Origin of the sequence: Janthinobacterium sp. PC23-8, from assembly GCF_002250505.1 — a bacterium.
In the GTDB taxonomy this organism is placed as follows: Bacteria; Pseudomonadota; Gammaproteobacteria; order Burkholderiales; family Burkholderiaceae_D; genus Janthinobacterium.
In genome coordinates, this window is record NZ_NJGY01000003.1 from 625,582 (window position 1) to 680,351 (window position 54,770).

Below are 54,770 nucleotides of genomic sequence, written 5' to 3' on the forward strand. Positions count from 1 at the left end.
GAAAACGCCGCCACCTTGACAAGAAAATCCACCACCAGCCTGGACGCGGCCGATTTTACGCTGTTGCGCACTTTGTTGACGCAGGCGTCCGCCAGCGATGCGTCTGTCAAGCTGGTGATTTATCCGTATCACGCACAATGGCTGGCCATGCTGGAAGCGGCAGGTTTTTGGCCGCTGTTCGAGCAATGGAAGGCACAGCTGGTGCGCGAGATTGCCAGTATCCAGGCCAGTCATCCGGGCGCCTCGATCGCGCTGCATGATTTCAGTGGCTACGGTCCGTATAACTGCGAACGCATCCCGGCCGCCAGCGAGCGCGATGCCGCCACGCGGTGGTACTGGGAAGCGGGGCATTTCAAGAAGGAGTTGGGCGATGTGGTGCTGGAGCGGCTGCTGTCGCCGGCGTCAGTGCCGCCGTTGGGCCTGCGTCTCGATGCAGGCGCGCTGGCGGCCAACACGCGGCGCATTGCCAGTGAGCGGCGTGATTGCCTGGCGTTTCAGCCTGAACTGTTTTTAACGGCAGCAAAAATGTCCGCACCGCGTGATGTGAAGCACGTGGAAAAAACGCTACGGCAAGACTATAAAAACCCCAAGGAGAAGACATGAATTTTGCACAGTTCTACCAGCATTCCATCGACAACCCCGACGCCTTCTGGCGCGAGGAAGCTAAAAAAATCGACTGGCATACGCCCTTTGCCCAGGTACTCGACGACAGCCGCCCGCCATTTGCCAGATGGTTCGTGGGCGGCACCACCAATCTGTGCCACAACGCCGTCGACCGCTGGGTCGATAGCCGTGGCGATGCGCCAGCGCTGATCGCCATTTCCACCGAAACCGATACCGAGCGTACCTACAGCTACCGCGAGCTGCAGCGCGAGGTGGAACGCTGCGCGGCCGGCTTGCTGTCGCTGGGCGTGGGCAGGGGCGACCGCGTGCTGATCTATATGCCGATGATCGCCGAGGCGGCGTTTGCCATGCTGGCCTGCGCGCGCATCGGCGCCATCCACTCGGTGGTGTTTGGCGGCTTCGCTTCCAACAGCCTGGCCAGCCGCATCGACGACGCGCAGCCCAGGCTGATATTGTCCAGCGACGCCGGCTCACGCAACGGCAAGGCGATCGCCTACAAGCCGCTGCTCGATGAGGCGATCCGCATCGCCGCCCACAAACCGCAACACGTGCTGCTGGTCGACCGCCACCTGGTGCCAATGGAACTGGTCGCCGGGCGCGATGTCGATTATGGCGCACTGCGCGAACAGCATTTCGATGCGCAAGTGCCCGTCACCTGGCTCGAATCGAACGAGGTATCCTACGTGCTGTACACCTCGGGCACCACCGGCAAGCCCAAGGGCGTGCAGCGCGACGTGGGCGGCTATGCGGTGGCGCTGGCTTCGTCGATGCAATACACGTTTTGCGGCAAGCCCGGCGAGACCTTTTTTGCCACCTCCGATATCGGCTGGGTGGTCGGCCACTCATATATCGTCTACGGCCCCTTGATCGCCGGCATGGCGACCATCCTGTACGAAGGCTTGCCGATCCGCCCCGATGCGGGCGTGTGGTGGAGCATCGTCGAAAAGTACAAGGTCACGCGCATGTTCTCGGCGCCAACGGCGATCCGCGTGCTGCGCAAGCATCCGGTCGAACTGATGCGCAAATACGATCTGTCGTCGTTGAAGGCGCTGTACCTGGCCGGCGAACCGCTGGACGAAACCACCTCGCAGTGGATCGCCGGTGAACTCAAGGTCGATATCATCGACAACTACTGGCAGACCGAGACGGGCTGGCCGATTCTGTCGGTGGCCAGGGGCGTCGCCAATACGCCGACGCGCCTGGGCAGTCCTGGCCTGGCCATGTACGGCTACAAGGTGAAATTGCTCAATGAATCGACGGGCGAGCAATGCGGCGCGAATGAAAAGGGCGTGCTGGTGCTCGAAGGTCCGCTGCCGCCGGGCTGTTTGCAAACCGTGTATGGCGACGACCAGCGTTTTGTCGACACCTACTGGTCCACCTTCGGCGACAAACAGGTGTATTCGACCTTCGACTGGGGCTTGCGCGACGCCGACGGTTATTACTTTATTCTCGGGCGCACCGACGACGTGATCAACGTGGCCGGCCACCGCCTGGGCACGCGCGAAATCGAGGAAAGCATCTCCAGCCACCCGAATGTGTCCGAGGTGGCGGTGGTCGGCATGGAAGACAAGCTCAAGGGCCAGGTGGCGATGGCCTTCGTGATCCTGAAGGATGCGCGCCCGGTGGAAAGCGTCGAGGGCAGGGCGCTGCTGGAGCGCGAAGTGATGGCCGTGGTCGACCGCCAGCTGGGCGCCGTGGCGCGCCCGGCGCGGGTGCTGTTCGTGCCGCAGTTGCCCAAGACGCGTTCGGGCAAGCTGCTGCGCCGCTCGATCCAGGCCATCTGCGAAGGGCGTAGCCCGGGCGACCTGACCTCGATCGAGGACCCGGCTTCGCTGCGGCATATCGAGGAGGCGCTCGCGTAGAGATCACTTTAGCAGAGTTTATCATCGGATAAACCCTGCTCAGATACGCTCGCTTTCCTTGCGCACCACGCGCCCGACGATAATGCACTCCTTGCCGCGGCACATCTTGCGGTGGTATTTGCGCTGGTCCGGGTTGTCCGACGTCAGCCACCATTCGCCGATATCGCGCGCCAGGCGCTTGACCACCGGCTCGCCCTCGTAGTTGATGGCGTACACCACGCCATCGACGGGGCGGATATCGGCCGTGTTGATGATCACCACGTCGTCTTCATACAGGGCCGGCTCCATGCTCTCGCCCCTGACCTTGATGGCCACCAGTTTTTCAGGGTGGTAGCCATTGCGGTCGACCCAGCCGCGCGGCACGCTGATGGTGCTGCCGTCATGCGTTTCCGGCTCGATCGCAAAGCCTGTGATGCCGGCCGACAGGCGCAGTTTCACTTTGCGGATATCGTAGAAACGCTCGTCTTCGCCATCGTTGACGAACACCGCCTTGACGCCGGCCAGCGCGCGCGCCGCCATGGCCGCCTGGTCGGGCGCGGCGCCCTGGTCGAAATACATGCTGTCGAGCTGTAAATCCGCTTCCAGCTTGCGCGCGATCTTTTCGCTGAAGGCGCGTCCGTCGCGGTAGGTGGGCGAGAGGATCTGCGAAATGCGCGCCTCGCTCCAGCCGCTGGCGTCGGAAATTTTCTTGCGCGTGTGTTCATAGCGCTCGCTGATCAAGGCCAGCAATCGGTCGCGTCTGTATTGATACATATCCATCTCCACATTAAACCCGAAATTTACCGTTTGATAAATTACCAAATGCTTGACTTTAACATTAGCGATTGATAAAGTCCACTTGTTGCTTGTCGCAAATTCGCACACAGCGTTGCCCGGCAGGCCGGTACAGGGAGGATGGAGATGTTCAACAGCAGTCAGGTGGTGAGAAGCGCCGCGCCGCCGCAAACAGGGCGCCGGATCCTGGGGCGCAGCAAGAAGTCGCAGCTGCATATCGCCCATATCGCGCAGCATATCGCCGCGCACGGCCAGGCCAGCGCGGCGCAGTTGTCGGCCCTGCTGGGCCTGGACGCGGGCACCATGAGCCGCTACCTGCGTCATATGTGCGGCGCCGGCCTGATCCATCTGGCGCAGCGTCATTGCACCGAGCCGGGGCGCCAGCGGCCCGCGCTGTACGCGCCGGGCGAGGCGGACGACGAAGGCGACGCCTGGGCCGAGCTGCCGCCACAGGTGCGGCGCATAGCCACCTGGCCGGGCGGCGCGGCCAGCCGCGATCCGCTGGTGGCGGCCCTGTTCGGGCCGGCCAGGTCATCAACACAGTAATAATGAGGAAATGAGGAGAACATCATGGGCTTTGCAGAACAATTCATCGCGTCGCTGTCGTCGCATAATTTGCGCGACGACGCGTTTCACCACGACCTGGACGTGATCGCCGCAGCGGCGCTGGCCGGCGACATGGGCGCCTTGCTGTGTCGCGTCAAATATGCGGACGGTACCGTCAGCCGTCGGTTCGAGGGCAATGCCGGCAACCTGGCGCAACTGCTGCGCGCCTGGACCGCTGCCGTCACCAAAAAGGGCCAGGCGCGGCGCTGGGTCAAGGCCAGCACCGCCTGGGACGCGCAGGCGGCCCACACCCTGTATCGCCGCGTGGCCGAAGCGTCGCTGGCCCATTGGCTCGACAGCAAATGCAAGCTTTGCCATGGCACCGGCGTGGCCAGCGCCGGCGCGGCGGGCGCACCGCTGGTCTGCAAGGCTTGCCACGGCGCCGGCGAAGCGGCCATCACCTGTTCCGGCGGCTTTGAACTGGAGCGCATCAAGGACATGGTCAGCGAACTCGAAGCGATTTTCCAGTCGCACGGCCGGCGCGCCATGCGCCGTCTGGGCCGGTAAAATAAATTGTGCAAGATGCCTTGAGCTGAAAAAAACGCTCCTACAATAGAGTCTCGTTCAAGCAGCACACAAAGCGAACGCAGTAACCCAGTACAGTAGCACCACATGCTTATCCACTCGTAATAGACGCGTTTCCAGCGCGACACCGATAGGATAATCTTCAGCGACCCCGCCTTCACGGCATGCCTCGCATCTCTCCCGTTCGGCGCGGCCTCGCGCCGCCCGAACCGCCGCAGCCCGCCGACGCGACTCGTGCGGGCTGTTGCATTTCTTCTTTGTTTTTTCCAACGCACCCACCCAGACCGCCCTCGCGGTCTTTTTTTTCATCTCATGAAAGGCACTTCCCATGGCATCGACAGCAAACGGCATCGACAGCGTGATCGTCATCAGCAAACAGGGCGCCGAAGGCGTCAAGGCCGCGGCAGGCGGCGGCCAGGTCTACCCGCGTGTCACGGCCACCTTCGACACCGAAGCGGACAAGTACGCCAGCAGCGAAATCGACGCCAGCCAGCAGCAGGGCGACACCCGCCTGGGCAATTTCCGCACGGCCGGCGCCATCAAGGCCGAAGCGGCCTGCGGTACCTATGCGCCGCTGATGGCCGCGCTGCTGCGCCGCGACTTCACGGCCGGTGGCGTGGCCGCCGCCCAGACTACCATCGCCGCCGCCGCGACCGGCCTGGTGCGCAGCGCCGGCTCCTGGCTGGCCGACGGTTTTCGCGCCGGCAGCGTGGTGCGCATCAGCGGCCTGACGGCGCCGGCCACCGCCAACAACGCGAAGAACTTTTTCGTTACCTCCGTTACCGCCACCAACCTGAACGGCCAGTTCATGGACGGCTCGGCAATGGTCATCAAGGCGGCTGGCGACTCCGTCGGCGTGGCGGCTGTGGGAAAGCGCAGCTTTACGCCGCTCACCGGCCACACCACCGACTGGTTCACGGCCGAAGTGCAGGACCCGAATATCGGCGTGCACCGCAGCTTTGTCGATCAGCTGGTCAGCAAGATGGACATCGCCGTGCAGCCCAATGGCATCACCAGCCTGGACTTTACCCTGATGGGCAAGGCGGAAGGCCCGACCACCGCCGTGCCGCATTTCGCCACGCCAGCTGCGGCTGCCGGCAGCGGCAAGTTCTCGGGTGCCACGGCGATGATGTCGGTGAACGGCATCCCGTCGCAGATCTGCACCGGCATGTCGGTCTCGCTCGACGGCCAGGTCAAGGTCGACCCGGTGATCGGCTCCAGATTCGCCACCGCCGCCTCGCGCGGCAAGGTGCTTGGCTCGGGCCAGTTCACGGTGCTGCTGCAGGACGCCGTCTACCTTGACTACTTCAAGAACGAGACGGAAATCGCCCTGGCCTACGCCATGGCGTCCGGCACCGCCCCGAACGCCGACGTGCTGGCGCTGGCCATGGGCCGTGTCAAGATCACCTCGGCCAAGATCGACGATGGCGAGAAAAACAAGATCGTCACCTGCGCCTTCGACATCCTGCGCTACAAGGGCGCCGATGCCCAGCATGAAGCGACCACTTTGAGCATCCAGGACAGCGCGCTGTAACAGGCATTCGCCGGCTACCCCAGTGCCGCCCGCGTGGCGGCTTTTTTATTGTCTTTTACTTCATCCAGAAAGCAGCACACATGAACAACGCACAAAAAATCCAGGCAGGTTTCGACATCGGCAACCTCCACGCGGCCGCCACACCCGTCACCTTTGACGTGCCCGTCATTTTCGACGCCGACGGCGAAGCGGTGGCCGGTCTGACCATCGTCGGCAAGAATAGCGAACAGTATCGCGTGGCCAACAACGCCGTGCGCGCCGAAGGCTACAAAAAATCGGCGCGCCGCAAGACCGCCATCGACGCCTCGACCGACGAAGGCGCCGAACTGCTGGTGCAGGCCATCGACGGCAACCAGAAGCGCCTGGCGCTGGCCGTGGTCACCGGCTGGTACGGCTTTACCAGCAATGGCGCAGAAGTGCCGCTCGATGCGGCCCTGCTGGAGGCGGCGTTTGAAAAATACCCGACCTGGCAGGAAAAAGTGACGACCGCGCTGGAAAACGAGTCAAATTTTTTGAAACTCTGACAGCCAGCCTGCTGCAGTACGCCGCACACCAGTTCGAACGCGGCGCACGCGCCGCCGACGGCCACGCCAAGGGCGAGCATCTCGATGCGGCCCGCCGCCATCCCTTGTACCGGGCGCCACCGGAAGCCGTGGCGCCGCCGCCGCTGCCGTTCGAACTGGCCCACGTATGGGAGTGGTTCGTGCAACTGAACCGCAAGCGCCAGAATGGCATGGCCGTCAATCCTATCGCCAGCAGCGAGATCCTGGCATGGCAGGCGCGCCACCGGCTCGCCATGGAGCCGTTCGAGCACCAACTGCTCGACAGTCTCGATGCGCTGTTCCTGGCGCACCAGCAGGGCTGACCTGTTTGTCCAACCCGGCCGCCCTGTGCGGCCTTTTTTCAGAGGCCAACCATGCCAGAAATCAGGGAAATATTAATCGTCGTAAATACGGCCGAAGTGCGCGAAAGCGCGCAGGCCGTCAGTCAGCTCGCCGAGGCCTCCGAACAGGCCGGCCGGCAGGTACGCGAAACCAGCGTCGCCATCCGCATCTCGGAGCAGGCCACGCGCGCCCAGGAAGAGGCAACCAGCGCCGCGGCCGATGCCGCAAAAGTGCTGGGCCAGCAAAGCAGCGATGCGTCCGATGCGGTATTGAAGGCGGCGCAAGCTGTCGATGGCTTTGCCAGGGCGTCGCTGAAGGTAGGCGAAGGGGCCCTGAACGCCAACGTAGGACAGATCAAGAACGGCCTGGGCGAGATGGCCGATGCCACCGGCCTGACAGAAGCGGCCTTGACGCGCCTGGGCAAGGGACCGCTGCTGGCATTGCAGATGGCCGGCGATGTCGTCGCATTTGTCGCCGAAGCATTCGTGCAGGGCCAGCTGGAGTCGGACAAATTTGCGCAGGCCCTGGTGTTGACTGGCAATGCGGCTGGCATCACCGAAGGCCAGTTCAATACCATGGTGTCGTCGGTGTCCGAGTCGAGTAGCACCGGCCTGGGCGACGCCCGTAGCGCCATGCAGGCATTGGCGGAAACCGGGCAGTTTACACGCGAATCGCTCGGTTCCGTGGGCGCTGCCGCCATGACCATGTCGCGGATCAGCGGCGAATCGGCTGGCGCGGTCGCTGCCGATTTTGCCACCATGGCCAATGGTGTGATCAGCTGGGTTGATACGCACGACAGCAAGTACAACATCCTCACTGGCGCACAGTATCAGCATATCGCCGCGTTGGAAGAAGAAGGCAGGACGCAGGAAGCGATGGCGCTGACCAGTGATCTGATCAACGCCGGCCTGCAGAAACGGGCAGAAAAGCTCAGTTTGATCGGTGGGCTCCTGCAAAGCGGCAAGGGCCTGTGGTCGAGCTTCATGGATGGCATGCGTTCGATAGGACGCGATGATACACCCGAAGAAGAAATCAAGAAAATTCAGCGGCGTACGGCTGAGGTACGCGCCACGCGACAACTGGTTCCCGGCACCCATCCCGCAGCACTCCTGACGGATGGCCAACTGGCACAGTTCGAACAACAACAGGCGCGGGCGCTGGCCCTCGCGAATGACAGGAAGGCGCAAGCTGAAAAGAAAGCGCTGGACCAGCGACGGGAAACAAAGCGCAATGCCGATGCCAAGCAGGGCTTGATGGATATCGACGAGATGCAGAAGCGCTACGCGACCAAGGAGCAGCGTGAAACCGCCGCCATCAAAAAGGTGGATGAAGCGGTGAAAAATGCCCGCGCCGGCGGCGCCAGGATCAGTGACGAGGACGAGAAGTTGTTGCGCAAGAACGTTCAGGCCTCGTTTGCCGGACCGGACAAGGTTGCCGCGCCATCAAGGGCAAGCACCGCTGCCGCAGGCCTGGACCCCCGCGAAGCGCAGCTGGCGGGGCAGGTGCAGGCAATTCAAAGCCAGTTGCGCTTGAAGAACGAAGAGTATGACCAGCTGGCCAAGCTGGACGAAACGCGCCGCAAGAGCGGCACCTTGAGCGACGAGGCCTATTTTGCAAGCCGCGTGACAGCCATCAACGCGCGCGGTGAGGCGGAAATGCAGGCTTACCGGGACCAGGCGGCGGCACTGAAGGGATTCCAGGCGAAAACGCCGCAAGCACGTCAGGAAAATACCAACAAGATCGCCGAAGCGGGGGCGGCCGAGCTGCGCGCAAAGCAGAAGATGGATGCCAACCTGAAACAGATGGACGAAGTCGCCAGCCAGCAGAAGGCGGAAACGGCCAGGAAACAGGAAAAGGACGCTGCGGACAACTTGGCCAAGGAGACGGCGGCCATCAAGGCTGCCTATGAGCAGCAATGGAAAGAGGCAGCCGATGGCGCCAAAGCTCTCGGCGATGCGTTGGAAAAGGTCTTCGGCAAGGTGGGCGGTACGATCGGCAAGGTGACGTCGGCGTTGGTTGACTACAAGAAAGCCCAACAAGACATTCAAAGAACACTGACGAACTCGCAGGAGGATGCCGGTAAAGACGAATCCAAAAAAATCGCCGCCACGGCGAAGGCCCAATACGATTCCACGCAAGCGCAAATGAAAGGTTACGGGGACATGGCGGGTGCCGCAGCTGGCTTCTTCGACAAGCAGAGCACGGGGTACAAGATGCTGACCACGGTTTCTCAGGTATTCCATGCTGCCGAAACGGCCATGACGCTGGCCGAACTGGTGCCAAAGGCCATCAGTGCTGTACTGAGTCAGGGCCAGGGCGATCCGTATACCGCGTTTGGCCGCATGGCCGCCATGGCGGCAATCGTGGCGGGACTTGGCGTGGCGATAGGCGGAGGAGGCGGCAATGTCGATGTGGCGAAAGAACGCCAAAAGGCAAACGGCACCGGCACGGTGCTGGGCGATTCTTCGGCCAAGAGCGACTCGATCACACGCAGCCTGGCCATCATGGAAAAGAATTCCGGTCTGGGCTTGGCGTATACCATTTCGATGGATAGCTCCTTGCGCAAGCTCGTTGCCGGCATCGGCAACCTGGGCAATTTGCTTGCCCGTGAATCGGCAGCCGCGGGCGCGGGCGGCGCTGCGGCAGGCGTGCAGACCGGTACCGCAGTGCTGGGTGGCGGCATCGGTATCCTGGCCGGTACTGCGGCAGGCGGCTTGGGCGGGGCCATGCTGGGAACTTATGTTGGCATGGGCATGGCGGCAATCGGTGGTCCGTTGGGACTGGCGCTGGGCAGTGTCGTGGGCGCAGTGCTCGGAAATGTTGTATCAAAACTATTCAATACTTCCAGTACCGTGGTCGATCAGGGTATTACTGCCAAGGCCATGAGTTTCGGCCAGATCGAAGAAATGGGCTTCACTGCGCAATCCTATGCCGATGTCAATACGAAGAAAAAGGCCTTGGGCATCACCTACAGCAACAGAAACAGGACCGAGACTGCAGCGTTGTCCGACGATATAAACCAGCAGTTCACGATGATTATCGTCGGCATGGGAGACGCCGTCCGCAGCGCGGCCAAGGTCATGGGCCTGGCGGGGAACGATTTCAATGCACGGCTGGATAATTTCAAGGTCGATCTGGGCAAGATCAGCCTGAAGGGGCTAAGCGCCGAAGATCAGCAGAAAGCACTTGAAACGGCATTTTCCGCGCTGGGCGATCAGATGGCTGCCGCTGGGGTTGTGGGTTTGAACGGCTTCGCGAAGATCGGCGAGGGCGCCTTCGAAACGCTGAATCGTATCGCCAATAATTTTCAGCAGGTCAGCGACGTGCTATTCGTATTGGGCCAATCCTTCGGCGTGACCGGCATGGCTGCGGTCAAGCTCTCCGAGCATCTGATCGGTGTGGCCGGAGGTATCGACAAGTTGACGGAAGGCACCTCGTATTTCTACGAGAACTTTTTGTCCGATGCCGAAAAAATGGCGCCGATTACCAGTTCCGTCAATGATGCGATGGGCAAGCTGGGCCTGGGCGGTGTTACGACGATGGATGGTTTCAAGTCGGCGGTATTGTCAGCGGCTGAAGGTGTCGCGACAGGAAAAGATGGCGCGGACCAGTTGTACGTTGCGCTGTTGTCGCTGGCCGAACCGTTCAAGAAGGCGGCAGACTATGCGGCTGACCTGGCCGCTGCCACTGGTGAAGTGGCTGCAATGAACAAGACCGCCAGCGAAGTTGCCAGTGAGCGCAAGGATTTGCAGCAACAATTGAACCAGTTGCTGCAAAGTGAAACGGAACTGCTGGCCGCCCAGCGTACGGCGGTCGCCGACGCCAATCGTGGACTGTTCGACCAGATCCAGGCAGTCAAGGCCGTCACCGGCGCCAAGGATGCCTTGAACAAGGCCTACGAAAACGAATCGGCGGCGGCCAGATCAGCGCTCGACAAGTCGAAATCCTGGGTCGGCACGCTCAATGGCCTGAACGCCAGCATGGCGCTGGGCGCCCAGTCGACCCTGACGCCAGAGCAGAAATACGCCGAGGCGCGGGCCCAGTTCGAAAAGACCTTGTCGGCAGCCAGGGCCGGCGACGCGACGGCGCAGTCTGGCTTGTCTGCCGCCGAGCAGGCTTTCCTCACTGCGTCGCAAGTGGTCAACGCAGCCGATGGCCGTTACGCGGCAGACTATGCCCGCGTGGTGGCCGCCAACGAGGACGCCCTGAAATGGGCGGCAGCACAGGTCGACGTGCAGCAGGCCAGCCTCGACGCGCTCAACGCACAGGTGTCCGGCCTGATCACCATCAACGACAGCGTGCTGACGGTGGCCCAGGCCATCGCCGCCCTGCGGACGGCGATGGGCGGCGCGACGCAATTGGGCGTGCAGTTCAGCAATGCACCGGCCGCGCTGGCGCTGGCCGCTTCCATCAGTCCCGCTGCGGCGCTCGACTTTGATCCCGTGCGCTATTGCGCCGCCGCCAATGTCGGTGCCGACGCCCTGGTCGCCGAAATCCGCGGCCTGCGCGAAGACAACAAAGCCATGCGGGTGGAACTCGAAGGCCTGCGCGCCGACCAGCGCGTGCAGACCGGCGACACCATCCGCGCCACCGTCGAATCGAACGCCAGCGCCGCCCGCACGGTGGTCGAAGGCGTCGACAAATCGTCCAGGACCTCGTCCTGGGCCAATACAGTGAAAGGAGCATACGCATGACCGATGCGCAATTTTCAAACTGGCTGCAAAGCGCTGCGGCGGTCCGCATGGTGCTGGTCGAGGCACAGGTGAATGTGGCAGGCCAGGAAGCGACGCGCTATCTGGCGTCGCGGCCTTATGTCACTGGCCCGCTTGACACGCCACCCAATACCGAATACCAGCCCCTGGTGACCGGCGGCCTGGCTTTTACCGAACAGGTCAGCCTGACGGGCGAGGCGGGGCTGTCGGGTGGCGATATCGAACTCGATAACCGCGATGGCGCGCTTGATGGCTGGCTGGCTGACGTATGGATGAACCGCGCCATCAAGGTCTGGGCCGGCGACCCGGCCTGGCCGCGCGCTGAGTTTCGGCTGGTCTTCGACGGCATCGTCTTTGACGTCGGCAGCGCAGGGCGCGAGTCGCTCAACCTGGTCTTGCGCGACAAGCTGCAGCGCCTGAACACGCCGATCAGCGAAACCAAGCTCGGTGGCGCCACGCCGAACAAGGACGCGATGCTGCCGGTGCCGTTCGGCGAGTGCCATAACGTCACGCCCTTGCTGACGGATCCCGCGACGCTGGAATATGGTTTTCTCGGCGCGGTCGAAGCGATGGTCGAAGTACGCAGCAATGGCAAGCCGATCGAGGTGATGCACGCCGTGACGACCGGTCGCTTCCGGCTCGTTACCGATCCTTTTTCGACCACCATCACGGCCAGCGTGCAGGGCGACAACGGCGGCGCCTATGCGCCACGCATCGCGCCACTGGTGCGGCGCATCGCCACCGCCTACGGCAAGCCGGCCGACCGTTTTGCCGACGCCGACCTGGACCTGGCCAACCTGGCCGCGTTCGATGCGGCCCACCCGCAAACGGTGGGCCTCCATATTGCGGACCGCACGAACCAGGCGCAGGCCATCCAGCAGCTGGCGGCCAGCGTGGGCGCGCAGGCGGTGATGTCGCGTACCGGCCAGCTGCGCCTGGTGCAGGTCGCGCTGCCGGGCATCGGCGTACCGGTCGATGTGGGTCCGGCGCAAATGAAAGAGCGCAGCCTGCGCGTGGCGCAACGGCTGCCCGTGGCGGCCGCCGTGAAGATCGGCTTTGATCGCAACTGGACGGTGCAGCCCAGCTTGACGACCAGCATCCCGCCGGCCCATGCCGACCTGTATGCCACCGAGTGGCTGAGCGAAACCGTGGTCGACGAGGCGGTGCGTGCGCGCTATCGCCTGAGCGACGACCCGGTGCAGGTCGATACCTGCCTCAAGACCCGCGTGGATGCGCGGACGGAAGCGGCGCGGCGCCTGGCCCTGGCCAAGCTGCCGCGCACCCTGTATGAATTTGACGGAGAACCGGACATGATGATGCTCGAATTGGGACAGGCCGTGACGCTGCAGGGCGAGCGCTTTGGCTTGCAGGACGGCGTGCCGGCCGTGGTGATGCGCCTGTCGCGCTTCTGGCTGACGGGCCGCGTGACGGTCGGAGTGCTGGCATGAGCGCGGTGGTGGGGGAGCGCGACACGCTCATCATGGGTACCGTGCCGCGCTACGCGGCGCCGCTCGATCGCGCATTGATGCTGACGGCCAGCGCGACGATGTTCGAGATCTCGCTGTCCGGCACGCCGGCGCCGGCCACGATCACGTTTTCTGCGCTGATGCTGGGCGCCATCGGTGACATCGCGTTTTCCAGCGAGCCGCCCGTGGCGCTGACGGTTGGAAAAGGCAACGCGGTGCTGCGCTACGAAGACATGAGCGCCAGCATCGTGACGGTCACCGCCGCCGCGGTGGTGGAGGGCGTCAGGTATGCGGCGCGCCAGACGGTGGCCAAGCAGCAGGCGCTGGACCTGGCGCCGCCGCCGGCACCAACAGGCTTGGTCGCCACAGGCCATCCGGCGACGATCACCCTGGCATGGAATGCAGCGCCGGCCAATTACAGCAACCTGTCGCATACCGAGGTATGGCGCGCGCCGGTGAATAATTTTGCCCAGGCGGTGCTGGCCGGCCGTGCTGATGGTCGCGAATACACCGATCCGGTCGGGCCGGGCGCTTTCCGCTATTACTGGATACGCCATGTGTCGCGCGCGGCCATCCCTGGCCCGTACAACGCCAGCAGTGGCACGGTGGGCGCGTCGGATGCCGAGGTCGGGCATCTGCTGCAGGTGCTGACGAAGCAAATCACGGAAAGCCAGTTGTATGCAGACCTGGGCGCGAAAATCGATCTGATCGAGCCGACCCGGGATGCGGTCGCGGATCTGGAGCAGGTCTACGGCGACACGGTGAATGCTGCCACCTCGGCCGGCGCTGCGGCGCAGTCGGCTTCGGCTGCAGTTGCTGCGTCTGTCGCGGCCGATCTGGCAAAGGCTGCGGCCAATAACGCAGCTGGTGGCGCAGGCCAATACGCTGCGCAGTCGGCGCAGTCGGCAACCAACGCCAGCACGTCCGCCGGCACCGCGTCGACGGCAGCGCAGCAATCGGCGCAATCGGCAACCAACGCCAACGGCAGCGCCAGTGCCGCCGCCAGTTCCGCATCAACAGCGGCCGGCGCCGCCGGCGCTGCAGGGCAGAGCGCAAACGCGGCATCGACCAGCCAGGCTGCTGCTGCCGGGTCAGTCACCACAGCCGGCGCTGCAGCAACGGCCTCAAACGAGGCGAAATTATCGGCGCAAGCGGCGCGTGACGCGGCAGGAACAGCGCGCGACGCCGCTGGCGTCTCTGCATCGGCCGCGCTGATTTCATCCAATGTCGCTACCGCTGCCGCCACGGCAGCTGGCGACAGCGCGTCGGCGGCATCACAGTCGGCAATTACGGCAAACACCAGGGCGGGCGCCGCCAGCGCATCGGCAGGCAGTGCGGCAACGTCGGAAACGAATGCTGGCAGCTCGGCCAGCGCAGCAGCGCAGTCAGCGCAACTGGCGGCGCAATCGCGCGACGCTGCTGGCGGGGCTGCCAGTGCCGCCGCCGGCTCGGCCAGTACCGCCAATGCGAAATCCACAGCGGCTGAACAGAGTGCGGCGTCGGCCAGCGCGGCGGCCGTGACTGCCAACAGCGCATCTGCTGCGGCGGCACAATCAGCAGGGGATGCCGGCTATGTTGCCGGACAGGCCGGACTGGCGGCCCAGAATGCAGGTGGTTCGGCAGCAGCTGCTGCGCAGTCAGCCAGCAGCGCGAATACTAAATCAACAGAGGCGGCACAGAGCGCTACGGCGGCCAATAGCGCACGTACCGCTGCTGAGGCGGCGTACGGCCAAGCCCAAGGCGCGGCGCACGCGGCGTCAGGCTCGGCATCGACCGCTGACGCGCGCGCGACTGCCGCTGGCCAGAGCGCGACTGCGGCAAACAGCGCGGCGACCACGGCGTCAACATCCGCTGGCGAGGCCGGCTTCTATGCCACACAGGCGGCCAGCTCGAAAACGGCCGCCGACGGCAGCGCGGCATCAGCCGCATCATCGCTGCAGCAGGTGCAGGCCATTTATCGTGCGGACCTGACCAATCTGTGCCAGGACCCGACGTTCGCAAAAGGGGCGTCAAACTGGAATCATACCGGCATCATTGCTCTGGCTGGCGGCGGCGACGGCGTGTGGCCATTCGCTAACTGTGCATTGGTTACGGGGCGCAATAGCACCCAAATCGCGCCACAGGTGTTGGTTTCGCCTGGAGATACGCACTATTTCTCGGCGTGGGTTTGCAGCCAATCGGGCGCTGCCCCGACGTTCAGTGTGGGGGTGTATTTTACGGGGTCTAACGACTACCAGAGCGTAGTCGCCGCGGCCACCTGCACAGCCGCCCAGAGTAACTATGTCTGGATTCGTATCACAGGATCAGTGACCGTTCCTGCAGGGGCGAGAACGGCAAACCTCTGGATGGGGTTGGGCAGTGATGCTGCTATTTACTGGGCTGTGACTGGTATTGAGTGGCGCCCGTCGCAGGTGGTCCAGGCGCTCACTGCGGTCGTCAACACTGAAATTCAGACCCGCGCCGACCAGTACACAGCTACCAGTCGCCGCGTCGATAGTGTCCAGGCGTCAATCGAGGGTCCAGATGGTCTAGCCGGGAAATATGCGGCCGTCAAAATTACGGCGGATGCGACAGCAACTGCGCTGGGGAAGGTACAGGCAAAATATGGTGTCCAACTGGACGCTGACGGTGTATCGGGTGGGTTTGAGCTGCTTGCCGGCGGCGGTCGTCTCGACTTCGGCGTCCGCGCTGGCACCTTCTTTATCGCTGCGCCCGCTGGCAGCGGTATCGCCTCGTCGCTACCGTTCATTGTGCGCACGACGGAAACGGTGATCGGCGGCGTCACCATTCCCATCGGCATGTATGTTGCTGACGCGTTTATCCAGAATGCATCGATCACCAATGCCAAGATTGGCGGGGATATCTGGTCGAGCAATTTCGTTGCTGGTCAGTCCGGCTGGCGCCTGTATCGCAGCGGAGATCTGGAAATCAGCAATTTGCGTGCGCGGGGAAATATCGCCGGCGGCGCGTTCCAGAGCGGCCTGTGGCCAGAAAACGGTGGCACAGGATTCTGGCTCGGCGCAGATGCATTTCGGATGGGGAATTTCAACACGGGCCAGTATTTCGAGGTGACAGCGGCGGGTAATTTTTCGATGCCAGGCCTGCGCGTCTCTGGTGGGAACGCTACATTCGACGGCGCGCTGTCGGGGGCCACAGGGACGTTTGCCGGCAATTTGTCCGCAGCATCAGGCACGTTGGGTACGATCACGGCCGGCTATTTGCGGAATACTGCCAATACGACATATGTGGACCTGAATGCGACCGGCGGGCAAACGTTTTTGTACGCCGGCGGCGGCAAAATTCGGCTCACTGCCGATGGGAGCGGGGAGTTCGCCCGCGCGATTATTTCACCGCCGAATGTCGTGCAGAAGGGAACAGAGCCTCTGTCGGTGGGCTGGCGAGACAACACTATGCCGTTCACAGTCTACATCGACACTGGCGAGGCATTTTCCGATCTCTGGTATATCGCACCCTCTGCTACCTACATTGGCAATGCAACGCTCACTGGCGGATTGGCACGGTCAGGCGGGCTCTCCGGCTATGTGGAAACCACGATTGTCGTTGGTGGTGGTCTATACACCGGCGCGCAAACGCCAATCGGTCAGCAAATCTATTTGCGTGTCACATGGACGCCAGGCGATGGCTCGGGGAGCATTAACCCCGCAGCGATTGCATGGAAACTGGTGAAGGTTTAAAAAATGACGAATTTACGTATCCTCCACGACAACGCCGCCGACCGTGCGGTGCTGACCGCAGCGAGCCAGGCCGGCGCGCTCGGCCCGGCCAACTTGCAGCGCGACGCCAAGGGCGCCGTGCTGCGCGCCACAGGCACGGCACAAACTATCGTTGCCGCATGGCCCACCCAAGAGGCGATCGCCTGCGTGGCGCTGATTTTTACCAACATGACCAGTAGCGCGCGCATGCGTGTGCGCGGCTATGCCCGGCCGGCCGATGCCATCCCCGTGCTCGACACAGGCAGCATATTCCCATGCCCGGCCGCCGTGCACGGCTCGTTCCCGTGGGGTGTTCTACCGCTGGGCTGGAACGCCTACACGCCCGGCGGCGTAAATACTTGGGCGCGCGGCGGCGGCGCCGACGGCGTGGCCTGGTTCCCGTCGGTGCGCGTTCGCAAACTGGTGATCGATATCTCGGCGCCGCAAAGCCCCGAAGGCTATCTGGAAATCTCGCGCCTGGTGGCGGGTAATTACTGGTCGCCCGAGTACAACGCCGAATACGGCGCCCAGTTGCAGCTGCAGGACAGTAGCGAGGATTACCGCACCGCCGCCGGCGACCTGAAAACGGCCGTGGGCACCACCAGCGACAAGCTCAATATCAACCTGGCGCACCTGACGCCGATGGACCGCGCGCGCCTGATGCGCATCCTGCGCGAGAACGGCAAGGGCAAGGCGATGCTGTTCAGCCTGTTCCCGGAAAACCCGGATCCGCTGCTGGAACAGGATCACATGCTATATGGCAAAGCCGGCAACCTGGACGCGGTGGCCACGCCGTATTTTGAAACGTATTCCGCACCACTACAGATCGAGGGGATTTAAATGGCTGATTTTTTTTACGATGGCATGCCGAACGTCAACGAGCGGCTGAATCTGCTGTACACAGCATTTTCGACCGGACCATACAACGCACTTCCGCTCACGGGTGGTGCGCTCACCGGGCCGCTGACATCGGCCTCGACCATCACCGCAACCCGCGTCGGAACGGCAGGCATTGTCGAGCAGATGGCCCTGGTTACCAACTCAGGCGGCGCAGGTATTTCCGGTACAGCTATCCGATTCGGCTATCCCGGCACGAATGGCTACGGCAGTCGTATTGTTGGCGCAGGAGACCCCACCGCGAGCTCCGCCGGATATACCGCATTTGAGACAGGGACAGGCGCGGGCGCATCGGGGTACAGGGAGGTAGTCCGAATCACTGAAACAGGCGCCGTATTGATTGGGGCAAAAACGCTGGAGAATTCCGGGCAGCCGGATCTGCTCCAGGTACACGGGCCGATGCGCATTTCCTCACCGGTTTCCTCGGGCGCTTTCATCATGGCCGCAGGCTATAAAAATAGCCCCAGTTTTGTGTTGTACGGTGGCGATGGCGGAACATTTAATCAGCCAAGCTCGGTGTTGTACATGACAAAGGCCGAGGTAACGGCCCGGAGCATATCCGCAAATGGAACAGTCAATACAGGGGGCAACGACTATGCTGAATATGTGCATAAATGCCTCGGCTGCGGCATTGTCGCGAGGGGCCAGATCGTCGGCATCACGGCAGGCAATACAATCACCGATCAGTGGGCGGACGCCGTCATGTTCGCCATTAAATCGACGATGCCGTCATTCGTCGGTGGCGACACATGGGCGAGCAGTATCGGGCCGCGCCCGGACCCTCAAGCTGGCCCAGCGCCAGTCCAGCCACCGCGTCGTCTTGATGTGACCGAGCAGCAGCCGCTGCCCGACACCAATCCGCCGCAATACCAGGACGTGCTAACGCCCGGCGATACCGATGCCGAGTGGGCGGTAAAACAGGCCACCTATGCCGCAGCCCTGGCCGCGCACGCCGCCGCCGTGCAGCAGGATGCGGAAGCGCTGGCCACGTTCGAGGCCGCCCTGGAGGTCGCGCGCCAGAAGGTTGACCGCATCGCCATCGCCGGCCGCGTGCCGGTCAATGTGCTGGGCGCCCAGCCTGGCGATTACATTGTGCCGGTGCAGGATGGCGATGGCATTGCGGGCGCCGCCGTGCACGCGGACGATATCACCATGGCGCAGTATCTGCGTGCGGTCGGGCGCGTGATTTCGATCGAATCCGATGGCCGCGCCTATGTGATGGTCAAGGCCGTATGACAGGTCAGCAAACCAATATCGACCCGCTTCGGCGGGTTTCTTTCATTTCAACCACAAGAGAGGCAATCATGGCCATCGAAACCACCGCCGCTGGCGGCGCACTGATCAAACTGTTTGGCGTGCCGGTGCTGGCCGGCGCCGCCGCCACGTCGCTGGGCTTCATGTTCATGTGGCCCCGTTCGACCAGGGAGGCATTTATCCGTTTCTTTTCCAGCATTATCATTTCCACCTTTATCGGCCCGGCGCTGGTGGCGGCCGTGCTGTCGTGGTGGCCCAGCCTGTTCGACAGCGCGAAAACCGTGGCCGGCCTGTATGGCGGCGACCCGGCCACGGGCTTCCTTTTCATCGCTGCGCCGCTGATGGTGGCGGCCGGTTTGCCCGCGTGGTGGGTGCTGGGCGCCTGCGTGCGCTGGTTCGACAAGCGGCGCGGCAAGGATATCGGCGAGCTAGCGGCCGATGCCGCCGCCGTCGTCAAAGACGTGCGCGGTGTGCTGTGACGGGCGCGCAATTATTGGCCATCATGCCGTTTGCCGGCCAGCGCGCCGCGCTGTACCTGGCGCCCTTGACTGCCGCGATGCAGGAATTCGGCATCGATACGCCGGTGCGCCAGGCCTCGTTCCTGGCGCAGGTCGGTCATGAATCGGCGCAGTTGCGTTACGTGCGCGAACTGGCCAGCGGCGCGGCCTATGAAGGACGTGGCGACCTGGGCAATGTGGTGGCGGGCGACGGCGTGCGCTTCAAGGGGCGCGGCCTGCTGCAGGTGACGGGCCGCGCCAATTACGCGGCGTGCGGCGTGGCGCTGGGATTGAACTTGCTGGCTGCACCGCAATTGCTGGAGCAGCCGGTAGCCGCCTGCCGCTCGGCGGCCTGGTTCTGGCAGTCGCGCGGATTGAATCTGCTGGCCGACCTGGGCGACCAGGAAAAGGTCACGCGCCGCATCAATGGCGGCCGCAATGGCCTGGCCGAGCGGCTGGCGCTGTTCCAGGTGGCGCGCAAGGTGCTGGCATAGGGCTCGCCGCGTTTTGGTGAGCCACGCCAGAAAACAGTGCAGGCAGGCATTGCCGGCATGGCGGCATGGACATTTTTGCACCGTGCCGTGCACGGCGGGCTGGCACGATGCATGCATGGTGGCATACGATGTTCTTCTCGTCTCATGCTTGCCGACCTGGTGCGGCAGGCTTACCGGAAATGGAGCGTACCGTGGCAAAACCTCACCTGACAGCGATCCCCCGCAGCATCACGGCAACGCCTGGCGACACGCCGTCCCCCGTCGATGACATGCTGCCGGCCGGCAAATTGTTCACGCTGGGCCTGCAGCATGTGCTGGTGATGTATGCGGGCGCCATTGCCGTGCCGCTGATCGTCGGCCGCGCGCTCAAGTTGCCGCCCGAGCAGGTAGCCGCCCTGATCAGCGCCGACCTGTTCTGCTGCGGCCTGGTCACCCTGATCCAGTCGCTGGGGATCGGCAGGTATTTCGGCATCCGCCTGCCGGTGATGATGGGCGTCACCTTTGCCGCCGTCAGCCCGATGCTGGCGATGGCGAACAACCCCGAACTGGGCGTCACGGGCATCTTTGGCGCGGTGATCGGCGCGGGCATCGTTTCCATGCTGCTCGCGCCCTTGATCGGGCGCCTGCTGGGGCTGTTTCCGCCGGTGGTGACGGGCAGCATCATCGTCGTGATCGGCGTGTCGCTGATGCGCGTCGGCGTGAACTGGGCCATGGGCGGGCCGCCATCGATGGCGAAGATTGCCGATCCGGCATTTGTGGCGGCGGCGGGCAGTGGTCCTGCGCCGATGATCGCCAATCCCGCCTATGGCGCGCTGGACAATATGGGCATCGCGCTGTTCGTGCTGGTGGTCATTTTGCTGGTGGCCAAGTACGGCCGCGGCTTCCTCGTCAATATCGCCGTGCTGACCGGCATTATTGCCGGCACGGCGCTGGCCTTTGCGCTCGGCAAGACGGATTTTGCCAGGGTCGCCAGCGCCAAGGCGTTCGCCATCGTCACGCCGTTCCAGTTTGGCATGCCGACTTTTGACGCAGTCGCCATTCTGACCATGAGCCTGGTGATGATCGTCGTCATGATTGAGTCCCTGGGCATGTTCCTGGCGCTGGGCGAAATGACCGGCAAACGCATCGGCCGCGAAGATATCAGCCGTGGCTTGCGCGTGGACGGCCTGGGCACTTTGATCGGCGGCGTCTTCAATACCTTTCCCTACACCTCGTTCTCGCAGAACGTCGGCCTGGTCGGCGTGACGGGCGTGCGCAGCCGCTGGGTCTGCGTGGCCGCCGGCATCATTTTGCTGGTGATGGGCGTGATCCCGAAAATCGCCCAGGCCGCCGAAGCCGTGCCGGCCTTTGTGCTTGGTGGTGCGGGCCTGGTGATGTTCGGCATGGTGGCCGCCACCGGCATCCGTATCCTGGCCGGCGTTGACTACAAGGGCAACCGCAACAACCTGTTGATCGTCGCGCTGGCGATCGGTTTCGGCATGCTGCCCCTGGTCGCCGAGCAGTATGCACAGCATATGCCCAAGGCCCTGTCACCGCTGCTGCACAGCGGCATCCTGCTGGCGGCGATCGCGGCGGTCCTGTTGAACTTGTTCTTCAATGGACCAGGATCGCAGGAAGAAGCGCACACCAGGGCGTGCGACAGCAGCCACGGCAGTGAATAGGCAGGAGTGAAAAGAGGCGGCTCAGGCGTCGCGCCAGGTCGCTTCCAGTTCATCGCGGCGCGGCGCGTCGGCGATATGCAGTATCAATGTCGCGCGCAACTCGGCGGCATGCACGGCGCGGTGCCTGGCGAACCAGAACACCTCGCTCAATTCCTCGTCTTCGTGCCAGCTCGTGACCAGGGAATTTTCGGGCGCGACGTCGTCATAATTGGTCGCCTCCAGATACGCATCGTCGATGGCGTCATGCCACGCTTCGCACTGCGTACCCCAGACCGACGCGTACCGGCAACCGGCCGCAACCAGTGCGCGGCAGCTTGCCCACATCACCATTTCTTCCACCTCGGCGTCAACGATTACGATGGCTTTGAAGGGCGGCAAGTCTTCCAGCACGGGAAAATCGCTGTCGGGCGTCAGGTGGAGATAGCGCAGGGTTGGTTTTTGCATGGAGACAGAAGTGAGTATGCGCCACCGTTGCAGCCAGCATAAGCGCTGGTGCCCGGAGCCGGAATCGAACCGGCACGCCCTTACAGGCGGGAGATTTTAAGTCAGTTGCGAAATTCATATAAATCAACGACTTAGCGCGCTTTTTCGTTCCGCAAAAGTAACTATTATAACCGCCTGTAGGCCGCATGGATGCTCGGCCTCATTACTGTTTGCGGAACGATTCCAGCCTGATTTTATCGTGCCATGCCGTTCGCGCGCACGAACGCCTGGCACGCGCGCCCAGTGGCCGCCACCTCTTCCGTCTGCAGGATCAAGGCTTGAATATCTCGCTCCACCGCGTCAGGAAGTAGCCCGCCGGCGGGATCGGCTTCAATGCCGCTGGCGGCGCCGTCGGCATTGGTCGGGGCGGCAGGTCCTGCACTTGCACAGAAGGCAGGCTTGTGCATGCGCTCATCAGCAGCAAGGCGAGTGCGGACAGTGTTGATTTCATCGGCGTAGGCTTTCGTGATGGCCAGCGCGGTGGCGGCCTGTTGTTTGGCTTGCGCCAGGTTCTCGGCGACGCGCTGCGCCACCGCTTTCGATTCTGCTGTGGCGCGCGTGGTCTTCTCGGCATCCCACAGCGCCTGCACGGCCGTCCTGCCCCGCTCGACGCCATGTGCGTGCAAGAATACCGCTCCGATGGTGCCGGCCAGCAGCAGCGCCGCGGCGAGATATAGCCAGCCAGGAACCTTGGCCAGCGCGCTCACGCCAGCACCCCGCCGGCGGCAAGATACGCAGCCTGCAGCTTTGCCAGCGGACGCATGGGCTGGCCAGCGTAGTTCGCACCAGGTAGCGATGCCCACAGGTTGCTGACGGCGGCAACGGCCTCGGCAAAGAGCCCCGCCTCGATCAGCGGCAGCGCGCGCCGCTCGCGGATCAACTGGATCGCCCATGCATCCTGCGAGGCAGGGCCGAAATCTGGTAATTTGAGCTGCGCCTTGTAGTGCGCATAGTCGCGCAGCATGAACTGGTACCGGCCGCTGGCGTTCGACGTGAGGCCGCGGCTATTAATGACCTTGGACTTGCGGCCGCCAGCGAACGGGTGCGCGCGGAAATCCGTGAAAACCTCCGGCCGGCCATCGACGCCGGTCACAATCACGTCGTAACCGTTGCTGCGCGTCGCCGGGCTCGTGCTTGTGCCTTCGGCAAAGGCGATCATATCCAGAAATGCCTTGAGGTTTGAGTTCACAGGCCACCCCGCACATCCTTGACGATCGCGGCCGCATCGCGCGCCAGATCGCCGATATCCTTGTCGCGGCGCTTGTCGAGCCAGCGCACGCAGGCGCCCAGCACCCACCAGGCTGGCAGGCCGGCGGCCACCATCAGCGGTGCGGCGATGAACAGGAAGCCCAAGGCCGGGTCGCTGCCGTACATCACGGCCACGTCCTTGGCGTTGTCGAACAGGCTGGGCCACCACGAACGGACGGCCACCACCAGGGCCGGCCCCATCAGGACGGAAAATACAATCGTCACGAAAAACCGGACGAATGCTTCTTTTGCAGATTTTGGCCACATAAACATGAATCCCAGTGAGGTTGCGGCAGCGCCGGCCAAGACCGGGATGCCAAAAATTTTGATCAGTGCGCCGCCGGCGGCGGTTGTTTCGATGGCCATGAAAGCCTTTCAGGTGGTGGAAATGAAAAACCCGCCGAAGCGGGTTGGGTGATTACTGATAGATGGGCACATAGCCTATTTGAACGCCGGCCGAGTTGTAGATCGCCAGTTTCGACAGGTACGAGCCGACTGGCGCGCTACTCGTGGCGCCATCGACGACGATTCCATTTCCGTTACGGATGCCCATTCGCAGGTTGCCGGCGCTGTCATACAGTCCGGCCACTACGGCGCCGGCTGTCGACGTCCCGCGCCCCTGCAGGCCGGCAACCCCTCCGAAAATATCGATCGCGGCCGACTCGGTGGTGCCGTCCGAACCGAGTGCGAAGTTCACGCGCCCCGACAACGTAGGCGACCTGAGGCGGTAGGATGGGCCGATAATCAGCGTGTTATCGCGCGATGCCAAATAAAAGTCTGGATGCAATGTGGGGGACGTGGTTTGCGTGATCTCCAAGATGCTGTTAGATAAACCGTTACCGCCAAAATCGACAGGCAGTACATCAATCACACTCGCGGTGCCGCCAACATCCAAAAAGATATTGCAATGCTCCGTAGCACCATTCTGCCCACTGACGCCGGCCGATGTGCCGCCGATGGCGGCTTTATATGCGCAGTCCCCCTTGTTACCAGTAATATTGATTTGTGAGTTCTTCGCGTACGTGCAGCGCAACGCCTCGACAATCAGGTCGTCAGCATCCCAGAAGCTGCCGCGCGGGTCCAGGCGGCGCTCCGCTTCGGTCTTGGTAGTAACGATCTGCATATCGACCTGGACACCGTGCGCGCGCGCCAGGAAGACATCTTTCTGACAATTGATCGACTGACCTCGAACCCGCACCCCGGTATGCGTCCCTGGTGGAATCGGGCCTATTGCCGCCCCCGCACCAATAGCCACTGCAGTAAAACAATTCTCTGCCACAATATCGACATCCACAGCTATGGCTTTATCAAGGAAGTTGACAAGCCCGGCTTCAAAACCGAACCCTTGATAACAATCCTTGGCGAGAATTTTTAGCGTTATTGTTCCGAGTTGCAATGGGGTCGCATCAGACTGGATTGTGGCGCCTTTGCCTCCGTCGGAAAATGTACCTTTATCAATAGACTCGCAGTTATTCGGGGAGATTTCCAGGTAAAGATTCTTGCTGCCACCGGTGATGGAGCAGCCATTTGAGCCCGATCCCTCAGTGCCGAGCAGTGAGCCTGTCAGAGTAGGGTAGCCAAACACACTAAAATTTGAGACGCCATTAAATTGAAATACATCTGCGCCATGGACTGATAGCGTGCGAAATACGGCGCCTGGGCCTTGGCAAAAAAGCGTCACCCCTTTGCAGTCGAGTAATTCTTCGACAATAGATTGCCTCCAGGGGAAGCTGAATTCCCCCAATTCGTAGTGACCATTGGGGGCGTATAGGTTGTGCCGTCTCGTCAGCGCAGATTCCCATGCTGCATTTACCGCGATCAACATCTTGGCGCGTAGTTCGGCGGTATAGACGCCGCTGGCAACTGCCGCTCGCGTTTCCTCGTCCATAAAATCAAGCAACGACACGTTCTCTCGCAGCTTGCTTTGAATCGACCGACCGATTGCGCCAATGCCTGCCTGAATGAATCCCATCAACGCTGATCCAGACGACGACAGTATTTTGGCGATAAATCCCGCAACCGTTGTAAAAATGGTGCCCGCCTTGCCGTCATCTGCACCGACCATCAATGCGCCATTTGGTGCGCCGCCTACCGTAGGCTCAGCGCGGCGGGTCCACACTGTCGATCCATCCGCGCGTTTCAACGCAATGTCATACGCACCAAAGGCGAGATACAGCGGCGTCGGCAGCTCCCCGCGCGCATTGAGCGCGATGTATTGGCCGCCCAGTCCATCGGCCGTGTAGGTCTGCGGTACTGTGCCTTCGGGGTCGGTGTAGGCGGCCTTGAATGCGGTGGTGCCGTAGGCGTAGGTGTACAGGCGGCCACCTACCAGGGTGACGCCGTTGTCCGTGAATTCCTGGACGTTGAATAGTGCTGGCTGGCTTGCTGACATGGGGTTGGCCCTGGAAACAAAAAAGCCCCGCATCGGCGAGGCTGGAACAAAAAAGCCGCCTGGGGAGGCGGCCTGCGGTAGGGAATGGTGTTGCGGGTTACTGCTGCGGGATCTGGACCGGTACGAGTGGCGGCAAACTATTGGCACCGGCAGCGCCGCCCAATACGCCGACGCGCGTCGACAGCTGCAGGTTCTTGTCGTTGATCTGCTGCACCAGCGCGGCCAGCGCATTCATTTCTCGCTGCGCGCCGGGACCGCGCGAGAGCAGCATTTGGCCCATCTGATTGCGCACGGCTTCGGGCGTGGCCACGCGGTTCCAAGCGTTTTTGGCTGAGCCGGCGGCGGCCAGAATATTGCCTGTTTTGAGTCCAGCCACCGTGCCGGCTGCGTCTTTTACTGCTGAGACATCCAAATCAGCCATGGCCCCGAGTCGTTCTGCAGTCTTGGAGCCTGCTCCGATGCCTTGCAGTTGACGGAATTTTTGTTCGCGGTAAACGTCGCTGGTGAACTCGCGGAAGGCCCGTTCGGTGCCGAAGATGGGCTTGAGCCGCTCGCGCGTTGTCTGGTTTTTCCACATGCTCATAATGTCGGTTCGACCACCCTGCATGCCCAATTTTCCGCGCAGGCCTTCAAATGCTCCAATCCGAAACGCCTGCTTTTCGTTGTCGCTCATGCCACGAATTACAGAATTGATCGAGGCCTCATCCTGATTGATGGCGCGCTTACCGGCATTGGCAGCATCAATTAATTGCGAAGGACCGGCATAGGCGCGCCGGGCATTCGCATACAGCGATTGCCCGGTAGTGGCATTAGTGGTGGCGGAATCAAGGTGTTTTAACAGGTCGTCCTTCAGCTCCATGTACGCCCGGCCAAGCGGTGTCATCGTCCCATCTGCCAACACTGCTTTGCGGCTGCTAAGCACCTGATCGATACCCTGTTTCACATGATCGAGGTCGCCCATATTCCACTTGGCGGGCGAAGTATCGATCGTGAATGGCAATTGACGTGCCGTGGCGATTTCCTTGCCCAACTTGGTCACGCCGAGTTCATCGGCGTTCTTCATGAGGTCCTTCAGCGACTGCGACGGGACGATGTCGGTGCGGCGCAGCTCAGCATAAAGCGGAGCGGAATCCAATGTCCGGCGAGCAATCAGTGAATCGACCGTCGTGGGTAGGCGCTGGCCCGCAGTGTCAAGTGCGCCTTCGGCCGAAGTGCGCAAACGATCTCCCTCGGTCGCCATGCGCTGACGCTGGGCCACTTTAACGGCCTCCTTTGTTCTACCTGGGAGAATTGCCATCGTGTCGAGTAACTGTTGGGTATTGGAGCTCCCGGCATCGACGATTCGACCCTCAGGCCCGAGCTTGCTGAACCGGTTCGCGATCTGCGACAGCGGGTTCAACACACCGCCGGTGTACAAATCGCCAGTGGCATCGCGCGCAAAGGCTTGAGCTACTTTTTGTTTGGCGTACTCGGCTGCTGCTGTTTCCGAAACCCGGCCCTTGACGTTGCGCGCAATGGCGCCCAGGCCGCTCACCACCGGCGACGAAAGGCCGCCGAACGCCGCGCTGGTCGCGGCCGATGCGGCGGCATCGCCCAGCGATCCGGCGAAAGTATCAGCATTAGAGTTGGCGGCGCCCATCACGCCGCCGTAGGCAGCGCCCACGCCGGCGGCCTGCGCGGCGCGAGGCAGCGCGCCAATGACCTTGCCGGCCTGCTGGGTGATGCCTGCCATCTGCATCAGTTTGGCGCCGCCTTTCACCAAGGCACCCCCCACAGGGAGCGATGCGAGAATATCGCCGCTCACTTCGCCCGCCATGGCGGACAGCGGATTTTTCTCTTTATATGGCGCCATGTCGGCGGCTAAGCGCGCGCGGCCAGCCTCGGCGTCCTTGACCAGCCAGTTGCCGGCGCGGCCCACAAACGAATTCGGCGCGCCTGGTGCGCCGCCATCAATCCCGGCCAACCCTTTGCCCACCAGGCGTTGCGCGCCCAGGACGAAACGCCCGGTGCTGGTCCCGGCGCCGGCGGCGGCGGCCGTCACGCCATCTAGGAAGCCTCCGCCTTTTTCCTGAGCCGCAACCGGCGCGGCTGCAGCAGGCTGCGCGCCACCAAGATGGCTGACGATTTCCTCCGGCTTATAGCCGGCGCTCGTCGCGGCCTTGATCTTCTCGCCGTATTCGGGCGTAGCCGCCAGGTGGCTGGCGATGTCGGCATCGCTGTAGCCGGCGGCTTTTGCCTGGGCGATTTTCTCTTGAACGGTGGCCATAAGTTATTTGAAAATATCGTTGAGGGATGGCTTGGCTGCGCCGGCGCCCGATCCTGCCGTGAAAGCAGAGTTACCGGCGTTTCGTTTCAGGCCCTGGATGGTGATCTTGCGGGCGTTGGCCTTTTGCTGAATCACCGCCTTGCTATCGCCTGGTTGCGGGAAATACTGTTTTTCTGCATTGTCGAATTCGGACGCGCCAATCGCGGCACCAGATTCCTGGCGCAGCACCGCATTGATAAAGTCCCGCTGGGCCTGTTCGGCTTGCTGATCAGCATCGCTGAGCCGGTTATTGGCCATGGTACCCAGCATGCCGCCAATCAGCGGCGTGTCTGCCATTGATCGTTTTATGTTGACCGCTGCGGGGCTGTATTTCAGCTGACTGAGGATTTTGTCCGCTTCCTCGGCGCGGGCGCCGAAGATCGCCGACTTGCCCTCGAACTCGGTGGGCTTGCCTTTGACGATTTTCGGGTCAGCCGGGCCGCCGGGGATTGGCGCCAGGGAGCCGTCAGGGTTGGCGCGGTATCCCGTCGGGATGCGGCCTTGACTGGCCGCTTCGCGGGCGCGAGCGTCCACCTTGTTTTGGCCGGCGATGGTCACGCCACGATTTGCATCGCCTTCCGACTTGATGCGCTGATCGGTGATACCGAACTGGCGCACCTGCTCCCGTTGCTTCAGCTGTTCGAGCTGCTGCTGAAACTGCTCGGTGACCGATTGCCCGCCGCGCATTGCATCAGCCTTCCATTGCGCAAATGCTTTTGGATCTTGGGCGACAGCCTGGATGCGAGCGATACCTTGTTCGTACTGGCCTGGCTTCGAGAACAGCCCCAAGGCGTTGCTTTCGTCCGCCCAGGCCAGCGCATCAGCCGGGCTCTGTACGGTGGCCAGCTTTTGCGCCTGGAAATTGTGCAGGGCGGTCGACTGCGCCAGTTTCTTCACGGCTGTTTCGGCGTCGTCCTTGCTGGCAGCGGCAATGCCCTTGCGGCGCTCGATCAGCGACTTGTCGAGCGCGTCGGCGGCAGCGTAGCCTTCCGGCGAGGCCGTGCCGCGCATCGCCTGGATGCGCTGGTCGTCGGTGGCGCCTTGCGGCAAGCCCAGCAGCGCCTGGCGCAGCTGGTCGGCACGCTGGCGGGACTGCACGCCGTCGTCGTACTTCTGCTGGCCGGCGGCCAGCTCCAGGGCATTTTGGCGCAGCGCCTGTTTTCGCGCATCGGCTGCATCGTAGTCGGCCGCGTATTCCGTGACCGATTTTGGGGCCTTCAGATACTGCTGGAAAATATTGTCGTCTGCCATTTCAGTTCCAATCAAGGCGAGTAGCCGTAGCCGTATTCATTGAAATTGGCGGTCTGGTTGGTCGCGCCTTCGGTGATGCCCTGTCCGCCGGTACCGCCTGCGCTGCGGCCATACAGCGCGGCGATCTGGTTACCCGTATTACCCCAGATATTGCCCTGCGCCAGCGTTGCGGCGCCGGCATTGTTGGCGGCGGCGCGCGTCAGGGCATTGTTGGATGCCGTGTTTTGCTCACCCAGGGCGCTGACGTTTTGCGTGCTGGTCTGGCCGATCTGCGCCAGCGCTGCCAGGCGGTTCAAGCGATCGCTGCGCGCCTGGTTGGCGCGGTTGTAGGCGGTGTTGTAGCCGCTGGTTGCGTAGTCGGTGCCGTATTGCGCTGCTGCTTTCAGGGCCGCACCTGAGATGCGGCCGCCGGCCGCCGCCGTCTGGCGGTTGATGGCCTGCTGCCCCTGATCCAGGCCAAACTGGTAGCCGGGGTCCAGTTGCACCTGGCTCCGGTCGAGTGGGGTGTCGTTTTCGCTGGCGAACGTGCCGAGGGCTTTGGTGCCGGTTGCCAGGTACGGCGCATAGTCGGCGCGGTTTTGGTCGTACTGGCGCCGGTTTTCCGCCAGCGCGTCGGCAGTTCCTTGCGCCTGCTGGTCACCCGCTTTGCCGACCGCCTTCGAGTTGATCAGGGCACCGCCGAGCGTGGCCGCGCCGGCGCCTACTACTGCAGCGGTAGCTGCTGACATGCCAAACATTTAGGCCTCCAGTTTCAAAGGGTGGGTTGCGGTGATCGCTGGCGTGCTTGACTGCAACAAATGTGCGTCCTCGACAAGGGCGTTTTCCAGCTTGGCGATATCGGTTTCGTCGGTCGCGAAGAAGCCCGTGCACCAGGTGTCGGCATGCGCGTAGCCCACGCGCTTGGCGCCCGGCTTGCTGACGAAGGTATGGTGGCCGGTCAGGCGCTGCATGCCGCCATCGGTCAGTACGGTGATATCGCCAACGAACAGGGAGATATGCTCGGTCTTGTGCACGGCACCAGTCAGCACCGTGCCGGCCGGAATAAACATTTCGCGCGCATAAATGCCTGGCGAGAAGTAGTGGCGAATCGGCGTTTCGACCTGTGGGCACTGGAGAATATAGCGCTCGATGTCCAGGATCTGCGCTCTGGTCGGCGTGTGCGTTGCCTCGATCGCATCGAGAGCGTTATCCATGGCGGCATGCTGCGTATCCATCAACCTGCCACCCCAATCTCGCCTTCACCGGAGATGGTCAGCGCGCTGGCCGTGCCGGCGCCGCCCACCAGGAACTCGCCAGCATCCAGGCGCAGCATGCCGTACCAGTCGTAGGACTGGTTGGCCGGCACCTGCTGGCCGGCGCCGATTACCTCGGTACCGGCGGCATTCGCGCCGGTGGCACCCAGGAACATTGAGAATGCGGCGGCGGCGGCCGTCTTGTTGGTCACACGGATATGCTTGAGCACGATGTATTGCGGCGATGCGCCGGCGTTGACGCCACCGGTAGCGGTTGGCGGACTGAGTAGATTGGTGGTCAGTGTTGCGCTCAGTGCGATCGGGCCGAAGCGGAATGTCCTGTTCGAGGCCATGGATACCTTTCAGTTGGATTTGACGGGCCAGAACACGTCATTGGTTTCTGGCTCTTGCAGCATAAAAATTGCGGGGCCGGGCTGGCCGGGATCGCCAGGGCGGCCTTGAGGCCCGGGGATGAATTCGACATTGCCCCCCTCATCACCCAGAATCACTGCCGGGCCGGTGGCGCCGGTGCCGCCAGGCGGGCCGGCAGGTCCCGGCGGCGAGATCGACGAATCGGCGCCGTCGCCGCCCTCGGCCAGCAGGCCCATGAAGGCGCCGGTGGCGAAATTGTTGAAGCTGGACAGCGTGCTGTTCGACTGGTTGTTCAGCGATTCGAAGTAGCGCGCCCATTCCGTCGTCAGGTAGACCTCCAGCTGCTTCCCGTTGACGGTAACGGTACCGATCGCAATGCGGGTCGGTGGCGGAACCTTAATCATCGACGGCCACCGCGTGGATATTGAACGGTACCGGGTCCGAGCAGCGGATACGGAACACGCGGTCGTGCGCCGTACCCAGCATCATCCAGCGCACCTTCTGCATCCACTGGCCGACGGCGCCCAGCGAGCGCAGCAGCTTGGGACCGAAGGTGAAGCCGCCATTGTTCGACAGTTCAAGGGTGACGTTGCCGCCGTGGCCGGTGGTGCAAGCCATTTCCATGCCGGCGAAGGTGATCGGCTCCATGCTGGCCTTGACCAGGTGCGGCCAAGTGCGCTCGCGCACCAGCGGGTCACTGCCCAGCGTGTATGTTTCCGGGTCAATTTTGTACAGCTTCCCGGTGGCATCGCCAGCGTATTGCGCATCATTGGCGAAGCACACGCTGGTGGCGCGCAGCGGCGCCCATCCGTCGCTCCATTCGGCCCGCTCATGCCATTGCTGCATTGCCGCGTCGTAGACCAGCGTGGTCTTCATGCCTGGGGCGTTGATGCCGATGAACTCGTGCCCCTCGACCTGGTACGTCCACATGGTGGCGCCGGACAGGTCGGTCGACTTGGCCAGCAACTCTTCCATGGCGCGCGTCGAGATGCGCCGGGCAGCATGGCCTTCCATGCGGTAGACGATGCCGGTACCGTTGCGAGTCTGACCGATCCAGAACACTGATTCAGTGGCCACGACAGCCGCTCCTTTACCGACGCAGCCGATATCGATCTGTGCCGAGTTGTAGCGCACAAAGGGGAACATGCCGCCACCGCTATTGACCCATATCTCGGTCGTGTACTTCCCCAGCAAGATCAGCTCGCGGTGCAGCACCAGGGTGGTAACGATGTTGTCAGGCTGGGCGTCGGCCGACGTGAAATCGAGCGCATCGAGCTTGCTGGCATCGTCCAGGGCGGTGATATAAAACTGGTCGGTGCCGGGGGCAACGAAAATCATGTAGCCGTCGATGAAGTAGACGGTGTACGAGCCGCGCCAGCCGGCGGACGTGATGCTGCTGAGCGTATTGCTGGCCAGCGTGAATATCTGCCCGACAGCACCGGCCACGATCACCAGCTGGGTATTGTTGTGCGCCATGCCAACGGCGCCAGCGGACGACGCCAGTGTGCCGCGGCTGACGGCAGCGCCGGCGACGATTTCGTACAGCGTGCTGCCGGCCACCACGAACCAGCGGCCCTCAACATCGCGCTGGCCGCGAATCTCGGCGCCCAGGTCAAGGTATTGCAGCAGGCCGGGCGCCGATACCTGCGTGAGGATGCGCGTTTCGCCCAGGCCCTCGACCTGCTCCAGATAGCAGTTGATTGCGGTCTGCACGGCCGCCTTGCGGTCGTCCAGATGGTAGCTGGGGCCGATGGCGGCCACGTAGTTGCGGCCGGCCATCAGTTCCAGCCCTGCAAAATGTTGCCGCCGCAGTTCGGCGTCAGCGGACTGGCGCTGATCATGGCCGGGTTCACGTTGGCATTTTCGATGCGGAACATGGCGCGGCGCTCGGCCAGCACCAGGTCGTTCGTGACCTTGCCCAGCAACGCTGGCGCCATGGCCACGGCCAGCGCGGCGGAGAATGCGCCTTGATAGCCGGCGGGCAGCAGGTAGACGGTGTCCAGGTCGGCGAACTGCGAGAACGGCGCGCGCGACAGCGCGTTGATGGTGTTGCCGCTGGCGGCCGGGTGCAGGTAGATGGTGGCCAGGCCGTCGTAGGCCCACAGTTCCGGGCGGCCCGGGCCGACCTTTTCATAGATGTTGTTGTACTGCGCCATGGTGATCGGCGTCATGGGGTAGTCGTCGGCCTGCAGCTGCGCGACCTCGGTACCGGCCGGGATGCTGGCGAACGCGCCTTGGCCCAATGTCATGCTCTGGCCCGTAACGGCGCCAGACACGATCTGCTGTTGCGGCGGCATGGCGCGCCCGACCGACCAGTCATCAGCGATGCTGTTGAGCCGGCGCAGGCACACGGCGGCCAGGTCAGCGTCGACCGTCTCGCCGGGTGACAGCCGGTTCATGGCTTCAAGGGCCAGGCTGATGATGGTGCGGGCGGTGACCACTTTTATTCCTTCGGCAGCAATGCCACCAACTTGGCCAGGCCGGCGCCGTCCGGATAACTGATGCCGGCAGCATCGAGTTGGCCGCGAACACTGGCGGCGATATCCGCTTGCGTCGCTGGTGCGGCAGCAACGGCAGCAGCGCGGGCAGGGCCGTAGCCGGCGGCGGCCAGCGTGTCGTGTTCGGCTTCGTCGTTGGCGACGGCAAAGCCGATGCCGTCCTTCAGTTTCATATTGAGGGGGTACATGGTGTGCTCCGTTTGAATGGGTGGATGCGGCAAGGCCAGCACGTGGCTGGCCCTGGGCGCCTTAGTTGGTGCGGCGTACCGAGAAATTCGGCAGCGTCACGGCGGCGCCCCACAGCACGTCGAAGCGGCTGATGAACTTGTTTTCCTTGATATCGAAGCCGCGCACAAAGCGCAGGGAAATACCGCCCTCGTCGGCCATCGAGGCCTGGTAGGCCATATCCATGCCGCCTGGCAGTTCCTGCTTTGGCGACACGAAGGTCAGGGCGTCGCGGTGCCACACCATGTTCTGCGTGTAGGTCGTGTTGGCGGCGCCCGAGGTGATCGTCAGCGCTGCGTTATCCGCTGGGCGCGCAGTCACGTTCTGGTAAGCGCCGCCGGCAATGATGGCCGGGCTGCAGATGATGGTCGCGTTACCGGCCCCGTCGGACGATACGGCGGCGGTGACCAGGAAGGACTGCAGCACGCCCGTGGAGGCCTTCGTTTCAGGGTTGACAGAAAAGACGTTTGCGATGGTGAAGGTGTCGCCAGCATTCAAGCGCAAAGCGGCTGCAGCGGTCCAGGCGTCGGTGGCGAGCGACGTGGTCGCCGCATAGGGATTATCCGTGGCGCCCGCGTTGATAATGCCCTGGTTGGCGCCGTTGACCAGTGGCGCGCCGCCCAGCGGGCCGACCGTGTGCGACGGCACGTTCTGCGACATGGCGATGTCCAGGCCTGCGCCGGTCTTGATGACACCGGTTTTGTACTGCTCGCCCAGCACTTCCTTGTTGTTGAACAGGCCCGACAGGCCGGCCACGATGGTGGCATTGGCGCCCGGCTCGATGGCCGCCATGCGCTGGCCGTCGCGCGGCACGCTCATGCGGTCCAGCGGCACGCCGGCCTGCAACAGGTCGGCAAAGGTTGCTGGCGGCGTGCCGGGCGTGCCGACGATCTGGTGCGTGCCGTTTTTGAGCACCACGCCCAGGCGGTAATCGAGCAGGGCGGCCAGCTTCAGGCCGGCCGGCTTCAGGTAGCGGTCTTTAAACGCCTTGCTGACCTGGCCGTTACTGCCCACACAGGTGGTCAGCTCGGTCGACCCGATGGCGAAGTCGAGGCCCAACAGCGGCTGCAGGGTGACATCAACGCTATGCTCAGTGATGTCCTGCACAGCAGCAGTTTCGCCGTCGCGATGCATGAACTGGACCGGCGCGCGGGCGCTGATTTTCTGGCCGGGCTTCAGATCCTTTTCCCAGGCATCCTTGTAATCCGTGTTGGTGTTGCCAAGGAAGGCGGACGAGTTGTGCGCAATGCGCAACACTTCGTTGGTGATGATCTGCGAGGTGACGAGTGCGTTTGCCATGAGTGGCTCCTATTAGCGTTTTGCCTGTTCCTGGGCGTTGGCCCAGGCGATGTAGGCTTTGGTGTTGGATGGGTCGGGCATGCTGCTGGTCTTGCCGGCGTTGTTGCGTGGCGCTTCCAGCGGTGCTGCCGCGTTGCTGGGCTTGGGCTTGCCCGCCTTGCCGGCGACGGCGATCTTGTCTTCGATGCGGGCGATCGCGCGGCCGGCCTGGGTAGGCGACATGGTTGCGATGCGTTCGGCTTCTTCGACGTTGTCCGGGTCGGTGAGGTACTCGATCAGGCCTTTCGGGTTGTCCGATTCGAAGATCGCATCAGTGGCGGGCTTGGGCGCGCCGCTGCGATCTGCCAAACCGCCAAACACATCGTCCAGATCGGAAGCCAGGGTGTCGAACCTCTCGGCACCCCATTCCTTCGCCAGCGAGGCAACGATGCCCTGGCGGCGATCGGCCACGGCCTGCTGCTGCGTCAACGCTGGTGCAAGCTGCTTGGCTTGCTCTGCGATGTGACGCTTCATTTCGGCACGGGTCATCGATACGGGCTCGTCGTCGTTCTCGTCGGCGGGTTGTTGCTGCTGCGATGGCTGTACGGCCGCCATCAGTTCGTGCTTTTTGCGTGTCAGGTTGTCGACACGACGGCGCAGGCGCTCAATTTCACGCTGCTCGAAGGTCTTTTCCTTCTTTGGCGGATCACCAGCCGCGCCACCTTCTTCGCCACCCTCGGCGCCGGTCGTGTTGGCGGCATTGCCAGCGTCGTCCTGGTGGTGATCGTGTTCGGCGCCGGTGTGATCGTTGTTATTGGCGCCCGCCGCGGCGTCGCCGCCTTGTGGCAATGCGTTTTCAGTGGTCAAGGTCATGCTCCTGGTTGTGGTTCGGGCAAAGAAAAACCCGCACTTGGCGGGTTCGGTAGGGTCTGCATCGCGGCAGGGTCTTGCGGATCAAGCAGGCCGGGCGGCGCTTGCGCCTCCATCTGGCCGGGGTCATTCGGGTCTTGCTCTGGCTGCTGCACCTGCTCCATCTGTTCCTGATGTTCGGGCTGCATGGCGCCCGGCTCGGTCGTCTCGGGCTGTTCAGATGGCAGCGGCGTCGGATTGCTGAGCATGGCCTCGACGGTTTGCGCCACCATCAGCCGGATCTGTTCCGGGGTCATGGCGGCGCTCGTCAGCTGCAGGCGCTTCGTTTCCGCGTCGTAGGCCTTGATATTCAGTTCGCGCTCCTTGGCCTCGTTTTCCTCGCGCTTGTTGTGCACCTGCACCATGGCTTCGTCGGCCTCGGCCTGCGCGTCGTGCGCGTGCTTCAAGGCCTCCTTCAGCGATTCTTCCATCTGCTTCATCTGCTGCATCAGCTGCTCGGGCTTCGGTGCCTTGTTGGTTTCAGGATCGAGGATGGCCTGAACAGCAGCCGGCGCCATGGCGGTCAACACCTGGGCCAGCTTGTCGGCGTGCGGGATGTCCAGGTTGCGCGCCCACAGCGGCGCGATCGCGGGCGTCAGGTCCGGATTGGTGCGCATTACCTCGCCCAGGGCGGTCTGCGCCTGGCTGCGCTGTGTCGAAAACGAACTGCCGACTACCACGCGCACGTCATAGTCGCCGACATTCGGGTTGATGACGATGCCCTCGTCGGTCTCCTGCATCGCCTCCTTCTGCTCCGGGTCGATGGTGATCGTGCCCGGCTTCGCGTCGATGCCCATGATGCGCTGCTGCCGTTTGGTGTCAATCAGTTTGGCGGCCATCCGCACAGCCAGACGGCCCACCTGGCCCAGCGAAAATGCCAGCTGCTGCGGGAAATGGCTTGTCGACGCCTCGCCTTGCTGCTTGCGCGCATCAATGGCTACGCCGGACGACTCATTGCTCGGCGCGCCCAGGTTGGCCTGGTACATGCCGATGGAGGCCTCTAGGTCGTGCAGCGCCTCCGCAGCGCCCACAACGTGGTTTTGCAGGTTGACCGAGACATTCGGCCTTGTTGGCGCAGCAACGGGCTGGCCCTTATCGTCGACATCGTTGTAAGGCAGATAGGCGCGCGCGTCGAGCGAGGCGCGATCCCAAAGGCGCTCAAGGCCAGCAATGGCGCGCCGGGATGCCACCCATGGTGCTTTTGGCGCGCTGCCCATGTACGCCAGCTGCTCGCTCTTGTGGTAGTTGTAGGCCCGTTGCGGGTTCATGGCGCGGCGCGGGATACCGCAGTAGCGCATGACGCCATTCTCGACACCCCAGTAGCCGTACACCGGCACGATGCCGATGGAATCGGCCGGGTACAGGCCCTCGCTGTCGTCCTTGTTCTTCGGCGTCTCCAGGATACCGGCGCCCGACATGGTGCGCCATTTCACGCACTCGTATTTGTCCTTGTACACGCGCTGCAGGGGTAGTTGCACGCCAGCGGCCTTGCACGCGGCCCAGTATTCGTCCTCGCTGCCCGCCTGGTCTTCGCCATCGGTGCCGGTCCAGATGCTGACGCGCCGCGTTTTCTCTTCCTTGTACCACTGCTCGGCGACGATGATCGACTGGCGCTCGCCTTCGCCGCACGACTGCCGCTCGGCGCCGAAGCTCTTTTTCTCGGCCTTGGCACCATACTTGCGCTCGAACTCGCGCTGGCTCACGGCGGTCAGCAGGTAGCCGAAGGTGGCATCGCTACCGTCGAGCTCCACGCTCCATGGATCGAACACCACGCGCAGAGGGTCAGCGATGGCACTGATGCGTGGCTCCTGATAGCCGAGCGCGCGGTCGACGTATTCAGGGCGCACTACCAGGTAGCCGACGCCAGTGCGGGCCGCCGAGGTCAGCGCAATGCCGTAGGCGGCCTGGGCACGGCTGGCGTATTCGATGTGGCGCAGCATGCCGTCGAGCTGTTCGGACACTTTCACGTCCGCGCCAGAGCCGACCGGCACCGTGTGGATGGCCGGCGGCGACTTGGTGACCTGGCCGGCCACGTTGGCGACGTACTGGCCGACGTGGTCCATCACCAGGCACGGCCGCGCGCCACCAGGGTCGAGCTCACGCGCCCGCTTGAGGGCTTCGTCCCATTGCTGCGGGTTCGACGGGTCGGAAAAGCGCAGGTCTTCCTCAATCTGTAGCCGCTGCTCGCGAGTCGCGTTCATCGCGTCCTCGTACAGCTCCTGCGCTTCCTGAAATTCGTCCATTAAATTACCCTTGCTCCTGATGCTGCTGAGTTTGAAAAATCGTACATGGCGCGCTTCGGGCCGCCTTTCACGACGGCGAAGCGGCGCATCATGTAGGCGTAGCGCGTGGCCGACAGCAAGTCGTCGTCCAGCTTGATGATCTTGCCGTCCTTGCGGTGGTACATGCGGAACTCTTCAAACCAGTCGTTGAGGTGCGAAAAGACCTTGAAGCGGCCGGTCATCATCCGATCCAATATTTCGATGACGCCCGCCTCAACGCCGTTGCCGCCAGTGCCTTCCTCTTCGCCGTCTGCTGGCGGGTGAGTGGCCTTGTCCTTCAGCATCAGCAGGCCCTGCGCGGCGTATTGCTCCTTCAACGCCTCGCCCGATCCTTTATCGTGCTGCAGGCCGTCGTGCGGCCAGGCCCATGGCAGCCAATCGCCCCATGGCCGGATGGCGCCGGCGAACATCAACGGCGTTTGCTCGCGCTGGCGATGCGCGGCAGTGACATAGATCACATCCTCGTCCCGATCCCATGCGAGCCGCACGGCACCACTCGGGTGGTCCCAGCCAAAGTCGATGCCGCCCAGCTGTACCCAGTGGGCTGGAATCTCGAACTGCGGCACCTTGATCGCTTCCTCATCGATGGCGTAGATGCGCCCCGAACCAAGCGATGGCACGCCCTTGGTGCGCGCGTCACGCTCGTGTGCCGGGTAGCTGGCAATAATCGCCTGCCGCTGCTCGGGCGTGTAATGCTCGGCGTCGTGGATGGTCATGGTGGTCACGTGCGTCCCTGGTGATTTATCGATCAGAAACCGCTTGACGACCGACGACATGCCTTGCAGCGGCGTGAAGGTCATCAACAGCATGCCGTTGGTGGCATTGGTGCGCGTCAGACCTTCCATGTAAATGTCCTCTGGTGGTTCCTCATCAGGCCAGAAGAAGTCCAGCGTCTCGCCCTGGAACTTCTCGCGGCCCTGGTCATACGACTTGAAGCCGATCAGGCTTTCACCGGCCTGCACATCGCCACCACCGCCGAAACGCACCACCACGGTATCGATGGCATCGGCCACGCCGCGCTTGAGCGACTTGGACTTGATCGCGTCCTTCGGTATCGAGCCGGTGCCGATGGCGTTGATACGGCCGCACATGACGCGCTGCACCGTGTCGCGCGTGGCCTCACTGGTGACCCCTGCGGCCCAGCCGACAACCGGCTTTGCGAATACGCGGCCCGGCCAGTTGTTCGGGTAGCGGCCGGTCAAGTGCATCGCGCTTTCAAAGCCAGCCGACCAGGTCTTGCCCAGCTGGTTACCGGCGATCAGCAGGCGCTCGCGAAACGTTTTGCCTGCGGCGTGAAATTCGGCCTGCTTGGCATATGCGCAGTAAGTGGCAAGCTTGTTCTCGCTGGCGTAGCGACGCTTCAGCCTCAACAGTTCCAGCGCGCGCCGGCGCTGATCCGGGTTCAGTCTGGCGATGTTGATGCCAGACAGATCGATTTCAGCCACCGCCACTGCCCAGCAACAGGGCCAGCTCTTGATCAACCTCTTCTTGCGATGGCGGCGCTTCAGGCGGCTGGCCACGGCTCAGGGCAGCCAGGCGCCCGGGCATCTCGCCCGAAATGTTCGCCAGCTTCTGCAGCGCCGCGAACGATTCGAGCTGTGCCCTTGTCTTCATCGGGTCAACTTCATCGACCAGCTCGAGCTGCTGATTCGCCATCCTTGACAAGCGGTGCGACGATGCGGCGCTGATTTCGGCGGCCGACGCCATGTGCTCGCTGGTGTTCGTCAGCTTGCGCGCCAGGTCCGAAACGATCTGCTGCTTGGCAAACGGCAATGCGCCGAGCTGTTCGGCAAAATGCTTTGCCTTCGCATCGACCTCAACCTTCATTTCAGCTAGAGCCTGCAACGATTTCGCCGCTTTTTTCGGTTCGGCTTTATTCGGCTTTATTCTTCGGCGTAATGACGATTCGTTGACGCCGAACTCCTGCGCCAGCGCGTTAATCGAAATACCGTCGACCAGGTGGCGGCGCTCGATCTCCACCCACTGGTCATCGGTCAGCGACGATTTGCGACCCATGACCAGTTCTCCTATGAAAAATCACGCGCAGAATGCAAAAAGCCCGCGACCATTTCTGGTAGCGGGCTTATTTTCGGGCGCACGAAGCCCCGACAGGTCGAAATATACGCGGCTTTTTTCGCTAACGCAACAGTTTCAGCATATGACGCGGCTTTTCAAGCTGGCGAACAACGATTCAATGGCCAGGTCGAACACGGTTTCGAAGTCGGCGCGCCAGGCGTGAAACGTGTTGATTCCATAGTGCGAAAGCACCGCTGTGCGCTGCAAAACGGGCAGTTCCCATACTGCCGAATCGACGGCGCGCACTATGAGCTTGTCCACCTCCACCTCGATATCCTCAATCGAGTGAATGCGTGCGTCCGGCGCGCCCAGGCATTCACGCCGCGCGCCTTCTCCGACGGCGCCGCCGATACTCATGCTCTCGGCCCAACGATCCAACATGGTTTTAACGCTGTCGTAGTGTTCTTGTCGCATCGAAAATCCCTATTTTTGCGTGCTTTTAGTTGCTATTTTGTCTATTGTTATTGGCCGGTGCGCTGGCTTTGTACCGATGACTACCGATAATCGTGCTATTCAGGATTCATGCGGTTTGCCGGGCTGGTCTTCGCCAGTTTTTCGCCGTGGAGTGAATCCCATTTTTTCGGCCATGCGGCCCTGGGCTTGCACGGCGATGTCGAGGTTCTTTTCGAGGTAGGCCATGGTCGTGCTGGGGTTCTTGTGACGCATGACCTTCTGGATGGTCTGGATCGGCACGCCGGATTCCGAGAGGAGGGTGGCAAAGCTGCCGCGCAAACGGTGCGGGGTAATGCCTTTGGTTTTGCAGTGGGCGTTGGCGGTAGCGATCGGGCGGCGCGCGAAGCCGGGCGGCTGCTGGCTGCCGTCCTTGCGCGCAGTGATCAGGCCTTCTGCCTGGCGCCGGGGTTGCAGGTAGTCGACCAGCCACGCGGGCATCGGGACCGGCTCGGCCTCCTTGCCCTTGGTGATGCCGGGGGTGTAGGTGCGGCGCTCCCAGTCGATCCATTCCCACCGAGCGCTGGCGGCCTCGCTCTCGCGCAGGCCCAGGCCAAACATGAAGCGGATAGCGGTGCTGACGGCGAGCGAGCGGCGCCCTGCGTCGTCGATGGCTTCAAGCCACTGCATGGCCACGTCGAGCGGCAGGATCTTGCGCACGCGCTTTTGCGTGCTGAGCATGGCAACATTCCAAGGCCGGCGCACCAGCATTCCCTGCGCCACGGCCCAATTCGTCACCAGCCGCATCACGCGCAGCCAGTGGTTGGCCGTGGCCGGTTCGCGTGTGGACAGATGTTCGTTGCGCGCCAGCTCGATGTGGCGTGCGGTGATCTCGCTCACTGGCAAGTCACCCAGCTCGTACAGGTGCAGGCGCAGGCAGGTGTCGACGCTGCGCACGTGGGCCGGGCTCGACACCGGGCCGCGCACCAGTAGCCACTCGGCGAACAGCGCGCGCAATGTCGGTACCGGCTTGCCGCCGTTGGTGCGCACCACCTCTTCATCGTAGGCGCGGGTGGCCACGGCTTCGGCCCGGGCCTTGGCGCGCTCGCGCGTGCTGCGCTGCACGCGGTTGCCGGCCACCTGGAAGCGGTAGTGCCAGATTTTTTTTACTTTGAAGAGGGCGAAGGTCATGGGCGCCACCAGGCGGGTTGGTTGGGTGATTTCATCGTGCTGCTTCCTCTTGGGACTAAAAAAAATTGTTCATGGCGTCGCTACGTCAGGCCGAGTACTTCCTTGGCATTGGCGATCTGCAAGGCGTAGAGCGACTTGTCGCCAGCATCGACACGCTGCATGATCCGGCGCGCCCAGCGCAGATGGTCGAACTCGCCCGGCTTGGCGGCTTTGTTCATGCCCAGGGCGTCGAGCTCGCGCAGCATGCGCGCGGCGTCTTCTTTCGACAGGTTGGCCTGGCCGGGCGCTGGCAGCGCCGGTGCTGGTGGTGGAATGTCAGCCCACTCATTGCGCGCCAGCTGCGCTTTCAGCGCCGCGGCCCAGCGATCCTTGACCTGGCCGTAGGATTGCGTCATCAGGTCGCGCGCCAGCAGCATCGCGGCCCAGTAGATCGCCGGATGCGACCAGGCGCCCAGCTCGCCCTTGCGGCGCGCCTGGATTCCCTCGACTGCCTCGTGGTAGGCAGGCACTGGATCGGCAGACGGTTTGCAGGCCTGGATGAACTCGGCGCAGGATGGCGGTTTTTGGTAGCGCACACGGCAGGTTCGCAGGCCGACCGCGACATCTTCCGGCGTGATGCCCTCATCTTCGAACGCCTCGACCCACGACTCGGCCCAGTTGTCGATCGCCTGCTGGCTGGCGAAATTGGCGCTCCACCAGTGCGGGTAGGCGCCGTCGAGCCGGTTGTACAGGTGGTCGATCATCGAAATGCCGAGGCGTGGATGCGGGTCGAACCACTTCGAATAAGGCCGAGTGGTTGGCTCGGCAAGCTCGCCCCCGGCCATGCCGGTCAGCGCGTTCATGCCGGGCTCCCGGGTGTCGGACGATTGCGGTTCACGTGCGCGGTCGGATCGAACTTCGGCGGGCGCCCGCCACCAGCGCTTGGCGCGCCACGCTCATTGCGCACCCAGTTGCGCCAAGTTGCCGCCCAGTCGGCTTTGCGGCCCTTGGCGCCGGGCTGGGCGATCCAGTAGTCGCGAAAGCGTTGAGCAGTGGTCTCGACGGGCAAGTCGGGACGCTCGGTTTTGCAGAACGCGGTATCGGCATCCGTTGGCGACCAGTCCGCAGGCAACCGCGACGCGGGTGCGTTTGCCTCTGCTCTTGACTTTGCTTTTGTAGTTAACTTCTTCTCTTCTCTTTTCTTCTCTTCTCTAGCTAACGCTGGCGTAACGTTTTCAGCGTTACATGCAGCGTTACTCGGGGCGTCAGATCGATAATTCGCCACCCGTTTGGCGGTCTGAGCACGGCTTTTTGCCGTTGCGCCGTTGTGTCGATCAAAGTTTGGCAGCGCGACACCGTCCTCGGTTTTGAACAGCCAGCCTGCATCGAGCATCGCTTGCGCAAAGCCGGAGGCGCCCGAAATGTTATCGAGTAACGCGCAAGTAACGCCCTTGGCGTTACCGTCTATCGTTTGCTGGTCGAACCAGCGCCAGACGCGAAACAGCTTGCCCACCGTTAGATCGGGGTCGCTCCAGCCCATGCTGGTAGTGATCGAAAACACTTCCAGCTTTTCCGGCGTGGAGCATTCCAGCTTGAGCCATTCGCCAGCCATTACGCCACCCCTCCTGTCGGTACTTCACCAAACAATGCCGCCACCAGTGGGTCACGGCCATACTGGCCGCGCGGCCAGCTGCTGGTGCGCGTGCGGTACAGGTCGAATTCCGCCTGCTCGTCCAGGTCGACCGGGCCGTACAGGGCGCCAGAGCCCCAGCGGCTTTCCTCCAGCATCACCACGCGCGCGGCGGCCACCAAGTTGACCAAGTGGCGCCGGATCGTTTCGTCGGACAGGCGCAGCTCGATGACCAGGTCCTTGATCGATATCGCACCGAACTTGCGCACCGCGGCGACGATCTGCTCGACGCGCAGCAGGTCGACAGGGCGTGGTTTGCGCGCCGGCTTGGCAGCGGCTTGATGCGCCGCAAATGCCAGCGTGGGGGCATTGCTATGCTGGTGTTGTACAATCGATGCCATGATTTTTCTTTCGGAAAATTAGTTGTTTTAGGAAGCCCGCCTTGACCGCGGGCTTTTTTTCGTCGGGGCTATTCGCTCGATCGGCCTAGACCATCGCCCAGTCATCGGCCAGCGCTTCACTGCCGCTGGGCGCCCATGTGCTGACGGTGCCGTCGACATTCTTGATGGCCATGTAGGCGTTGTACGGCACCATGCCGTCGGCGCCAAAATGGTCTTTGGCCACTTGCGTCGCCGCTGGGTAGCTTGCGGCCGGTACCAGGTAGACAAACATGCCCTTGCCGTTCCAGCCCGCGCGCGCCACCCTGGCGCCTTTTTTCAACGCCTCGACCGCTAGGCCGAACGGCATGCCGTTCGTTTCGCGATAGGCGGCGTCGAACTGCTCCTTCGGCGACCAGCTGACGTAGCCAGCATGGCCGGCGACGTTCGGCTTGCCGCCATCCGTATATTCGACCAGGTAGCCGTCGTCGTTGCCGTCCTCGTTGGCGGGCAGCGACCAGCCGCGATATTCGTTGTAGGCCGCGCGCGTCATTGCCAGCGCGATGACAATTTTGGTTCCGATGTGGCGCATGATCATCCTTCGCTAGCGTCGTGCAGGCGCTGCTTGAGCGCGTAGCCTTCGAGCGCCCAGATCTTTTCTTCAGCGTTCTTGCGCGCCACCTGCTGGCCGATCTCGGGGTCGAAGTTTTCCGGGCTGGCGCAGGCACTTTCGCCGGTGACGGTGAAGCCGTTGCGCAACACCAAAACGCAGAACGTCAGCAACTGCAGCGGTGGCGTCGAGCCATCGTCGACGCCGTCAGCGACGGCGGCGCCACGCACGCCATCGGCAGCTGTGAAATAGTGCGTTTGCGCGATGGCCGCCTGGATATCGGCCGGCGTGATGCGCGGTGCGGTCTTGCCCTTGGCCTGGATTTGCTGCTCGATCTCTTGATCGTTCATAGTTTGCTTTCGATGTGTCGCCCGGCTCGGTGGGCGACTGCCCGTTAATTTTTTGAAGCCTTCAGGATCTCGTCAGCCGCATCGCGCAGGCGGTTTGTCTCGCGATACAGCCTGTCGCCGGCGCGCGCCTTGCTGGGGGCATCCAGGCCGGCCCTGGCCACGATGTCGGCCCGGTCAGCCAGGCGCCAGACGCATGCGGCGCGCAGCACCTTGTCTTCAAGCGTGACCTTTTTCCCCATACTTCCCTCTCGTTTCTGCCTCAATGCCATTCACCTGGTAGAGGACGTTGGGCGTGATGCCAAAATTCGCGCGGCATGGCAGCGACTGGGCCCTGCGCAGTGTGCCGTTGGGCCCTTCGCGGTAGCCGATCTGGCGCTTACCATGGTGTTGCTGGCGCGCCCAATGCAGCAGGGTGCGGCGGGCCTGGGTGCTGCGCGTGACGCCAGCGGCGGCGCAGGCCTGCAGGACGGTGTCCTCCTCTTCCGGCGAGAGGTAGGTTTTCAATAGCTTGGTGCGGGTGGTGCTCATTGGGGTTCCTTGTAAAAGTGGTTCTGGATTTCAGGGGTACTGGTGCTACAAATGGACGGGAGTTGCCAATGTGATAAATTGCTGTTTCCACACATCAATTCACTGCAACGGGAACTCCCATGGAAAAACAATTGCGAGAACAACTTTATGAAATCGAGGGGCGCCTGGCGGCCTATCACCAAGTGCTGCACGCCATTTGCCTATCCTTGCCGAAGCTCCAAGCTGATGCTGTCAGCGCAGTGCTCGAATTGGTCGAGAAACAGTCGTTGGCCCTCTCGCCACCAAGTGAAAGAATTCATACGCACTTGGCGAATGAGCATCTGGATACCTTCAAAGCAGCGTTGGCAGATCCTGTTCGGATAGGCGAGGCGGATTAGGGGCTCATTTGCCGGAGTCGCTCGCGAGATTTCATTTCGATTTCAACCGCCTTGTCCATGTGCGGACCAAGGGTGGCGATTTTTTCAGCCATGGATTTCGGCATCGAGGATGCGCGTGCTGTGGCGGCGCTGTCGCCGGTCACCGGCTCCCGTGTTTCTCTGAAAGCGGCCAGACCGGCGCGGAAGGCCACGGCGCTGGATTCGGCAGTGGCCGTCAGGCCGAGCCCAGCAGTGGCACTGGAATTCGTGATGACTTGCGTCAGCAGCATCACCAGTGCGTCACGGTCGCGATCAGGCGGCGGCGAGTTGCTGGCGGCACTGAGGCCGAACTGGTACCCGACTTGGCCGCCCGCGATCGTTTCCGGGCGCGGTGGGGCGGCAAGCTGCGTGCGGTTCGAGCCGTACGGGCGGCCTTCGACCTTGACCAGCACGCCGAACAGCTTGGCGACCAGGTGGACGGGGAGAGTGCGCCAGCGCGCGTGGATGGCAGTCATGGTTTTTCCTTTGCTTCGGTGGAGGGCGGGAGGGCGGGCAGCACCACGCTGTGGCGTGGGACGGTGTCCAGGATGTTGCTGGGGGAGGGGGGCTGGCGGCCGGCGTGGCCGGGATCTGGCACAGGGTCGGTGGCGCGGCGTGGCGACTCACGCTCTTTCGATTGACTGGCGCGCAAGTATGCCCAATCGAAGTCTGGGCATAGAGTTTCGCAACGGACTGCGCCGCTCGTCGCGATCTCTATCTTTGGACATTGCTTGTCCGGGATAGGACGAATACCTTTGATCCATTGATTTACAACCGCAGGGCTAACGCAGAGTATTTTTGCCAGAGCGGCTTGGCTCCCAACAATTCCGCAGGCGCGCGCAACTTCTGTTTGTGGTGTGCTTTTCATAAATAAAGCATAGCATTGCTACAGTATTTAGGCAAGCCATGCTACTGAAAAATTGAAATAGCATTGCTATATGAAGATTTGGACAACAGAGCAAGAAGCGGAACGGCTAAAAGGCCGTTTTTCCACGGTGAATCGGGCTGCCTTTGTGCGTGAACACAAGCTCAGAGGTGGTCAGTCAATGATTTATCAGCACATCAACGGACTTCGGCCCATCAGCTTAGACGCGGCACTTGTATATGCCAGGGGATTCGGCTGCTCGCTTGAGGAGATTAGCCCAAGGCTGGCAGAAGAAGCCATTATTGCTGCCAGCCACACAGCGCCTTCTGAGCGACGACAGTCAATCCGCGATGATGTCGAGGATGCACCAACGATCACTGGCCAGATCAAGGGCATTCCTATCGTCGGCCGCGTCCAGGCAGGCCCCGACGGTACAATCAGCATCGATGACTATGGATACAGCGACGGTCACATGATGTGGTACGCCAGTTCGCCGGACGCCTACGCGCTGCGCATTCGCGGCGAAAGCATGAGCCCACGCTACCTGCCTGGTGAGATAGTTGGCGTTGACCCAAGTGTCGAGGTGCAGTCCAACGACGAGGCGATCGTGATACTTAGGGATGGCCGCCGAATGATCAAGCGCTTGCTTTGGTGTCGCGATGGACAGGCGTGTTTCGAGTCGGTAAACAAGGATTTCCCAAATATTATTCTGGATTTCGAGGAAATCGACAAGATGCACTTGGTGTCAGGACACATTCCAAAAGCTGCGTTCCGGCCTGACTGAGATGTTTTGATATGAGTGAATCGAGAGGATTGTGATTATGGAATGGTTTTTTGGTATCGTCGCTCTAGTTTCCCTTTTTATAATCTATGGATCGCTTACGGCTAGTGAGGGCCGCTTGCAAGATATATCCATACTGATCCGTCACCAAAATGCGGATCGCATCGAGTTTTTGGAGGCGCTTGATTCCCACATGAAAACGATAACGAGCGATTTGGCCGAGCTGCGTCGCATTGCATACGAGTATGAGGTCGCACCTCCAAAGCCAACAGCTGAGCAATATGTTCGGGCATTGGCGGTTGTTAGTCGGTGGAACGCGGTAGGTGAGACCGAATGATCGAATGAAAAGAATAATCCCGCCCATTACGGCGAGGGGAAGGCGCAACGGCACGCCCTTATGCCGAAACTGAAGACTAAAATGATTGATAGTACACAGCAAAGTCAAGGCGATGATCTCTATTTTGGGGCCATGGAGCGCCACCCGAATGAGTCATCTTGGATAGGTGTTTTATTATGTGAATACGCAACGCTGGAGCACTCGGTGATTCAAGTTCTGGGTATTGGTCTTGGGGGCAACCTCGAGGCAGCGTACGTCATCTGCGCCAGCGTTCACAGTAACGACCAACGCATCGACATTACTGCCGGGGTTGTAGAGAAATCCTCACTATCTGTGGATATGAAGTTGCAAGCTCAAAATTTGTTGAGTGAGGCGCGGGCAATAAACAAATTTCGAAATATTTTAGTGCATGGTTTGTGGGGAGCTAAAGAGACTAGCGGTGAAGTGGTTTTGACCTCTAAACTCTACAGCAAAAAGATCGATCAGAAAACAGTGACTGTAGAGGATCTCCAAAAAAGGGTTGCAGAGATACGCAACTTGAATGGTCGATTCGCTAAAACACTTTTCCCTGATCAAATTATCCCTGCATAGTATAAATTTAAATGCAGTCTAATCATCTGCATCTCTAGGCAACTGAGATTCTGACAGTATTGCCTGGATTTGCTCAATAGTGGCCTTATCTTCAATCGTGGATGTGCCAGTTAAAACACGGCCATAGATCTCGGCTACTCGTGTAGGTGAGATCGTTTGAATGTCGCTGCTTCGGTGCGCGCTCATTTTTTGCTTGCCGACGCACTTGCCATTTTCATCATAGATAGCGAAGTGGCCGATCACATCCATTCCCTTCTCCAACGCTACCGTGACAAGCTTGCCTCCCTCCAAATGCGGGATTGACTTGCGGATATCGTCCAGATAATTTTCCATCACACTCTCCTGAACCCGCCCAGTGCGGGTATTTTTTGGCCCAAAAATTGGTGCGAGTGAATTGTAGCAGATAAATAGAGCAATGCTATTGCATTAGTTATGAAGCACTGCTATTCTTATTTGCGTTGGAATCAGCCTGAACAGGCTCACCTTACCCAACAACCACATCACAACTAGGGAGAACCAGATGAATCAAGAAAGCGCCATCGAACACGTTGCACCTACCACCGCCAGTATCGCCACGGCCACCGCCGTCGGCGCAACTTCCCGTGCTCTGCCAACTTTCGCGCCCGGCTTCTACCCCATCGCTATCGGCGCTGCTTTTGCCGAAGGTGTGTATGCAGGCGTCGTGCGTGGCGTCAACGGCGCGCCTGACCAGCACCTGCTGCTGATCGATGGCGAGGTCGACGGCGTGATCTGGGATACGGCTTGCATCTGGGCCGAATCCGTCGGCGGCTCGCTGCCGACCCGTGCCGAGCAGGCCGTCTTGTTTGGCAACCTGAAAGACCACTTCCAGCGCGACTGGTACTGGTCTTCGGAGCAGGCCGGCCCCTCTACCGCGTGGGATCAGTATTTTCTCGATGGCACCCAGAGCAGCCTCACCCGCTCGTACGAGGGCCGCGCCCGCGCCGTCCGCAGATTACCAATTTAATCCTTTATCAATTTCAACCTGAGAACCGCCATGTCGCTCGCAAATATTGCTCCTGATGCTCTCACTAGCACCCCGGCCGGCGCGTCGCTGACGGTCCGTCGCGTGGCCATGGTCATGTCGGATCGGCGGCTGCGCCTGGCCGTCGGGCCAACATTCAGCGTGACCAATGGCCGCGGCGAGCGCATCGCGCTGGTGTCGGTGGTGCAGCGTGGCCTGGGCAGCGCCCGGACCGCTGCGGCGCGCATGGCGTTTTCGGCCGAGACCACCGGCGCGCTGCGCCTGGCGAGTATGGATTACGAGCAGACCGGCGCCGTGTCGCCAGAAACCATCAGCCTGATGCGCCGGCTGCTCGACGATATTGGTGCCGCATGAGCTCCAGGGCCTTGCTCGACATGATCCGCCAGTGCGCCGTCGATGCGCGCGTCAAAGAATCGGGCGATGTGGAGGCGCGGGCGCATGCGTTCATCGCGATGCTGTCCGGATCGCTGGAGCAGTACGACGCGATCGGTGCGGAGGTGGTGTTTTCGCTTTTGCAGCCCGCCGCCGGTGGCGCGAAATGATCGCCTTCATCGTCACCGTGCGCCGTGATGGCCTGGCGCCAGCGACTTACAACGAGACGGCCATTGACAGCAGCACGGCCGTGATGAACGCGCAGACGCGGTACGGCGCCTGCAGCGTGTTCGTGCAGGTGGCATGACATGGCGCGCGTCGAGCCGGACCGGGCAGCGCTGCAGATTGCTCACAGCCTGCTGCGCAGCACCTGGTCACTCGACGACATGCTCAAGGTTCCCAGCCTGAAATTGGTGTTGTACGTCACGGCGCGCCGCCACATGAAGCGCCGTGACCGGTTCGACCCGAAAAAAATGCAAGCGAACGACAACGACTGACCCATCAACAGCAGTAATTTTTATGAAAGACCATCTCATGGCACAGAAAGCATTCGCCGTGTTCTTGCAAGACCTGCGCGACGGCCGCGCTCATTCGGAACTGTCCAGCATGCTCGGCGAGCTGCTGGCCAAGGTCAAGGAAACCGGCAAGGGCGGCGCCCTGAGCCTGAGCATCAAGATCAAGCCCGCCGGCCGTGGCCAGGATGTCGACAAGGTCACGATTTCGGACGAGGTCAAGCTGACCTTGCCAAAACCCGAGCGCGGCGACGACTTTTACTGGCTCACCGAAGACAACGATCTCTCGCGCAATCACCCGAAACAAGGAAGCCTGGAGCTGCGCGAAGCTCCAGCTCCAACCCCATCCACCTTTAAGGAAGTCGCCAAATGAACCACAACACTACCTCGGGCGCTGACGCTGCGCCGACATCCGCTCCAGCCGTCGAGCATCTGCATATCGATTCGTCGGTGATCGACAAGCTGGGCGCGCTGACGGCGGCCGCCAGCGCCGTGCGGAACGTCGGCGACGCGAGCTATATCCTGGTGCCGGAAGGTTTCGAGTTGAAGGATGTCACCGCTGCGCTGGAAAAAGTGCAGGCGACTCCAAACCGCAAGGCTGGCACGGTCCACCTGGGCGACCTGGACAGTTTCCTGACGTTTGTGGGCGTGCAGGGCGCCGCCAGTGACTGCTACATCTATGCCGACCTGGACACCCGCACCCTTACTGCCGTGCTCAACGATCACCGCCATCTGGCCGACCATGAGCAGCCGGGCTGGCGTGACTTCCGCGTCACCTACAAGGCCGAGCTGAGCCGCGAGGCCACCATCTGGCTGACGCACGACAAGAAGCTGAAAGAGCAGGAAGAGTTTGCCATTTTCCTCGAAGACAACATCGCCGACGTGGTGCCGGGCGAAGGCCTGCCTACCGGCGACACGCTGCTGGCGGTGGCGCTGACCCTGCAGGCGAAGACGGAAGTCAATTTCAGCTCGCACAAGCGCCTGGACAACGGCCAGACCCAGCTGGCCTATTCGGAAACCATCGACGCGCGCGCCCAAGGTGGCGCCATCGAGATCCCGCGTGAATTCGCCGTCGGCGCGCGGCTGTTCAAGGGTGGTCACGGCTACCGCATCAAGGCGCGCCTGAAGTACCGCCTGGGTTCCGGCAAGGTGAAGTTCTGGTACGAGCTGGACCGTCCGGAAAACGCCATCGAAGAGGCGTTCAGCGAGTACGTCGAACAGGCGCGCGCCAGCGGCTTTACGGTGCTGATGGGCAAGCCGTAACCCGGAATCAGTGATGCGCCGCCCACTTCCCGCAGGCAATGTGCCGATGATGACCGAAACCCAGCGACTACTGGCGCTGCAGCTGCGCATGGCTGTCGAGGCAGTTATCGGCGCGCCATCGGTCGACACGTTCAACACGCTGTCGAAGATATTTGCCGCTCTCTGCGCCTGCGGGATGGTGGGTGAGGCAATCGACCTGGCCACCGACACCATGTGCGTGATCTGCGATCGCTACGAGCGCGTGCAGCGTGTCGGCGTCAAGGAAGGCGAAGCAGCAGCGCTGCGCCTGGCCGCCGACGGCATCGACACCAAGCTGTCGATGATTCCGATCAACACGCTTCGCCGCGCGATCACGGAAGTAGAAATCTTTTGCGCCAGCGTTGGCGCGTGACATCAACCAATAGGACAACCATGAACACCACCACCGCAGCAGCACTTGCAACCATCCCAGCCGCCATTGGCGCAGCCTTCGCCGGCGGCATTTACGCCGGCATCATGCGCGGCGTCGACGGCGCGCCAGACGAGCACCTGGTGCTGCTGCCTGGCGCCGCCGAAGACGTCACCTGGGAGGCAGCTGACGAATGGGCCAAGGCCGAGGGCGGCGAGCTGCCGACGCGTCGCGAGCAGCGCCTGCTGTTCATCAACCTGAAAGACCAGTTTGAAGAGGACTGGTACTGGTCGAGCGAGCAGGCCGGCCCCTCTCACGCGTGGGGTCAGAATTTCTTCAATGGCGGCCAGTTCAACTACGGCTACCGCTCGTACGAGGGCCGCGCCCGCGCCGTCCGCAGATTAGAAATTTAACCCTTTAACCATTTCAACATGGCCAACCATACCGACCTGCCGATTTCCAAAGTTGCCTACGACCTGCTGGTGGTGGCGACCGAGCTGACCAAGAACATGCCGAGAGATTTTAAGGCATCGATTGGCAAGGAAATCCGCGACGAGTGCGTGCGATTGACGGTGCTGATCTTCCGCGCGAACGTCGCGGGCGACAAAACACCGTATCTCGACAATTTGCTCGAGCGCGCGCAGGTGATCGAGTTGCTGCTCCGGCTGTCCAGGGACTTGCGCTTTATCTCAGTCAAGCAGTATGCGGCGGCCATCGCACTGACCAGCATGATCGGCAAGCAGGCCGGCGGCTGGAAGAAATACACCGCATCGTCGCCTGCTGCTTCCCGGTCAAGGCCGGCTTGACTGTGCGATTTTTTTAATCTGGTCGTGCCGCTGGCTCACAAGGCCACCGCTATGCGCACCGCAGTAACCACCTGGCGGCGTCCAGGCAGGCCTGGCGCAGTTTCCCCACTGATCGGCATGGCCTTCGGCGGGGCGACGTAGATAGCACGAATTGACGCAGGCCGGCCCCTCTAACGCGTGGAATCAGAATTTCAACAATGGCAACCAGAACAACAACAACCGCTCGTACGAGGGCCGCGCCCGCGCCGTCCGCAGATCATCCCGATGCGGACTTTACGCTCGAGCAGCTGGCCGTCGCGTATTTCGACTGCCGCCGCACCAAACGCAATACCCCCAGCGCCCTGGTGTTTGAGCAGCACCTGGAGCGCAACCTGATCAATCTGTTCGATGACCTGCAGGATGGCAGCTACCAGCCCGGTCAGTCGATCTGCTTCGTCGTCACGCGCCCCAAAGCGCGCGAGGTATGGGCGGCCGACTTCCGCGATCGCGTGGTGCACCACCTGCTTTACAACAAAATCTCGCCGCGCTTTTACGCCTCGTTCATCAAGGACACCTGCGCCTGCATTCCGGGCCGCGGCACGATGTACGCGGCCAAGCGGCTTGAATCGAAGATCCGCAGCGTCACGCAGAACTGGGCCCGGCCCGCCTTCTACCTGAAGTGCGACCTGGCCAACTTCTTTGTCGCCATCGACAAGGACGTGCTGCGCGGGCAGATCGCCGCACGCGTCAGCGAGCCGTGGTGGCTGCGCCTGGCCGAAACGATCCTGCTTCATGACCCACGCGAGAACTACCAGCTGCGCGGCGCGCCCGAGCTGCTGGCGCGCGTGCCGGCGCACAAGCGCCTGGTCAATCAGCCGGCTCACTTGGGCCTGCCGATCGGGAACTTGTCGAGCCAGTTCTTTGCAAATATTTATCTGGATGCGCTGGACCAGCACGCCAAGCACCGCATCGGCGCCAAGCATTACATCCGCTACGTCGACGACTTCCTGCTGCTGCACGAATCGCCACAGTGGCTGGGCGCGGCACTGGCCAGCATCAACGAGTTCCTGCCCCGCGTGCTGCACGCCAACCTCAATCCCACCAAGACAATCCTGCAGCCGATTGCGCGCGGCGTCGACTTCGTCGGCCAGGTCATCAAGCCCTGGCACAGCCGCACGCGACGCCGCACCGTGCACGAGGCCACCAGCCGCATTGCTGGCATCCCGGCCGCTGATGTGTTCGCGGCGGCCAACAGCTACTTCGGCCTGCTGCGCCAGGCGGACAGCAGCCACGCCGACCGTGCGGCGCTGGCGCGCGCGGTGATGCGGCGCGGGCATTGCGTCAACGGAGCGCTTACACAAACCTATAGGAAATCACGATGATGTACGACCTCGCCCGCGTTGAGCGACAACATCTGGACAACAATAAAGCGCCAGTGTTTTCGTTGATCCGCAAGCGCTGCGCCTGCGGCAAGGCCAGCACGGCACGCCAGCTGCGCCAGTACGGCCGTTGCATAACCTGCGTCCGGAGCGCGCCATGACGACGGTGATCAATCCCGCGCTGCGCTACCACGGCGCCAAGTTCCGGCTTGCACCCTGGATCCTGTCATTCTTTCCTGAACACACATGCTATGTCGAGCCATTCGGCGGCGCCGCCGGCGTGCTGCTGCAGAAGCCGCGCGTGTACGCCGAGGTGTACAACGACCTCGATTCGGGAGTGGTGAATTTTTTTGCCGTGCTGCGCGATCCAGTGCTGCGCCAGCAGTTGATTGAGGCGCTGGTGTGCACGCCATATGCGCGCGCCGAGTTCGAGCAAGCGTGGCTGCCGACGACCGACCAGGTCGAACTGGCGCGTCGCCTCTGCATTAGGGCACAGATGGGCTTCGGCAGCGCCGGCGCCACCAAGGGTCACACCGGGTTTCGCATCGACACCAAACGTGAGTACGGTACCGCGCAGCACCTGTGGGCCACCTATCCCGCGTCGATCGCAGCAGCTGGCCAGCGAATGTCCGGCGTGCTGATTGAAAATCGGCCGGCGCTGGAGGTAATGCGGAAGCATGACACTCCGAGCACGCTTCATTTTGTCGATCCGCCATACATGCACGAGACCAGGGTGATGACTGGCAGCCAGCGTACTTACAACCACGAGTTGACGAACCTCGACCATGTCGAGCTGCTCGACGGGCTGCTCGAGCTGGAAGGTTTTGTGGTCCTCAGTGGATACGACTCGCTGCTGTATCGAGGCCGTCTCGACGGTTGGATCCGCCACACCACGACGGCACGCATCAGCGCCGCACGCGGAACGGCCATCCGCGAGGAAATGGTCTGGCTAAATCCGCGCTGCGCCGCCGCGCTCAGTCACGAAGCAGT

The 54,770-nt window shown here is 62.2% G+C and carries 66 protein-coding genes (2 of these 66 only partly in view); 34 read left to right on the plus strand and 32 right to left on the minus strand.

Features of this window, described 5'->3' with window-relative positions; translation table 11 throughout:
• On the plus strand, positions 1 to 603 hold the final stretch of the coding sequence (locus CD932_RS22350; RefSeq protein ID WP_094444964.1) for a hypothetical protein. 657 nt of this gene lie to the left of the window's left edge; only the last 603 of its 1,260 coding nucleotides appear in the window; the start codon falls outside the window, past its left edge; its stop codon occupies positions 601 to 603.
• Positions 600 to 2,486, plus strand: a complete 1,887-nt coding sequence (locus CD932_RS22355; RefSeq protein ID WP_094444965.1) for a propionate--CoA ligase — start codon at positions 600 to 602, stop codon at positions 2,484 to 2,486. The genes CD932_RS22350 and CD932_RS22355 overlap by 4 nt, the downstream gene beginning before the upstream one ends.
• A gap of 39 nt (positions 2,487 to 2,525) precedes the next feature.
• On the opposite strand, the gene CD932_RS22360 is transcribed toward CD932_RS22355, so the two are convergent.
• Positions 2,526 to 3,239 (minus strand): S24 family peptidase, encoded by a 714-nt coding sequence (locus CD932_RS22360; RefSeq protein WP_094444966.1) that lies wholly within the window; start codon positions 3,237 to 3,239, stop codon positions 2,526 to 2,528.
• A 147-nt stretch (positions 3,240 to 3,386) separates the two neighbouring features.
• Here CD932_RS22360 and CD932_RS22365 point away from each other — a divergent pair, with 147 nt between their 5' ends.
• From CD932_RS22365 to CD932_RS22425, 13 genes are all read left to right on the plus strand, one after another.
• Entirely contained in the window at positions 3,387 to 3,806 is a 420-nt protein-coding gene (locus tag CD932_RS22365) for a MarR family transcriptional regulator (protein WP_094444967.1), read from the plus strand.
• A 24-nt stretch (positions 3,807 to 3,830) separates the two neighbouring features.
• On the plus strand, positions 3,831 to 4,373 hold the full coding sequence (locus CD932_RS22370; protein ID WP_094444968.1) for a hypothetical protein: 543 nt from the start codon (positions 3,831 to 3,833) through the stop codon (positions 4,371 to 4,373).
• A 346-nt stretch (positions 4,374 to 4,719) separates the two neighbouring features.
• A complete protein-coding gene (locus CD932_RS22375; RefSeq protein ID WP_094444969.1) occupies positions 4,720 to 5,925 on the plus strand; it encodes a phage tail tube protein in 1,206 nt (401 codons plus the stop codon).
• 80 nt (positions 5,926 to 6,005) lie between these two features.
• Positions 6,006 to 6,449, plus strand: coding sequence for a hypothetical protein (locus tag CD932_RS22380; protein ID WP_094444970.1), 444 nt, complete (start codon positions 6,006 to 6,008; stop codon positions 6,447 to 6,449).
• A gap of 104 nt (positions 6,450 to 6,553) precedes the next feature.
• Entirely contained in the window at positions 6,554 to 6,790 is a 237-nt protein-coding gene (locus CD932_RS22385) for a hypothetical protein (RefSeq protein ID WP_094444971.1), read from the plus strand.
• Positions 6,791 to 6,841: 51 nt separating this feature from the next.
• A complete protein-coding gene (locus CD932_RS22390; protein ID WP_094444972.1) occupies positions 6,842 to 11,503 on the plus strand; it encodes a phage tail length tape measure family protein in 4,662 nt (1,553 codons plus the stop codon).
• Positions 11,500 to 12,969: a hypothetical protein gene (locus CD932_RS22395; RefSeq protein WP_094444973.1), complete on the plus strand. Its 1,470-nt coding sequence runs from the start codon at positions 11,500 to 11,502 to the stop codon at positions 12,967 to 12,969. The genes CD932_RS22390 and CD932_RS22395 overlap by 4 nt, the downstream gene beginning before the upstream one ends.
• Entirely contained in the window at positions 12,966 to 16,682 is a 3,717-nt protein-coding gene (locus tag CD932_RS22400; RefSeq protein WP_141213341.1) for a hypothetical protein, read from the plus strand. The genes CD932_RS22395 and CD932_RS22400 overlap by 4 nt, the downstream gene beginning before the upstream one ends.
• Before the next feature lie 3 nt (positions 16,683 to 16,685).
• Positions 16,686 to 17,540, plus strand: a complete 855-nt coding sequence (locus CD932_RS22405) for a hypothetical protein (RefSeq protein WP_094444975.1) — start codon at positions 16,686 to 16,688, stop codon at positions 17,538 to 17,540.
• Positions 17,541 to 18,833: a hypothetical protein gene (locus CD932_RS28435; RefSeq protein ID WP_141213342.1), complete on the plus strand. Its 1,293-nt coding sequence runs from the start codon at positions 17,541 to 17,543 to the stop codon at positions 18,831 to 18,833.
• Positions 18,834 to 18,901: 68 nt separating this feature from the next.
• Positions 18,902 to 19,330, plus strand: a complete 429-nt coding sequence (locus CD932_RS22415) for a hypothetical protein (protein WP_094444977.1) — start codon at positions 18,902 to 18,904, stop codon at positions 19,328 to 19,330.
• A complete protein-coding gene (locus CD932_RS22420) occupies positions 19,327 to 19,842 on the plus strand; it encodes a glycoside hydrolase family 19 protein (protein ID WP_254926717.1) in 516 nt (171 codons plus the stop codon). The genes CD932_RS22415 and CD932_RS22420 overlap by 4 nt, the downstream gene beginning before the upstream one ends.
• 269 nt (positions 19,843 to 20,111) lie before the next feature.
• Positions 20,112 to 21,503 (plus strand): nucleobase:cation symporter-2 family protein, encoded by a 1,392-nt coding sequence (locus tag CD932_RS22425; RefSeq protein WP_176461116.1) that lies wholly within the window; start codon positions 20,112 to 20,114, stop codon positions 21,501 to 21,503.
• A 21-nt stretch (positions 21,504 to 21,524) separates the two neighbouring features.
• Here CD932_RS22425 and CD932_RS22430 read toward each other — a convergent pair whose 3' ends face one another.
• From CD932_RS22430 to CD932_RS22445, 4 genes are all read right to left on the minus strand, one after another.
• Complete coding sequence (locus CD932_RS22430) at positions 21,525 to 21,947, minus strand: hypothetical protein (RefSeq protein WP_094444979.1); 423 nt, start codon at positions 21,945 to 21,947, stop codon at positions 21,525 to 21,527.
• A 233-nt stretch (positions 21,948 to 22,180) separates the two neighbouring features.
• Positions 22,181 to 22,693 carry a hypothetical protein gene (locus CD932_RS22435; RefSeq protein WP_094444980.1) on the minus strand — a complete coding sequence of 171 codons (513 nt, stop codon included), beginning with the start codon at positions 22,691 to 22,693 and terminating at the stop codon, positions 22,181 to 22,183.
• The gene (locus CD932_RS22440) at positions 22,690 to 23,145 is read right to left on the minus strand and encodes a glycoside hydrolase family 104 protein (RefSeq protein WP_094444981.1); all 456 of its coding nucleotides are present in this window, start codon (positions 23,143 to 23,145) and stop codon (positions 22,690 to 22,692) included. Before CD932_RS22440 ends, CD932_RS22435 begins: the two co-directional genes overlap by 4 nt.
• 26 nt (positions 23,146 to 23,171) lie before the next feature.
• The gene (locus CD932_RS22445) at positions 23,172 to 23,459 is read right to left on the minus strand and encodes a hypothetical protein (protein WP_254926718.1); all 288 of its coding nucleotides are present in this window, start codon (positions 23,457 to 23,459) and stop codon (positions 23,172 to 23,174) included.
• Between the two features lie 46 nt (positions 23,460 to 23,505).
• Here CD932_RS22445 and CD932_RS29545 point away from each other — a divergent pair, with 46 nt between their 5' ends.
• On the plus strand, positions 23,506 to 23,652 hold the full coding sequence (locus CD932_RS29545) for a hypothetical protein (protein ID WP_254926719.1): 147 nt from the start codon (positions 23,506 to 23,508) through the stop codon (positions 23,650 to 23,652).
• Here the strand turns inward: CD932_RS29545 and CD932_RS22450 are convergent, their stop codons facing one another.
• From CD932_RS22450 to CD932_RS22460, 3 genes are all read right to left on the minus strand, one after another.
• Positions 23,653 to 25,626 (minus strand): hypothetical protein, encoded by a 1,974-nt coding sequence (locus tag CD932_RS22450; protein ID WP_141213343.1) that lies wholly within the window; start codon positions 25,624 to 25,626, stop codon positions 23,653 to 23,655. It abuts the gene before it with no gap.
• 97 nt (positions 25,627 to 25,723) lie between these two features.
• Entirely contained in the window at positions 25,724 to 27,892 is a 2,169-nt protein-coding gene (locus tag CD932_RS22455) for a hypothetical protein (protein WP_094444984.1), read from the minus strand.
• A 3-nt stretch (positions 27,893 to 27,895) separates the two neighbouring features.
• A complete protein-coding gene (locus tag CD932_RS22460) occupies positions 27,896 to 28,981 on the minus strand; it encodes a hypothetical protein (protein WP_141213344.1) in 1,086 nt (361 codons plus the stop codon).
• Here CD932_RS22460 and CD932_RS28440 point away from each other — a divergent pair.
• Complete coding sequence (locus CD932_RS28440) at positions 28,973 to 29,206, plus strand: hypothetical protein (RefSeq protein WP_141213345.1); 234 nt, start codon at positions 28,973 to 28,975, stop codon at positions 29,204 to 29,206. The genes CD932_RS22460 and CD932_RS28440 overlap by 9 nt on opposite strands.
• Here the strand turns inward: CD932_RS28440 and CD932_RS22465 are convergent.
• From CD932_RS22465 to CD932_RS22565, 21 genes are all read right to left on the minus strand, one after another.
• A complete protein-coding gene (locus tag CD932_RS22465) occupies positions 29,194 to 29,910 on the minus strand; it encodes a hypothetical protein (protein WP_176461090.1) in 717 nt (238 codons plus the stop codon). The genes CD932_RS28440 and CD932_RS22465 overlap by 13 nt on opposite strands.
• 9 nt (positions 29,911 to 29,919) lie before the next feature.
• Complete coding sequence (locus CD932_RS22470; protein ID WP_094444987.1) at positions 29,920 to 30,396, minus strand: hypothetical protein; 477 nt, start codon at positions 30,394 to 30,396, stop codon at positions 29,920 to 29,922.
• Positions 30,396 to 30,767 (minus strand): hypothetical protein, encoded by a 372-nt coding sequence (locus CD932_RS22475; protein ID WP_094444988.1) that lies wholly within the window; start codon positions 30,765 to 30,767, stop codon positions 30,396 to 30,398. Before CD932_RS22475 ends, CD932_RS22470 begins: the two co-directional genes overlap by 1 nt.
• Positions 30,768 to 30,776: 9 nt before the next feature.
• On the minus strand, positions 30,777 to 31,190 hold the full coding sequence (locus CD932_RS22480) for a hypothetical protein (protein ID WP_094444989.1): 414 nt from the start codon (positions 31,188 to 31,190) through the stop codon (positions 30,777 to 30,779).
• Positions 31,183 to 32,565 carry a packaged DNA stabilization protein gene (locus CD932_RS22485; RefSeq protein ID WP_094444990.1) on the minus strand — a complete coding sequence of 461 codons (1,383 nt, stop codon included), beginning with the start codon at positions 32,563 to 32,565 and terminating at the stop codon, positions 31,183 to 31,185. Before CD932_RS22485 ends, CD932_RS22480 begins: the two co-directional genes overlap by 8 nt.
• A complete protein-coding gene (locus CD932_RS22490) occupies positions 32,565 to 33,227 on the minus strand; it encodes a hypothetical protein (RefSeq protein WP_094444991.1) in 663 nt (220 codons plus the stop codon). Before CD932_RS22490 ends, CD932_RS22485 begins: the two co-directional genes overlap by 1 nt.
• A 2-nt stretch (positions 33,228 to 33,229) precedes the next feature.
• On the minus strand, positions 33,230 to 33,472 hold the full coding sequence (locus CD932_RS22495) for a hypothetical protein (protein WP_141213346.1): 243 nt from the start codon (positions 33,470 to 33,472) through the stop codon (positions 33,230 to 33,232).
• Between the two features lie 61 nt (positions 33,473 to 33,533).
• Positions 33,534 to 34,808 (minus strand): P22 phage major capsid protein family protein, encoded by a 1,275-nt coding sequence (locus tag CD932_RS22500; protein ID WP_094444993.1) that lies wholly within the window; start codon positions 34,806 to 34,808, stop codon positions 33,534 to 33,536.
• Between the two features lie 12 nt (positions 34,809 to 34,820).
• Complete coding sequence (locus CD932_RS22505) at positions 34,821 to 35,654, minus strand: hypothetical protein (protein ID WP_094444994.1); 834 nt, start codon at positions 35,652 to 35,654, stop codon at positions 34,821 to 34,823.
• Between the two features lie 2 nt (positions 35,655 to 35,656).
• Positions 35,657 to 37,939 (minus strand): portal protein, encoded by a 2,283-nt coding sequence (locus tag CD932_RS22510; RefSeq protein WP_094444995.1) that lies wholly within the window; start codon positions 37,937 to 37,939, stop codon positions 35,657 to 35,659.
• Positions 37,939 to 39,498 (minus strand): terminase family protein, encoded by a 1,560-nt coding sequence (locus CD932_RS22515; RefSeq protein WP_254926720.1) that lies wholly within the window; start codon positions 39,496 to 39,498, stop codon positions 37,939 to 37,941. The genes CD932_RS22510 and CD932_RS22515 overlap by 1 nt, the downstream gene beginning before the upstream one ends.
• Positions 39,416 to 39,994: a hypothetical protein gene (locus CD932_RS22520; RefSeq protein ID WP_094444996.1), complete on the minus strand. Its 579-nt coding sequence runs from the start codon at positions 39,992 to 39,994 to the stop codon at positions 39,416 to 39,418. Before CD932_RS22520 ends, CD932_RS22515 begins: the two co-directional genes overlap by 83 nt.
• A 135-nt stretch (positions 39,995 to 40,129) precedes the next feature.
• Entirely contained in the window at positions 40,130 to 40,468 is a 339-nt protein-coding gene (locus tag CD932_RS22525; protein ID WP_141213347.1) for a hypothetical protein, read from the minus strand.
• A gap of 99 nt (positions 40,469 to 40,567) precedes the next feature.
• Positions 40,568 to 41,635 carry a site-specific integrase gene (locus CD932_RS22530; protein ID WP_094444998.1) on the minus strand — a complete coding sequence of 356 codons (1,068 nt, stop codon included), beginning with the start codon at positions 41,633 to 41,635 and terminating at the stop codon, positions 40,568 to 40,570.
• 80 nt (positions 41,636 to 41,715) lie between these two features.
• Complete coding sequence (locus CD932_RS22535; RefSeq protein WP_094444999.1) at positions 41,716 to 42,477, minus strand: replication protein P; 762 nt, start codon at positions 42,475 to 42,477, stop codon at positions 41,716 to 41,718.
• Complete coding sequence (locus CD932_RS29550; protein WP_094445000.1) at positions 42,474 to 43,226, minus strand: hypothetical protein; 753 nt, start codon at positions 43,224 to 43,226, stop codon at positions 42,474 to 42,476. The genes CD932_RS22535 and CD932_RS29550 overlap by 4 nt, the downstream gene beginning before the upstream one ends.
• Positions 43,226 to 43,645 (minus strand): DeoR family transcriptional regulator, encoded by a 420-nt coding sequence (locus CD932_RS22545; RefSeq protein ID WP_094445001.1) that lies wholly within the window; start codon positions 43,643 to 43,645, stop codon positions 43,226 to 43,228. Before CD932_RS22545 ends, CD932_RS29550 begins: the two co-directional genes overlap by 1 nt.
• An 85-nt stretch (positions 43,646 to 43,730) precedes the next feature.
• Complete coding sequence (locus tag CD932_RS22550; protein WP_217907344.1) at positions 43,731 to 44,213, minus strand: DUF2829 domain-containing protein; 483 nt, start codon at positions 44,211 to 44,213, stop codon at positions 43,731 to 43,733.
• Between the two features lie 2 nt (positions 44,214 to 44,215).
• Positions 44,216 to 44,581 (minus strand): Gp49 family protein, encoded by a 366-nt coding sequence (locus CD932_RS22555; protein WP_094445002.1) that lies wholly within the window; start codon positions 44,579 to 44,581, stop codon positions 44,216 to 44,218.
• 44 nt (positions 44,582 to 44,625) lie between these two features.
• Positions 44,626 to 44,820, minus strand: a complete 195-nt coding sequence (locus CD932_RS22560; protein ID WP_094445003.1) for a hypothetical protein — start codon at positions 44,818 to 44,820, stop codon at positions 44,626 to 44,628.
• Complete coding sequence (locus CD932_RS22565; RefSeq protein WP_094445004.1) at positions 44,798 to 45,109, minus strand: hypothetical protein; 312 nt, start codon at positions 45,107 to 45,109, stop codon at positions 44,798 to 44,800. The genes CD932_RS22560 and CD932_RS22565 overlap by 23 nt, the downstream gene beginning before the upstream one ends.
• Positions 45,110 to 45,228: 119 nt before the next feature.
• On the opposite strand from CD932_RS22565, the gene CD932_RS22570 reads away from it, so the two are divergent.
• A complete protein-coding gene (locus CD932_RS22570; protein WP_141213348.1) occupies positions 45,229 to 45,486 on the plus strand; it encodes a hypothetical protein in 258 nt (85 codons plus the stop codon).
• Here CD932_RS22570 and CD932_RS22575 read toward each other — a convergent pair.
• Both CD932_RS22575 and CD932_RS29805 read right to left on the minus strand, forming a co-directional pair.
• The gene (locus CD932_RS22575) at positions 45,483 to 45,980 is read right to left on the minus strand and encodes a hypothetical protein (protein WP_094445006.1); all 498 of its coding nucleotides are present in this window, start codon (positions 45,978 to 45,980) and stop codon (positions 45,483 to 45,485) included. The genes CD932_RS22570 and CD932_RS22575 overlap by 4 nt on opposite strands.
• Positions 45,977 to 46,372, minus strand: a complete 396-nt coding sequence (locus CD932_RS29805; protein WP_094445007.1) for a helix-turn-helix domain-containing protein — start codon at positions 46,370 to 46,372, stop codon at positions 45,977 to 45,979. The genes CD932_RS22575 and CD932_RS29805 overlap by 4 nt, the downstream gene beginning before the upstream one ends.
• Before the next feature lie 70 nt (positions 46,373 to 46,442).
• On the opposite strand from CD932_RS29805, the gene CD932_RS22585 reads away from it, so the two are divergent.
• From CD932_RS22585 to CD932_RS22595, 3 genes are all read left to right on the plus strand, one after another.
• Positions 46,443 to 47,153: a S24 family peptidase gene (locus tag CD932_RS22585; protein WP_094445008.1), complete on the plus strand. Its 711-nt coding sequence runs from the start codon at positions 46,443 to 46,445 to the stop codon at positions 47,151 to 47,153.
• Between the two features lie 37 nt (positions 47,154 to 47,190).
• Positions 47,191 to 47,487 carry a hypothetical protein gene (locus CD932_RS22590; RefSeq protein WP_094445009.1) on the plus strand — a complete coding sequence of 99 codons (297 nt, stop codon included), beginning with the start codon at positions 47,191 to 47,193 and terminating at the stop codon, positions 47,485 to 47,487.
• Between the two features lie 81 nt (positions 47,488 to 47,568).
• Entirely contained in the window at positions 47,569 to 48,078 is a 510-nt protein-coding gene (locus CD932_RS22595; RefSeq protein ID WP_141213349.1) for a hypothetical protein, read from the plus strand.
• An 18-nt stretch (positions 48,079 to 48,096) separates the two neighbouring features.
• Here CD932_RS22595 and CD932_RS22600 read toward each other — a convergent pair whose 3' ends face one another.
• Positions 48,097 to 48,411 carry a hypothetical protein gene (locus tag CD932_RS22600; protein ID WP_094445012.1) on the minus strand — a complete coding sequence of 105 codons (315 nt, stop codon included), beginning with the start codon at positions 48,409 to 48,411 and terminating at the stop codon, positions 48,097 to 48,099.
• A gap of 187 nt (positions 48,412 to 48,598) precedes the next feature.
• Between CD932_RS22600 and CD932_RS22605 the strand changes: the two genes are divergently transcribed.
• The 13 genes from CD932_RS22605 to CD932_RS22655 all read left to right on the plus strand — a co-directional run.
• The gene (locus CD932_RS22605) at positions 48,599 to 49,063 is read left to right on the plus strand and encodes a hypothetical protein (protein WP_094445013.1); all 465 of its coding nucleotides are present in this window, start codon (positions 48,599 to 48,601) and stop codon (positions 49,061 to 49,063) included.
• Between the two features lie 30 nt (positions 49,064 to 49,093).
• Positions 49,094 to 49,435, plus strand: coding sequence for a hypothetical protein (locus tag CD932_RS22610; protein ID WP_141213350.1), 342 nt, complete (start codon positions 49,094 to 49,096; stop codon positions 49,433 to 49,435).
• An 11-nt stretch (positions 49,436 to 49,446) separates the two neighbouring features.
• Positions 49,447 to 49,623 carry a hypothetical protein gene (locus CD932_RS29035; protein ID WP_176461091.1) on the plus strand — a complete coding sequence of 59 codons (177 nt, stop codon included), beginning with the start codon at positions 49,447 to 49,449 and terminating at the stop codon, positions 49,621 to 49,623.
• The gene (locus tag CD932_RS29040; protein WP_176461092.1) at positions 49,620 to 49,760 is read left to right on the plus strand and encodes a hypothetical protein; all 141 of its coding nucleotides are present in this window, start codon (positions 49,620 to 49,622) and stop codon (positions 49,758 to 49,760) included. The genes CD932_RS29035 and CD932_RS29040 overlap by 4 nt, the downstream gene beginning before the upstream one ends.
• A gap of 1 nt (position 49,761) precedes the next feature.
• Positions 49,762 to 49,950 (plus strand): hypothetical protein, encoded by a 189-nt coding sequence (locus CD932_RS22620; protein ID WP_094445018.1) that lies wholly within the window; start codon positions 49,762 to 49,764, stop codon positions 49,948 to 49,950.
• A 37-nt stretch (positions 49,951 to 49,987) separates the two neighbouring features.
• The gene (locus CD932_RS22625; protein WP_076566058.1) at positions 49,988 to 50,338 is read left to right on the plus strand and encodes a hypothetical protein; all 351 of its coding nucleotides are present in this window, start codon (positions 49,988 to 49,990) and stop codon (positions 50,336 to 50,338) included.
• Positions 50,335 to 51,228 carry a DUF2303 family protein gene (locus CD932_RS22630; RefSeq protein ID WP_094445019.1) on the plus strand — a complete coding sequence of 298 codons (894 nt, stop codon included), beginning with the start codon at positions 50,335 to 50,337 and terminating at the stop codon, positions 51,226 to 51,228. Before CD932_RS22625 ends, CD932_RS22630 begins: the two co-directional genes overlap by 4 nt.
• Positions 51,229 to 51,241: 13 nt before the next feature.
• The gene (locus tag CD932_RS22635; protein ID WP_141213351.1) at positions 51,242 to 51,619 is read left to right on the plus strand and encodes a hypothetical protein; all 378 of its coding nucleotides are present in this window, start codon (positions 51,242 to 51,244) and stop codon (positions 51,617 to 51,619) included.
• A 20-nt stretch (positions 51,620 to 51,639) separates the two neighbouring features.
• Complete coding sequence (locus tag CD932_RS22640) at positions 51,640 to 52,029, plus strand: DUF1566 domain-containing protein (RefSeq protein ID WP_176461093.1); 390 nt, start codon at positions 51,640 to 51,642, stop codon at positions 52,027 to 52,029.
• 18 nt (positions 52,030 to 52,047) lie between these two features.
• Positions 52,048 to 52,422: a four helix bundle protein gene (locus tag CD932_RS22645; protein ID WP_094445022.1), complete on the plus strand. Its 375-nt coding sequence runs from the start codon at positions 52,048 to 52,050 to the stop codon at positions 52,420 to 52,422.
• 197 nt (positions 52,423 to 52,619) lie between these two features.
• Positions 52,620 to 53,783 carry an RNA-directed DNA polymerase gene (locus CD932_RS22650; RefSeq protein WP_176461094.1) on the plus strand — a complete coding sequence of 388 codons (1,164 nt, stop codon included), beginning with the start codon at positions 52,620 to 52,622 and terminating at the stop codon, positions 53,781 to 53,783.
• Positions 53,780 to 53,941, plus strand: a complete 162-nt coding sequence (locus CD932_RS29045) for a hypothetical protein (RefSeq protein WP_176461095.1) — start codon at positions 53,780 to 53,782, stop codon at positions 53,939 to 53,941. The genes CD932_RS22650 and CD932_RS29045 overlap by 4 nt, the downstream gene beginning before the upstream one ends.
• Positions 53,938 to 54,770: the 5' portion of a DNA adenine methylase gene (locus CD932_RS22655; RefSeq protein ID WP_094445024.1), read on the plus strand. The gene runs 22 nt beyond the window's last position; the window shows 833 of its 855 coding nt (coding positions 1-833); the start codon lies at positions 53,938 to 53,940; its stop codon lies beyond the right edge, outside the window. The genes CD932_RS29045 and CD932_RS22655 overlap by 4 nt, the downstream gene beginning before the upstream one ends.

Coding starts and splice junctions, on each gene's coding strand:
- CD932_RS29545 (WP_254926719.1), top strand. CDS start 23,506: ATGAATCCCAGTGAGGTTGCGGCAGCGCCGGCCAAGACCGGGATGCCA.
- CD932_RS22395 (WP_094444973.1), top strand. CDS start 11,500: ATGACCGATGCGCAATTTTCAAACTGGCTGCAAAGCGCTGCGGCGGTC.
- CD932_RS22360 (WP_094444966.1), bottom strand. CDS start 3,239: ATGTATCAATACAGACGCGACCGATTGCTGGCCTTGATCAGCGAGCGC.
- CD932_RS22625 (WP_076566058.1), top strand. CDS start 49,988: ATGGCACAGAAAGCATTCGCCGTGTTCTTGCAAGACCTGCGCGACGGC.
- CD932_RS22610 (WP_141213350.1), top strand. CDS start 49,094: ATGTCGCTCGCAAATATTGCTCCTGATGCTCTCACTAGCACCCCGGCC.
- CD932_RS22370 (WP_094444968.1), top strand. CDS start 3,831: ATGGGCTTTGCAGAACAATTCATCGCGTCGCTGTCGTCGCATAATTTG.
- CD932_RS22500 (WP_094444993.1), bottom strand. CDS start 34,808: ATGGCAAACGCACTCGTCACCTCGCAGATCATCACCAACGAAGTGTTG.
- CD932_RS22545 (WP_094445001.1), bottom strand. CDS start 43,645: ATGGCATCGATTGTACAACACCAGCATAGCAATGCCCCCACGCTGGCA.
- CD932_RS22485 (WP_094444990.1), bottom strand. CDS start 32,565: ATGGCCGGCCGCAACTACGTGGCCGCCATCGGCCCCAGCTACCATCTG.
- CD932_RS22405 (WP_094444975.1), top strand. CDS start 16,686: ATGACGAATTTACGTATCCTCCACGACAACGCCGCCGACCGTGCGGTG.
- CD932_RS22565 (WP_094445004.1), bottom strand. CDS start 45,109: ATGAGCACCACCCGCACCAAGCTATTGAAAACCTACCTCTCGCCGGAA.
- CD932_RS22605 (WP_094445013.1), top strand. CDS start 48,599: ATGAATCAAGAAAGCGCCATCGAACACGTTGCACCTACCACCGCCAGT.
- CD932_RS22480 (WP_094444989.1), bottom strand. CDS start 31,190: ATGATTAAGGTTCCGCCACCGACCCGCATTGCGATCGGTACCGTTACC.
- CD932_RS22475 (WP_094444988.1), bottom strand. CDS start 30,767: ATGGCCTCGAACAGGACATTCCGCTTCGGCCCGATCGCACTGAGCGCA.
- CD932_RS22640 (WP_176461093.1), top strand. CDS start 51,640: ATGAACACCACCACCGCAGCAGCACTTGCAACCATCCCAGCCGCCATT.
- CD932_RS29805 (WP_094445007.1), bottom strand. CDS start 46,372: ATGAAAAGCACACCACAAACAGAAGTTGCGCGCGCCTGCGGAATTGTT.
- CD932_RS22390 (WP_094444972.1), top strand. CDS start 6,842: ATGCCAGAAATCAGGGAAATATTAATCGTCGTAAATACGGCCGAAGTG.
- CD932_RS22620 (WP_094445018.1), top strand. CDS start 49,762: ATGGCGCGCGTCGAGCCGGACCGGGCAGCGCTGCAGATTGCTCACAGC.
- CD932_RS22510 (WP_094444995.1), bottom strand. CDS start 37,939: ATGGACGAATTTCAGGAAGCGCAGGAGCTGTACGAGGACGCGATGAAC.
- CD932_RS22465 (WP_176461090.1), bottom strand. CDS start 29,910: ATGTCAGCAGCTACCGCTGCAGTAGTAGGCGCCGGCGCGGCCACGCTC.
- CD932_RS22450 (WP_141213343.1), bottom strand. CDS start 25,626: ATGTCAGCAAGCCAGCCAGCACTATTCAACGTCCAGGAATTCACGGAC.
- CD932_RS22375 (WP_094444969.1), top strand. CDS start 4,720: ATGGCATCGACAGCAAACGGCATCGACAGCGTGATCGTCATCAGCAAA.
- CD932_RS22455 (WP_094444984.1), bottom strand. CDS start 27,892: ATGGCCACCGTTCAAGAGAAAATCGCCCAGGCAAAAGCCGCCGGCTAC.
- CD932_RS22365 (WP_094444967.1), top strand. CDS start 3,387: ATGTTCAACAGCAGTCAGGTGGTGAGAAGCGCCGCGCCGCCGCAAACA.
- CD932_RS29550 (WP_094445000.1), bottom strand. CDS start 43,226: ATGGCTGGCGAATGGCTCAAGCTGGAATGCTCCACGCCGGAAAAGCTG.
- CD932_RS22560 (WP_094445003.1), bottom strand. CDS start 44,820: ATGGGGAAAAAGGTCACGCTTGAAGACAAGGTGCTGCGCGCCGCATGC.
- CD932_RS22400 (WP_141213341.1), top strand. CDS start 12,966: ATGAGCGCGGTGGTGGGGGAGCGCGACACGCTCATCATGGGTACCGTG.
- CD932_RS22650 (WP_176461094.1), top strand. CDS start 52,620: ATGGCAACCAGAACAACAACAACCGCTCGTACGAGGGCCGCGCCCGCG.
- CD932_RS22355 (WP_094444965.1), top strand. CDS start 600: ATGAATTTTGCACAGTTCTACCAGCATTCCATCGACAACCCCGACGCC.
- CD932_RS22630 (WP_094445019.1), top strand. CDS start 50,335: ATGAACCACAACACTACCTCGGGCGCTGACGCTGCGCCGACATCCGCT.
- CD932_RS22520 (WP_094444996.1), bottom strand. CDS start 39,994: ATGGGTCGCAAATCGTCGCTGACCGATGACCAGTGGGTGGAGATCGAG.
- CD932_RS28435 (WP_141213342.1), top strand. CDS start 17,541: ATGGCTGATTTTTTTTACGATGGCATGCCGAACGTCAACGAGCGGCTG.
- CD932_RS22380 (WP_094444970.1), top strand. CDS start 6,006: ATGAACAACGCACAAAAAATCCAGGCAGGTTTCGACATCGGCAACCTC.
- CD932_RS22585 (WP_094445008.1), top strand. CDS start 46,443: ATGAAGATTTGGACAACAGAGCAAGAAGCGGAACGGCTAAAAGGCCGT.
- CD932_RS22430 (WP_094444979.1), bottom strand. CDS start 21,947: ATGCAAAAACCAACCCTGCGCTATCTCCACCTGACGCCCGACAGCGAT.
- CD932_RS22635 (WP_141213351.1), top strand. CDS start 51,242: ATGCGCCGCCCACTTCCCGCAGGCAATGTGCCGATGATGACCGAAACC.
- CD932_RS22470 (WP_094444987.1), bottom strand. CDS start 30,396: ATGGATACGCAGCATGCCGCCATGGATAACGCTCTCGATGCGATCGAG.
- CD932_RS22415 (WP_094444977.1), top strand. CDS start 18,902: ATGGCCATCGAAACCACCGCCGCTGGCGGCGCACTGATCAAACTGTTT.
- CD932_RS29040 (WP_176461092.1), top strand. CDS start 49,620: ATGATCGCCTTCATCGTCACCGTGCGCCGTGATGGCCTGGCGCCAGCG.
- CD932_RS22555 (WP_094445002.1), bottom strand. CDS start 44,581: ATGAACGATCAAGAGATCGAGCAGCAAATCCAGGCCAAGGGCAAGACC.
- CD932_RS22575 (WP_094445006.1), bottom strand. CDS start 45,980: ATGACTGCCATCCACGCGCGCTGGCGCACTCTCCCCGTCCACCTGGTC.
- CD932_RS22440 (WP_094444981.1), bottom strand. CDS start 23,145: ATGATCGCCTTTGCCGAAGGCACAAGCACGAGCCCGGCGACGCGCAGC.
- CD932_RS22590 (WP_094445009.1), top strand. CDS start 47,191: ATGGAATGGTTTTTTGGTATCGTCGCTCTAGTTTCCCTTTTTATAATC.
- CD932_RS22600 (WP_094445012.1), bottom strand. CDS start 48,411: ATGGAAAATTATCTGGACGATATCCGCAAGTCAATCCCGCATTTGGAG.
- CD932_RS22570 (WP_141213348.1), top strand. CDS start 45,229: ATGGAAAAACAATTGCGAGAACAACTTTATGAAATCGAGGGGCGCCTG.
- CD932_RS22425 (WP_176461116.1), top strand. CDS start 20,112: ATGCTGCCGGCCGGCAAATTGTTCACGCTGGGCCTGCAGCATGTGCTG.
- CD932_RS22530 (WP_094444998.1), bottom strand. CDS start 41,635: ATGACCTTCGCCCTCTTCAAAGTAAAAAAAATCTGGCACTACCGCTTC.
- CD932_RS22550 (WP_217907344.1), bottom strand. CDS start 44,213: ATGCGCCACATCGGAACCAAAATTGTCATCGCGCTGGCAATGACGCGC.
- CD932_RS22525 (WP_141213347.1), bottom strand. CDS start 40,468: ATGCGACAAGAACACTACGACAGCGTTAAAACCATGTTGGATCGTTGG.
- CD932_RS22535 (WP_094444999.1), bottom strand. CDS start 42,477: ATGAACGCGCTGACCGGCATGGCCGGGGGCGAGCTTGCCGAGCCAACC.
- CD932_RS22645 (WP_094445022.1), top strand. CDS start 52,048: ATGGCCAACCATACCGACCTGCCGATTTCCAAAGTTGCCTACGACCTG.
- CD932_RS22495 (WP_141213346.1), bottom strand. CDS start 33,472: ATGTACCCCCTCAATATGAAACTGAAGGACGGCATCGGCTTTGCCGTC.
- CD932_RS29045 (WP_176461095.1), top strand. CDS start 53,780: ATGATGTACGACCTCGCCCGCGTTGAGCGACAACATCTGGACAACAAT.
- CD932_RS22595 (WP_141213349.1), top strand. CDS start 47,569: ATGATTGATAGTACACAGCAAAGTCAAGGCGATGATCTCTATTTTGGG.